Source organism: Streptomyces eurythermus (genome assembly GCF_014649115.1).
Classification (GTDB): Bacteria; Actinomycetota; Actinomycetes; order Streptomycetales; family Streptomycetaceae; genus Streptomyces; species Streptomyces eurythermus.
Map to the genome: position 1 here is coordinate 69829 of NZ_BMSK01000018.1, position 56066 is coordinate 125894.

Sequence of the window (56066 nt, forward strand, 5' to 3'; positions counted from 1 at the left end):
AGGAACAGGGCCACTCCCCGCTGCTGGTCGCCTGTGACCTCCAGCGCCCGAACGCCGTGAACCAGCTCAGCGTCGTCGCCGAGCGCGCCGGTGTCGCGGTGTACGCGCCGGAGCCGGGCAACGGCGTCGGCGACCCGGTGAAGGTCGCCAAGGACTCCATCGAGTTCGCGAAGTCCAAGGTCCACGACATCGTGATCGTGGACACCGCCGGCCGTCTCGGTATCGACGCCGAGATGATGCAGCAGGCCGCGGACATCCGGGACGCGGTCCGGCCCGACGAGATCCTGTTCGTCGTCGACGCGATGATCGGTCAGGACGCCGTCAACACCGCCGAGGCCTTCCGCGACGGCGTCGGCTTCGACGGCGTGGTGCTCTCCAAGCTCGACGGCGACGCCCGCGGCGGTGCCGCGCTGTCCATCCGGCAGATCACCGGCAAGCCGATCATGTTCGCGTCGAACGGCGAGAAGCTGGACGACTTCGACGCCTTCCACCCGGACCGGATGGCCTCCCGCATCCTCGACATGGGTGACCTGCTCACCCTGATCGAGCAGGCGGAGAAGACCTTCAGCCAGGAAGAGGCCGCCAAGATGGCCTCCAAGCTGGCGTCCAAGAAGGGCCAGGACTTCACCCTGGACGACTTCCTGTCCCAGATGGAGCAGGTCAGGAAGATGGGCAGCATCAGCAAGCTGCTCGGCATGCTCCCGGGCATGGGTCAGATCAAGGACCAGATCGCCAACCTGGACGAGCGGGACGTCGACCGCACCGCCGCGATCATCAAGTCCATGACCCCGGCCGAGCGCCAGGACCCGACGATCATCAACGGCTCCCGCCGCGCCCGTATCGCCAAGGGCTCCGGTGTCGAGGTCAGCGCGGTCAAGGGCCTCGTCGAGCGGTTCTTCGAGGCCCGCAAGATGATGTCCCGCATGGCCCAGGGCGGCGGCATGCCGGGCATGCCGGGGATCCCCGGCATGGGCGGCGGCCCGGGCCGGCAGAAGAAGCAGCAGAAGAAGGCCAAGGGCAAGCAGCGCTCCGGCAACCCGATGAAGCGCAAGCAGCAGGAGCTGGAGGAGGCCCAGCGCCGCGAGGCCGCCGCGCAGGCGGGCGGCGCGTTCGGCCTGCCGGGCCAGCAGGGCGGCCAGGACTTCGAGCTGCCGGACGAGTTCAAGAAGTTCATGGGCTGACCGGGCACCGGTCCCGGACCGGCCCGTACGCCGCGAGGGGCGTCCTTCCGCCGGAAGGACGCCCCTTGCGCATGCCGGTGCCCGGACGGTGTCGTACCGTCCCGGTATGAGCAACCCCGCTCCGTCGCGCAGGTCGCCGGACCAGCCCTGGCGCACCGAGGGCGCCCCGGAGGAGCCGCCGCGGCAGCCTCCCGGCGGGCGCGGGATGCGCGGCGGCTGGTGGCGGCTGATCCTCACCGCGCTGATCGTGTACCTGATCGCCAACCTGGTGCTGTCGTACGTCGACCAGGCGAACGAGCCGACGATCTCGTACACCGAGTTCAGCAGGCAGGTGGACGCGGGCAACGTCGACAAGATCTACGCCAAGGGCGACTCCATCCAGGGCCAGCTCAAGAAGGAGCGGAAGAACCCGGACGGCGGCGGCGGGTACACCAAGTTCAACACCGAGCGGCCGTCGTTCGCGGACGACGACCTGTGGACGAACCTGACCCGGCACAAGGTCACCGTCACGGCCGAGCCGGTCGTGCAGCACCGCAGTTTTCTCGCCAACCTGCTGATCTCGCTGGCGCCGATGCTGCTGCTGATCGCCGTGTGGGTGTTCATCGCGCGGCGGATGAGCGCGGGACTCGGCGGTGCGGGCGGGATGCTCGGCCGCAAGGCGCCGCCGAAGCCGGTGGAGCTGGTGCCGGGGGAGAAGCGGACCACGTTCGCCGACGTGGCCGGCATCGACGAGGTCGAGGCCGAGCTGAACGATGTGGTCGACTTCCTGAAGAACCCCGACGCCTACCGCCGGATGGGCGCCAAGATGCCCCGGGGCGTGCTGCTCGCGGGCCCGCCCGGCACCGGCAAGACGCTGCTGGCGCGGGCGGTGGCCGGCGAGGCGGGCGTGCCGTTCTTCTCCGCCTCGGCCTCGGAGTTCATCGAGATGATCGTGGGCGTGGGCGCCTCCCGGGTGCGGGAGCTGTTCGCGGAGGCCCGCAAGGTGGCGCCGTCGATCATCTTCATCGACGAGATCGACACCATCGGCCGGGCGCGCGGCGGAGGCGCGTCGATGGGCGGCCACGACGAGCGCGAGCAGACGCTGAACCAGATCCTCACCGAGATGGACGGCTTCTCCGGCTCGGAGGGCGTGATCGTGATCGCCGCCACCAACCGCGCCGACATCCTCGACCCGGCCCTGACCCGGCCGGGCCGCTTCGACCGGGTGGTGCAGGTCTCGCCGCCGGACCGGGGCGGACGCGAGGCCATCCTGAGCATCCACACCCGGGACATCCCGCTCGCCGAGGACGTCGACCTCGCCCAGGTGGCCCGTACGACACCGGGCATGACGGGCGCGGAGCTGGCGAACCTGGCCAACGAGGCCGCGCTGCTCGCGGTCAAGCGGGGGCAGCGGCAGGTGACCCGCTCCGATCTGTCGGAGGCGCTGGAGAAGGTGCAGCTGGGGGCGGAGCGTTCGCTGGTGATGCCGGAGGAGGAGCGCCGGCGCACCGCGTACCACGAGAGCGGGCACGCGCTGCTGGGGATGCTGCAACCGGGCGCCGACCCGGTCCGCAAGATCACGATCGTGCCGCGCGGCCGGGCGCTGGGCGTCACGCTGTCGACGCCGGATTCGGACAAGTACGCGTTCACCGAGGAGTACCTGCGCGGCCGGATCATCGGCGCGCTGGGCGGGATGGCGGCCGAGCAGGTGGTCTACGGCGTGATCACCACGGGCTCCGAGAGCGACCTGGAGCAGGTCACCGGCATCGCCCGGGGCATGGTGTCGCGCTGGGGCATGAGCGAGCGGGTGGGCAGGTGTCCGCGCTGCCGAACGACGCCCAGCAGGCCTACGGCCTCGCCGCCGCCCCGGGGACCCTCGATGTGATCGACGCGGAGATGCGGCGGATCGTGGACGAGTGCTACGAGGAGGCGCGCCGCAAGCTCCGCGACCACTGGGGGCAGCTGGACGCGCTCGCGCACGCCCTGCTGGAGAACGAGACGCTGGAGGAGGCGGACGCCTACCGCATCGCCGGGATCACCCGCCTGGTCAAGGACACCGACGACAGGATCTAGCTAGGGCACCCGGGCGACCAGGTAGCGGAAGACGTTCGGCATCCACACGGTGCCGTCCGGGCGGCGGTGCGGATGCAGGGCTTCCGTCAGCTCCTTGTCGACCTGCCGGGCGTCGGTGGCCGCGATCGCCGCGTCGAACAGGCCGGTCGACAGCAGTCCCCGTACGGCGCTGTCCAGGTCGGCGTAGCCGAACGGGCAGGCGACCCGGCCGGAGCCGTCGGGCCGCAGCCCGGCCCGGGCGGCGGCCTCCTCCAGATCGTCGCGGCGGGCGGGCCGCCAGCCGCGGGCGCCGGGCAGCGGGTCGGCGAGGCCGGCGGCCGTGCGCAGCACCGCGGAGGTGGCGCAGCGCTCGGGCGGCCCCCAGCCGGCCAGCACCACGGCGGCGCCGCGCGCGGCCAGCGGCAGGGCGGCGGCGAGCAGCTCGCCGAGCCCGTCCCCGTCGCCCGGGTCGAAGACGGTCACCAGGGTGTACGGTCTCCCGCCGGCCGGTTCGGCGGGTGGTTCGCCGAGGAGTCGCGGGGCCGTACGCGCGCCTGCGGCGCCGGGCGGGCCGTCCGGCAGCAGGCGTGCGCGCGCGAGGGCCAGCCGTTCCGGGAAGGCGGAGTCGACGCCGGTGACCGCGGCGCCCCGGGCGGCCGCCAGCAGCAGGGCGAGCCCGGCCCCGCAGCGCAGGCCCAGCAGCCGGCTTCCGGGGCCCACGTCGAGCCGGTCGTAGACGGCTTCGTAGAGCGGTACGAGCATCCGCTCCTGGATCTCGGACCAGTCACGCGCGCGTGCGCTCAAGTCCACGCGGGGTGCCGGGTCCGCGTGAGCCACGTGCTGCCGCACGAGCGTAGATGTCATAGAAGCGCCCCAATCCGCCGACGGTTCGTCGCCTGTATTCGGTCGCGTGGCCCCCGTGCCGTGCGCGCGCACTTCCCACGTATGCCAGGTAACTCCGGGCCCGCGATGTCGTCCAGGGGTTTCGGGGCCCGGCTTGGGCCCTGTACGCGGGTGTGGCGAGAATTCACATTCCGGCAACCTGGCGGGCCGTACGGTGGCCGCGGACGGGGGAGCGGCCGGTGCCGGCGGGGGCGGGCCGGTGGCGGGCGGTGCGGCGGTACGCGGTAACGTCGCGCGGGCGGGGCGCCGGCCGGGACGGCACGGCGGGCCGCGAACGGCCGGATGCGGCTCCCGTCGCCGACGGCCCGTGCCGCCTCCGGGCCCACCGGCGGTGCGTAGCGCGGACTACGCACCGGCTTGGGCGGAGCTGTGCCGCTTCTCCGCAGATCAGCGCACCCGCCCTCGTCAGGACGCATCAGCGGCAACTGACGGGTACGTGCAAATTATTTGGGATGCCCCGGAATAGGAACACAGAGGCACCCCCGCTCGTTGTCATTACGTGAGCACGACACAGACACAGACACCACCTGTTCTCGCCGCAGAGCTGGCGCAGGCGTGGGCCGACATTCAGCGGCACCACCCCGAGCTGCCGGACCTGGCCGCACCGGAGTCCCTGATCGGAGAGTCGTCGTCCGCGTGTGGTCACGAACTCTCCTTCGAACGACTCCTCCATGAGGCGGTGCACGGCATCGCCGCGGCCCGGGGCGTCCGGGACACCTCCCGGGCCGGCCGCTACCACAACCGTCGTTTCCTCGCGATCGCCGAGGAGCTGGGCCTGGACCACCCCGAGGAGCCGCACCCGAGCAGCGGTTTCTCCCTGGTCACGCTCAACGCCGAGGCGAAGCGGCGCTACCGCCCGACCATCGAGCGGCTGCAGCGCGCGCTGAAGGCCCACCTGGCCGCCACCTCCGCCGACACCTCCCGCACCTTCCGCGGTCCGGCCGCCCGGCACGGCTCCTCCGGCGGCGGCGTCCGGGTCAAGGCGGTGTGCGACTGCGGGCGCAACGTCCGGGTCGTCCCGTCGGTCCTCGCCCAGGCGCCCATCGTCTGCGGCGGCTGCGGCAAGCCGTTCAGAATCCCGGAGGTCATGGGGGCGGCGTAGGCGCGGCGCGCGGATACCGGCATCTCGTGGCTGCCGGGCCGCGGGCGGCGACCTCACAGCACCGGGCAGCGCACCCGACGTGCCCTCACCTCCACGCCGGGTGCCGCTGTGCCCTGCCCCGCACCCGGCCCACCCACCCTCGGCCGGAAGCGGTCCGCGGGGTATGGCAGAATGGCTAGCTGTACTCGACAGCCGCACAGGACCCCTCTCTCCTCCGGCTGACGCGTCCATCGGGCACTCGGGTACCGCAACCCCACGCGGCGTCTCGCCGTGCCCAACCACGTCAATTCCAGGAGAACCCACTCCCGTGGCAGTCAAGATCAAGCTGAAGCGTCTGGGCAAGATCCGTTCGCCTCACTACCGCATCGTCGTCGCCGACTCCCGTACCCGCCGTGACGGCCGGGCCATCGAGGAGATCGGCAAGTACCACCCGACCTACAACCCGTCGGTCATCGAGGTGGACGCCGAGCGTGTGGCGTACTGGCTGGGTGTCGGCGCGCAGCCGACCGAGCCCGTGCTCGCCATCCTGAAGAAGACCGGCGACTGGCAGAAGTTCAAGGGCGAGCCGGCTCCCGCGCCGCTGCTCGTCGCCGAGCCCAAGCCGGCCCGTCCGTCGTTCGAGGCTCTCGGCGGTGACGACGAGGGCAAGGGTGAGGCGATCACCCAGAAGAAGAAGGCTGAGAAGAAGGACGAGGCCGCGGCTGAGTCCGAGTCGACCGAGGCCTGAGCAGCATGCTCGAAGAGGCGCTTGAGCACCTCGTGAAGGGCATCGTCGACAACCCTGACGATGTGCAGGTCGCCTCGCGCAACCTGCGCCGCGGACGCGTGCTGGAGGTCCGGGTCCACCCGGACGACCTCGGCAAGGTGATCGGTCGCAACGGCCGCACCGCGCGCGCCCTGCGTACCGTCGTGGGCGCCATCGGCGGCCGCGGTGTCCGCGTCGACCTGGTCGACGTGGACGACGTCCGCTGACGCTTCATCGCAACCGGCTCGGGCCGGGGAGGGCCACTGGGCCGTCCCCGGCCCGCAGTCGTATGACAGGAGATTTGGACAGGTGCAGCTGGTAGTCGCACGGATCGGCCGTGCCCATGGCATCAAGGGCGAGGTCACCGTCGAGGTACGTACCGACGAGCCGGAACTGAGGCTCGGCCCCGGCGCCGTACTCGCCACGGATCCCCCTTCGGCGGGACCGCTGACCATCGCCACGGGGCGGGTGCACAGCGGCCGCCTCCTGCTGCGCTTCGAGGGCGTCACCGACCGCACCGCGGCCGAGGCCCTGCGCAACACCCTGCTGATCGCCGAGGTGGACCCGGAGGAACTGCCCGAAGGCGAGGACGAGTACTACGACCATCAGCTGATCGACCTGGACGTGGTCACCGAGGACGGCACGGAGGTCGGCCGGATCACCGAGATCTCCCACCTGCCCTCGCAGGACCTGTTCATCGTGGAGCGCCCGGACGGCAGCGAGGTGCTGATCCCGTTCGTGGAGGAGATCGTCACCGAGATCGACCTGGCCGAGCAGCGCGCGGTCATCACGCCGCCGCCGGGCCTGATCGACGACCGCGCCGAGATCGCCTCCGCCAGGGACGAGGACGCATGAGGCTCGACGTCGTCACGATCTTCCCCGAGTACCTCGAACCGCTGAACGTCTCCCTCGTCGGCAAGGCACGCGCGCGCGGGCAGCTGAACGTCCACGTGCACGACCTGCGCGGCTGGACGTACGACCGGCACAACACGGTGGACGACACCCCCTACGGCGGCGGCCCCGGCATGGTCATGAAGACCGACCCCTGGGGCGAGGCCCTCGACACCGTCCTCGCCGACGGCTACGAGTCCGGCGCCCACGCCCCCGCGCTGATCGTGCCCACGCCCAGCGGCCGTCCCTTCACCCAGGAACTGGCCGTCGAACTGTCCGCACGCCCCTGGCTGATCTTCACACCGGCCCGCTATGAGGGCATCGACCGGCGCGTCATGGACGAGTACGCCACCCGCCTGCCGGTCTACGAGGTCTCCATCGGCGACTACGTCCTGGCCGGCGGCGAGGCGGCCGTCCTGGTCGTCACGGAGGCCGTCGCCCGGCTGCTGCCCGGCGTCCTCGGCAACGCCGAGTCCCACCGCGACGACTCCTTCGCCCCCGGCGCGATGGCGAACCTCCTCGAAGGCCCCGTCTACACCAAGCCGCCCGTCTGGCGCGGCCGGGACATCCCCGAGGTGCTGCTCAGCGGCCACCACGGGAAGATCGCCCGCTGGCGCCGCGACGAGGCGCTGAAGCGTACGACCGCCAACCGGCCCGACCTGATCGAGCGCTGCGACCCCAAGGCCTTCGACAAGAAGGACCGCGAGATGCTCTCCATCCTGGGCTGGGAACCGGACCGGGACGGGGAGCCGTACGGCCGATTTTGGCGCCGCGCCGAGGGCGTGGAAGAATAGGCCGCTGTTGTGCGTCCGTCCGGCGAGCGCCCCTGCCACAGGGGGACACGACGCCCGCCCCGACCCGCACGGCAGTCCTCCTGAAACCCCTAGTTTCCGTTGATGACCTGTGGCATCAGCGAGGAAAGCAGACGAAATGTCTCACCTGCTCGACTCCGTCGACTCCGCGTCGCTGCGCAGCGACATCCCGGCCTTCCGCCCGGGTGACACCGTCAACGTCCACGTCCGCGTCATCGAGGGCAACCGCTCCCGTGTGCAGCAGTTCAAGGGCGTTGTGATCCGCCGCCAGGGCTCCGGTGTCCGCGAGACCTTCACGGTCCGCAAGGTCTCGTTCTCCGTCGGCGTCGAGCGCACCTTCCCGGTGCACACCCCGATCGTCGAGAAGATCGAGCTGGTCACCCGTGGTGACGTGCGCCGCGCCAAGCTGTACTACCTCCGTGAGCTGCGCGGCAAGGCCGCGAAGATCAAGGAGAAGCGCGAGAACTGAGCGCTCTGACGGTTCACAGCGGGGCCGGATAGCATCTGGCCCCGATGGACACCGAAGCACAGCCGACGCAACGCGACCGCTCCTCCCACCCCGGTTCCCCGGGGGCGGAGGGCCGGTCGCGTTTCGCGTGGGCGGCCCGGCTCGCCGACTGGCTCCCGGGCGGCCGGATCACCCTCACCCTCCTCGCCGGCCTGGCGTTCCTGCTGGTCCTCAACGCCTTCGTGGTGCAGCCGTTCCAGATCCCGAGCGGATCCATGGAGCAGGGGCTGCGGATCGGGGACCGTGTCCTCGTGAACAAGGTCGCGTACCGTTTCGGAGCCCAGCCGCGCCGCGGTGACGTGATCGTGTTCGACGGCACCGGGTATTTCGGGGACGCCGACTACGTCAAGCGGGTCGTCGGGGTAGGGGGAGACCATGTGGTCTGCTGCGACAAGCGGGGGAGGCTCGAGGTGAACGGCCGGCCGGTCGACGAGACCGCGTTCCTCTATCCGGGGGACAGCGCCTCCAGCGTGCCCTTCGACGTCGTCGTCCCCCCGGGCCGGCTGTTCGTCCTCGGTGACCACCGCAGCGACTCCAGCGACTCCCGCGACCACCTCGGCTCGCCCGGCGGCGGCATGATCCCCGTCGGGGACGTCATCGGCCGGGCCGACTGGATCCTGTGGCCGTACCGCCACTGGACACACCTGACCCGGCCGTCCGCCTACGCGCGCGTGCCCGACGCCCCGGCGGAGGGCGGCCATGGGTAACCGCGGCAAGCCCCGCCGCGGGGTGCCCGCCGGCCCCGCCGGTGATCTGCTGCCCACCGGGGCCCGCCGCACCTCCGCGCCCGGCGGTGGCCGCACCCGCGCGGAGCGCCGCAGACTCCAGCGCAAGGTCAAGCGCAAGCGCAGGCGCTCGGCCGTCCGGGAGATCCCCCTCCTGGTGGGCGTCGCCGTCCTCATCGCGCTCGTCCTGAAGACCTTCCTCGTCCAGGCGTTCGTGATCCCGTCCGGGTCCATGGAGGAGACGATCCGGATCGGCGACCGGGTACTGGTCGACAAACTCACCCCCTGGTTCGGCGCCGAACCGGAGCGCGGGGACGTCGTCGTCTTCCACGACCCGGGCGGCTGGCTCCAGGACGAGCAGACCGCCAAGAAGAGCGACCCGGTCGTCCTCAAACAGCTCAAGGAAGGGCTCGGCTTCATCGGCCTGCTGCCGTCCGACAACGAGAAGGACCTGATCAAACGGGTCATCGGGGTCGGCGGCGACCATGTGAGGTGCTGTGACGCACAGGGGCGGGTCACCGTCAACGGCGTGCCGCTCACCGAGGGCGACTACCTCTATCCGGGGGACCAGCCGTCCGCCACGCCCTTCGACATCACCGTCCCCGAGGGCCGGCTGTGGGTCATGGGCGACCACCGCGGCAACTCCGCGGACTCCCGCTCCCACCAGGACACTCCCTACGGCGGCACGGTCTCCGTGGACTCGGTCGTCGGCCGGGCCATGGTCATCGGCTGGCCGGTCGGTCACTGGACGCGCCTGACGGAACCTAAAACCTTCGCAAGCGTCACCGACTCGGCGTCGGGGTCGGCCGCCGCTCCCCAGGTGTCGCATAGGGTTGCCCCGGAGAATCGGAATGGAATGACACGGCTTGCGACCCCTGCGGAACTCCCGCTCGTTATGGGAGTGGTGGGCCTGCGCAGTGTGTGGGGCAGGCAGCGGCACAGAGTGAGGAGTTGGCGTGGGGGATGTGGCGGTTGGCGCACGGTCGGGGCACGACGGCGAGGAGCACCGCGGGCACCCCGGGGGACAGGACGTTCCCGTACCGGACGGCGCCATGAACTCCGGTGAGGGCCGGGCGGACGGCGACGAGGGCACGCCGGAGGGCGAGCCGCGCGCCGGGACCGCGGCACCGGTCACGGGGGAGCGGCGGCCCAGGCAGTCGCGCTCCTTCTGGAAGGAACTGCCGATCCTGGTCGGCATCGCGCTGGTCCTGGCGCTGCTGATCAAGACGTTCCTGGTGCAGGCGTTCTCGATCCCGTCCGACTCGATGCAGAACACCCTCCAGCAGGGTGACCGCGTCCTGGTCGACAAGCTCACCCCGTGGTTCGGCTCCGAGCCCGAGCGCGGCGAGGTCGTCGTCTTCCACGACCCGGACAACTGGCTGGCGGGCGAGCCGACGCCGACCCCGAACCCGGTGCAGAAGGTCCTCAGCTGGATCGGCCTGATGCCCTCGGCGGAGGAGAAGGACCTCATCAAGCGGGTGATCGGAGTCGGCGGCGACACGGTCGAGTGCAAGAACAGCGGCCCGCTGAAGGTCAACGGCAAGCCGCTGGACGAGCCGTACGTCTACCCGGGCAACACACCGTGCAGCGTGGACGACCAGGGCGGCCAGTTCACGGTGAAGGTCCCCAAGGGCTACATCTGGGTGATGGGCGACCACCGCCAGAACTCCCGTGACTCGCGCTACAACCAGTCCGACAAGAACCACGGCATGGTTCCCGTGGACAAGGTCGTCGGCCGCGCGATCGTCAAGGCCTGGCCCATCAACCGCTGGGGCACCCTGCCCGTCCCCGACACCTTCGACCAGCCCGGCCTCGACCGGCAGTCCTCCGCCGCCGCGTCCCTGACGGCGGCCCCGCAGGGCCTGGCCACCGCGGCGGTGCTGCCGGTGGCGCTGTGGCGCCGTCGCCGGCGGAACGAGCGCGAGACGGCGGCGACCGGGGGGACGTCTACCGGCGAGCTGTGACACTCGGCGGGGCCGGCCGGCTCGGTCGGCTCCGGCTGTGCTGGTCCCCGGTCGTGGCGGAGGGGCTGCCTCCGCTCGGTACCGCCGGGTAGGGTGCGGGTCCATGGGTGGCGAGAGCATGACGCGTACGGCCCCGTCGGGCGGCACCGGCACGGCACGGGCCGGCGGCGGCCGGCTCGGGCAGCGGCTGTCCGGACTGGCGGTGGCGCTGGGGCTGGTGATGTTCCTCGGCGGCTTCGCGTGGGCGGCGCTGGTCTACCGGCCCTACACCGTCCCGACCGGCTCCATGTCGCCCACCATCGCCATCGGCGACCGGGTGCTGGCCCAGCGGGTCGACGGTGACGAGGTGCGACGCGGTGACGTGGTCGTCTTCGAGGACAAGAACTGGGTCGCCGACTCCAAGGTGGTCAAGCGCGTGGTCGCCGTGGGCGGGGACACCGTCTCCTGCTGCACCGACGGCAAGCTGACCGTCGACGGCAAGCCGATCGAGGAGCCCTATCTGCCCAAGGGCAGCCTGGCCGAGCTCCAGGGCTTCGGCACGGTGACCGTCCCCGAGGGCCGGCTCTTCCTCCTCGGCGACGAACGCCAGGGCTCCCTGGACTCCACCGCCCACCTCACCGAGGCGGCGCGGGGCACCGTCTCCCGCGACGCGGTCTCGGCCCGTGTGGACGCCATCGTCTGGCCCTGGAAGGGCATGCTCAAGCGCCCCACCGGTTTCGAGACGCTGGGCGCCCTCTCCGAGCCGGGCCCGCTGCGCACCATCGAGGTGCTGATCGTGGCCGGCGCGGTCCTGGTCCTCGGCGGCGGCGCCTACGGCCCGGTCGCGGCCCGCCTCGGCCGCTCCCGCACCGCCACGACCCGTACGGAGACGGCCGGTGCCCGCTGAGACGACGCGGCCTGCGGGGGAGCCGCACGGTGACGAACGCCCGTACGGTGACGACGGCCCGTACGACGACGACCGGACGCACGAGGACGACCGGACGTACGAGGGTGCGGGCGGCCCCCGCAAGGTGGCCCGGGTGGTGCTGCTCGACCCCCGGGACCGCATCCTCCTCCTGCACGGACACGAGCCGGACGACCCGGCCGACGACTGGTGGTTCACGCCCGGCGGGGGACTGGAGGGCACCGAGACGCGCGAGGAGGCCGCGCTGCGGGAACTCGCGGAGGAGACTGGCATCACCGAGGTCGAACTGGGCCCCGTGCTGTGGCGGCGGCGCTGCTCGTTCCCGTTCGCGGGCCGCCGCTGGGACCAGGACGAGTGGTACTACCTGGCCCGCACCAGCCAGACGGCCACCGCGGCGACGGGACTGACGGAGCTGGAGCGGCGCAGCGTCGCCGGAGCGCGCTGGTGGACGTGTGGGGAACTGGCCCGGGCGCATGAGACGGTGTATCCGACCAGACTCGCCGAGCTGCTGCGCACGCTGCTCGTCGAAGGTCCCCCCGCCAGGCCCGTGACCCTCGACACGGAAATCGTCTGAGGGATCGTCGGACTGGCGCACAATGGTGGGACGCACGGCTGAAGGGGAACATGCCATGAGCGCCGAGGACCTCGAAAAGTACGAGACCGAGATGGAGCTGAAGCTCTACCGGGAGTACCGAGATGTCGTCGGTCTGTTCAAATACGTGATCGAGACCGAGCGGCGTTTCTATCTCACCAACGACTACGAGATGCAGGTGCACTCGGTTCAGGGCGAGGTGTTCTTCGAGGTCACCATGGCCGACGCCTGGGTCTGGGACATGTACCGGCCGGCTCGCTTCGTCAAGCAGGTGCGCGTCCTGACGTTCAAGGACGTGAACATCGAGGAGCTGAACAAGAGCGATCTGGAGCTGCCGGGCGGCTGATGACCTGCGGCTTCATGGAACGCCACCCGTTCGGGTGACGGAGTTTTCCACAACCGCCGAGTAGTCCCCCAAGATCAACATCGGGGCTCGGAACGCGCGACGGTTGGCGCCGGAGGAGGTGCCGACATGAACGCACGTGAGGCAATCGGCAAATACGGCGAGGACCTGGCCGCCCGGCGGCTCGCCGAGGCCGGCATGACCATCCTGGAGCGCAACTGGCGCAGTGGACGGTCCGGCGAGATCGACATCGTGGCGCGGGACGGGGACGCGCTCGTCATCTGCGAGGTGAAGACCCGCAGGGGCGGTGCGTACGAGCATCCGATGGCCGCGGTGACCCCCGAGAAGGCGGCCAGGCTGCGGGCCCTCGCCGAACACTGGGTCCAGGCCCACGGAGGGGCTCCGCCGGGCGGCGTCCGCATCGACCTGGTCGGCGTCGTCCTGCCCCGCCGGGGCGCGCCCTCCGTCGAGCACGCGCGGGGGGTGGCCTGAATGGCGTTCGCCCGCACCTGCTCCGTCGCCCTGGTGGGCGTCGAGGGCGTGGTCGTCGAGGTCCAGGCCGACCTGGAACCCGGAGTGGCGGCCTTCGCCCTGGTCGGCCTCCCGGACAAAAGCCTGACGGAAAGCCGCGACCGGGTACGAGCGGCGGTGGTGAACTCGGGCGCGACCTGGCCGTCCAAGAAACTCACCGTGGGCCTCAGCCCGGCGTCGGTGCCCAAGGCCGGCTCGGGCTTCGACCTGGCCGTCGCCTGCGCGGTGCTCGGCGCCGCCGAACGGATCGATCCCCGTGTCCTCGCCGACATCGTCATGATCGGAGAGCTGGGACTGGACGGCCGGGTGCGGCCGGTCCGGGGCATCCTGCCGGCCGTCCTCGCGGCGGCCGACGCGGGATACGAGCAGGTGGTCGTCCCCGAGTGCGCCGCCGCCGAGGCCTCACTCGTCCCCGGTGTGTCCGTGCTCGGGGTCCGCAGCCTGCGCCAGCTCATCGCGGTCCTCGCCGAGGAACCCGTACCCGAGGAGGAACCGGACGGGCCGGGCCGGCCCGACCCCCTGCTGGCCGGGCTGCGCGTGCCGGGCACCGGCGCGGCCACCGGCATACACAGCGTGGGCGCCGCACAGCACGACCACGATCACGACCTGGCCGACGTCGTGGGGCAGACCGCCGCCCGCACGGCCGTGGAGGTGGCCGCGGCGGGCGGACACCACCTGTTCCTGGAGGGCCCGCCAGGCGCGGGCAAGACCATGCTCGCCGAACGCCTGCCCGCGGTCCTTCCACGGCTCACCCGGGAGGACTCACTGGAGGTCACGGCGGTGCACTCGGTCGCCGGCCTGCTGCCACCGGGCAAGCCGCTCATCGACGTCGCTCCCTACTGCGCGCCCCACCACTCGGCCACGATGCAGTCGCTCGTCGGCGGCGGCCCCGGCATCGCCCGGCCCGGGGCGGTGTCCCTGGCCCACCGGGGCGTGCTCTTCCTGGACGAGGCCCCCGAGTTCCACAGCCAGACCCTGGACGCCTTGCGACAGCCGCTGGAGTCGGGGCACGTCGTGATCGCGCGCAGCGCCGGCGTGGTCCGGTTCCCGGCGAGGTTCCTGATGGTCCTGGCGGCCAACCCCTGCCCCTGTGGCCGCTTCTCGCTCCGCGACTCGCTGTGCGAGTGCCCGCCGTCGGCGATCCGCCGCTATCAGTCCCGGCTGTCCGGACCGCTGCTGGACCGGGTGGACCTCCGGGTGGAGGTCGACCCGGTCACCCGGGCCCAGCTCACCGAGCCCGGCGCCCGGGGGGAGTCCACGGCGACCGTGGCCGACCGGGTACGGCAGGCCCGGGAGCGGGCGGCGGCCCGCCTCGCAGGCACGCCGTGGCGCACCAACAGCGAAGTGCCCGGCCGTGAACTGCGCAGCCGGTACCACGCCGCCGCCGGGGCGATGGACGAGGCCGAACGCAGCCTGGAGCGCGGCGTGCTCACCGCCCGCGGCATCGACCGGGTGCTGCGCGTCGCCTGGACGATCGCCGACCTCGTCGGGCACGACCGCCCGGACGCGACCGATGTCGCCCTGGCCCTGCACCTGCGCACCGGCGTCCCGCGAGGGGTGCCGATGGCCATCGGGGCGTTCACATGACCGGCGCGCGGGACCCCGGAGACGAACTGCTCGGCCGTGTCCTTCTCGCGCGGGTCGTCGAGCCGGGGGACGAGGCCGCGGGGCGGTGGGTGCGGGAGTTCGGGGTGGGGGAGGTGGTGCGGCGGCTGCGCCGTGGGGGTGAGGCCCTGCCGGGGGTCACCGCCACCCGGTGGGCGGGGCTGCTCGCGCGGGCCGGGCGGGCCGAGCCGGAGCGGGATCTCGCGCTCGCCCGGGCCGCCGGGGCGCGGTTCGTGTGCCCGGGGGACGGCGAGTGGCCCCGCCAGCTCGACGACCTCGGTGACGGCCGGCCCCTCGGACTGTGGGTGCGCGGCCGGCCCAGCCTGCGGATGTGGGCGCTGCGCTCCGTCGCCGTGGTCGGCGCCCGCGCCTGCACCGAGTACGGCACCCACACCGCGGCCACCCTCGCCGCCGGCCTCGCCGAGCACGGCTGGGTGGTGGTGTCGGGCGGTGCCTACGGCATCGACGGCGCCGCCCACCGGGGCGCCCTCGCCGCCCGCGGCGCCACCGTCGCTGTCCTGGCCTGCGGTGTCGACCAGCCCTACCCCCGCGGCCACGCCGCGCTGATCGGCCGGATCGCCCACCAGGGACTGGTGGTCGGCGAGCTGCCACCCGGCGATCACCCGACCCCCAGCCGGTTCATCCTCCGCAACCGCGTCATCGCCGCGCTGACCCGGGGCACCGTCGTCGTGGAGGCCGCCCGCCGCAGCGGCTCGCTGGCCACCGCGCGGGCCGCACAGCGCCTCGGCCGGTTCACCATGGGCGTGCCCGGACCGGTCACCAGCGCCCTCTCCGCGGGCGTGCACGACCTGCTGCGCGGCGAGGCCACCGTGGTCACCGACGCCGCCGAGATCATCGAACTCGTCGGCGCCATGGGCGATCTCGCACCCGTCCGGCGCGGCCCGGTGCTCCCGCGCGACCTGCTGGACCCGCACGCCCGCGGGGTGCTCGCCGCCCTGCCCGCGGGCCGCGCCGCACCCGTGGAGGAGATCGCGCTCGGCGCGCGCACCACCCGGGAGGACGCGATCGCGAGGCTGTACGAGCTCCGAGCGCTTGGCTATGTCGAACGACACGGCGATGGCTGGAAGTTGACACGCCAGGCGGTGATCTCGGTCCGCGATGGTCACCCGCCGTGCTGACCGACCGTGTTCGGCCGTCCGGGGGAACCCCCGACAGCCTTGGGGTTTCCCGGAGTTGACACATCCGGCCGGTCACGCAGAGCGAACCATGGCCCCCGGTCACCCGCCCGGCGTGAGCCCCCGCGCACGAGTGGAGCCGTCTTGTTCGCACACCGCGACTCCGCAGTCACGCTACGCTCACGAAGGTGCGACGCAGACCGCGTCAACCCGACATCAGACCGACACCTCACCCAGTCAGCCCCCTTCTCCGCACCGACCCCACTCCCTCCCACTTCACAGCACATCACGGCACTTCACGGCAGAACGGCACAAGGCGACGAATGCCCCAGCACACCTCCGGGTCCGACCGGGCGGCGATCCCCCCAGCCGCCCGCGACGGTGGCAGCGCCCGACCGCCCGCACCCTCGACGCTCGACGAGCTGTGGCGGTCGTACAAGGCGACGGGGGACGACCGGCTGCGGGAGCAACTGATCCTGCACTACTCGCCGCTGGTCAAGTACGTGGCGGGCCGGGTCAGCGTCGGGCTGCCGCCCAATGTGGAGCAGGCCGACTTCGTCTCCTCGGGGGTGTTCGGGCTGATCGACGCGATCGAGAAGTTCGACATCGACCGGGAGATCAAGTTCGAGACGTACGCGATCACCCGGATCCGCGGCGCCATGATCGACGAGCTGCGGGCGCTGGACTGGATCCCGCGCTCGGTGCGGCAGAAGGCGCGCAACGTCGAGCGTGCCTACGCCACCCTGGAGGCGCGGCTGCGGCGGACGCCGACGGAGAGCGAGGTCGCCGCCGAGCTGGGCATGGAGGTCGACGAACTGCACGCCGTGTTCAGCCAGCTGTCGCTGGCCAACGTGGTCGCCCTGGAGGAGCTGCTGCACGTCGGCGGCGAGGGCGGGGACCGGCTCAGCCTGATGGACACGCTGGAGGACACCGCCGCCGACAACCCGGTGGAGGTGGCCGAGGACCGGGAACTGCGGCGCTTCCTGGCCCGGGCGATCAACACCCTGCCCGAGCGGGAGAAGACCGTCGTCACCCTCTACTACTACGAGGGGCTCACCCTCGCCGAGATCGGCAATGTCCTCGGCGTCACCGAGAGCCGGGTCAGTCAGATCCACACCAAGTCCGTGCTCCAGCTGCGGGCCAAGCTGGCCGCCTTCGGCCGGTGAGTCCTCCCGTTCGCCGGGGCGGGTCCGTAAAGTGGTCGGCGTGCCAAGGATTCGAGCGGCCTCCGTGGCCGAACACCGGTCGATGCAGCGAGCCGCCCTGCTGGACGCGGCTCGGACCCTGCTGTCCGAGGGCGGGACGGAGGCGCTGACCTTTCCCGCGCTGGCCGAGCGGACGGGACTGGCGCGGTCGTCCGTGTACGAGTACTTCCGCTCCCGGGCCGCGGTGGTCGAGGAGCTGTGCGCGGTCGACTTCCCGGTGTGGGCGGCGGAGGTCGAGGCGGCGATGGAGCGGGCCGACTCGCCCGCGGGCAAGGTCGAGGCGTATGTGCGCCGGCAGCTCGCGCTGGTCGGCGACCGGCGGCACCGGGCCGTGGTGGCCATCTCCGCGAGCGAACTGGACGCCGGGGCGCGGGAGAAGATCCGGGCGGCCCACGGGGGCCTGATCGCGATGATCGTGGCGGCGCTCGGGGAACTGGGACACGAGCAGCCCCGGCTGGCGGCGATGCTGGTGCAGGGCGTGGTGGACGCGGCCGTGCGGCGCATCGAGCTGGGCGCCGCCGAGGATCCCGCGGTGGTGACGGAGGCCGCCGTGAACATGGCTCTGCGGGGCGTCAAGGGCTGACCCCGGCCGGGCCCGGCCGCACGCGCGGCAGCCGCGTCACCGACCTGCCCGCACCACCCGCTGCCCGCGCCCCACGGTCAGGCGGCCGGCGGGACGGGCAGCAGCCTCGACGGCCCCCCGTTCAGCAGCCACGGGGGCAGCAGCGACAGCGGGTCCAGATAGGTCCCGCCCCGCAGCAGGCCCCAGTGGACACAGGACGCAGGGCCGCAGTGGGCGCCCGCCTCCAGCGTCCCGACCACCTCGCCCGCGCCCACCTCGTCGCCCGCGCCCACCGAGGCCCGTACCGGCTCGTACGTCGTCCGCAGGTCCGTTCCCCGCACCTCCAGCGAGAGCACGCCCCGGCCCGCCACCCGGCCCGCGAACAGCACCCGGCCGGGGGCCACCGCGCGCACGGGCGAGCCCGGCGGGGCCGCCAGGTCCACTCCCCGGTGCCCGGGGCCGTAGACCGTCGGCGGCGGCTGCCAGCCGCGCAGCACCGGGGGACGGGTGCCGACCGGCCAGGCGCGGGCGAGGGCCGGCACCCGGGGCCCGGGGGCCGTCGGCGGGGCCGGGGGAGGGGCGTCGGCCCAGGCCAGAGGGGTGAGCAGGGCCGCCGCCAGCACCAGCGGCAGGGCCGTCCACAAGGTCACGTAGCGCATGCCGTACACCGTCCCGCACCGCGCCGACCGGGGCCGGAGCCTGTGGACTACTCGCCGGTTGTGGACAGTGCGGTCACCCGGTACTCCGTCGGTCCCGTACACTTCTTCTGGCGATCCGGGTCACCGGGTCGACTTCGCACGCCCCGGTACGGCGGCCGGCAACGGTTCCTACCAAGCGCCCCTCGGTCCTTCGCGGCACGGCGCGTCGCGGGCGTCAGGCGCGACCGCCGTCCGGCGGACGCGGCACAACCGAGAACACCAAGGAGAAACGGCCATGGCCGTCGTCACGATGCGGGAGCTGCTGGAGAGCGGCGTCCACTTCGGTCACCAGACCCGTCGCTGGAACCCGAAGATGAAGCGCTTCATCTTCACCGAGCGCAACGGCATCTACATCATCGACCTGCTCCAGTCGCTGTCGTACATCGACCGCGCCTACGAGTTCGTCAAGGAGACCGTCGCCCACGGCGGCACGGTCATGTTCGTCGGCACGAAGAAGCAGGCGCAGGAGGCCATCGCCGAGCAGGCCACCCGCGTCGGCATGCCCTACGTCAACCAGCGCTGGCTGGGCGGCATGCTCACCAACTTCTCGACCGTCTACAAGCGTCTGCAGCGCCTCAAGGAGCTGGAGCAGATCGACTTCGAGGACGTCGCGGCCTCCGGTCTGACCAAGAAGGAGCTGCTGGTCCTCTCCCGCGAGAAGGCCAAGCTGGAGAAGACCCTCGGCGGTATCCGCGAGATGCAGAAGGTGCCCAGCGCCGTCTGGATCGTGGACACCAAGAAGGAGCACATCGCCGTTGGTGAGGCCCGGAAGCTCAACATTCCGGTCGTCGCGATCCTCGACACCAACTGCGACCCCGACGAGGTCGACTACAAGATCCCGGGCAACGACGACGCGATCCGCTCCGTCACCCTGCTCACCCGTGTGATCGCCGACGCCGTCGCCGAGGGCCTCATCGCCCGTTCCGGCGTGGCCGCCGGTGACAAGGGTGAGAAGGCCGCGGGCGAGCCGCTCGCCGAGTGGGAGCGCGACCTGCTGGAGGGCGAGAAGAAGGCCGAGGAGGCTCCGGCCGCCGACGCCGCTGCCGAGGCTCCGGCCGCCGAGGCCCCCGCCGCGGAGGCCCCCGCCGCGGAGGCCCCCGCCGCCGAGGCGCCGGCCGCCGAGGGCGAGCAGGCCTGACCGTCAGAGTTGATGGCGGGGGCGGCGACATGAAGTCCGCCCCCGCTGTTCACCCGTAGGTCGAGGGCGCGTCGCGGACCCACAGCTACATGGGGAACGCAGATCACCCTGACCTTGGATCTCCCAGACTTCGAGAAAGACTCACAGACTCATGGCGAACTACACCGCCGCCGACGTCAAGAAGCTCCGTGAGCTCACCGGCGCCGGCATGATGGACTGCAAGAAGGCGCTGGACGAGGCCGAGGGCAACGTCGAGAAGGCCGTCGAGGCGCTGCGCATCAAGGGCCAGAAGGGCGTCGCCAAGCGCGAGGGCCGCTCCGCCGAGAACGGCGCCGTGGTCTCCATCATCGCCGACGACAACTCCTCCGGCGTCCTGGTCGAGCTGAAGTGCGAGACGGACTTCGTCGCCAAGGGCGAGAAGTTCCAGGCCGTGGCCAACGCCATCGCCGAGCACGTCGCCAAGACGAGCCCGGCCGACATCGAGGCGCTGCTGGCCTCCGAGATCGAGCCCGGCAAGACCGTCCAGGCGTTCGTGGACGAGGCCAACGCCAACCTCGGCGAGAAGATCGTCCTGGACCGCTTCGCGCAGTTCTCCGACGGCTACGTCACCGCCTACATGCACCGCACCATGCCCGACCTGCCCCCGCAGATCGGTGTCCTGGTCGAGCTCGACAAGCCGAACGCCGAGGTCGCCAAGGGCGTCGCGCAGCACATCGCCGCCTTCGCGCCGAAGTACCTGGCCAAGGAGGACGTGCCGGCGGACGTCGTCGAGTCCGAGCGCCGTATCGCCGAGGAGACCACCCGCGCCGAGGGCAAGCCCGAGGCCGCGATCGCCAAGATCGTCGAGGGTCGTCTGAACGGCTTCTTCAAGGACGCCACGCTGCTCGGCCAGCCGTACGCGCTGGACAACAAGAAGTCGGTCCAGAAGGTTCTGGACGAGGCCGGTGTCACCCTGAAGCGCTTCTCGCGCATCAAGGTCGGCATCTGAGTCCGTACCGCGATCGACGCGCGACCCCAAGGGAATTCCGCGAGGAATTCCCGATAGGGTCGACCGCAGTCGTCCGTCCCCATCGCCACACCCTGGCGTGCGGCGGACGGCAGCAGATCTGACGAGGAGGCCATTGCCGCGCATGGGAGCGAAAAGCGACCCCATCGGCAATGGCCTTCTTCGTATGTGCAACACGTGAAAGAGGCGGGATCCCCCATGACCACCAAGGCCCAGAAGAGCGACGACGGCAAAGTACCCGGCCGGTTTCTGCTGAAGCTGTCCGGAGAGGCCTTCTCCGGTGGCGGGGGCCTGGGCGTCGACCCGGACGTGGTGCACAAGATCGCCCGTGAGATCGCGGCCGTCGTGCGTGACGGCGCCCAGATCGCGGTCGTCATCGGCGGCGGCAACTTCTTCCGCGGCGCCGAACTCCAGCAGCGCGGCATGGACCGCGCCCGCTCCGACTACATGGGCATGCTCGGCACCGTGATGAACTGCCTCGCCCTCCAGGACTTCCTGGAGAAGGAGGGCATCCAGTCCCGCGTGCAGACCGCCATCACCATGGGCCAGGTCGCCGAGCCGTACATCCCGCTGCGCGCCGTGCGCCACCTGGAGAAGGGCCGCGTGGTCATCTTCGGCGCCGGTATGGGCATGCCCTACTTCTCCACCGACACCACCGCCGCCCAGCGCGCCCTGGAGATCGACGCCGAGGCGCTGCTCATGGGCAAGAACGGCGTGGACGGGGTCTACGACTCCGACCCCAAGACCAACCCCGACGCCGTCAAGTTCGACGCGCTCGGCTACGGCGAGGTCATCACCCGGGATCTCAAGGTCGCCGACGCCACCGCCATCACGCTGTGCCGGGACAACAGGCTCCCGATCCTCGTCTTCGAGCTTCTCGCGGAGGGCAATATCGCCCGCGCCGTCAAGGGTGAGAAGATCGGCACGCTGGTGGGTGACCAGGGCAGCCGGGACTGACCCGGGATCAACCCGGCCGGTGATGTGCGGCCCTGTGAGGGGGCCGGACCCCGGCCGGGGGATGGACAATGTCCTGCCGGTCGGGAACCGTGCAGGAAGAAGACGCGACGCAGCCGGCCGCCGACCGACCCAGGAACCGCAGCCGGGCCTTACTCAAGACACGCAGGAGCAAGTGGTGATCGAAGAGACCCTCCTCGAAGCCGAGGAGAAGATGGAGAAGGCCGTCGTGGTCGCCAAGGAGGACTTCGCCGCGATCCGCACCGGCCGTGCGCACCCGGCGATGTTCAACAAGATCGTGGCCGACTACTACGGTGCCCCGACGCCGATCAACCAGCTGGCCTCGTTCTCCGTGCCGGAGCCGCGCATGGCGGTCGTGACCCCGTTCGACAAGAGCGCGCTGCGCAACATCGAGCAGGCGATCCGCGACTCCGACCTGGGCGTCAACCCCAGCAACGACGGCAACATCATCCGGGTGGTGTTCCCCGAGCTGACCGAGGAGCGCCGCCGCGAGTACATCAAGGTCGCCAAGGGCAAGGGCGAGGACGCGAAGGTCTCCATCCGCTCCGTGCGCCGCAAGGCCAAGGACGCCATCGACAAGCTCGTCAAGGACGGCGAGATCGGTGAGGACGAGGGCCGCCGTGCGGAGAAGGACCTCGACGATCTGACGGCGAAGTACGTCGCTCAGGTGGACGAGCTCCTGAAGCACAAGGAAGCGGAGCTGCTCGAAGTCTGATGAGCGACTCTTCCTGGGGGGCGCCGCCACCGGCGGGGCAGGCCGGCTACTGGGGGTCCACCGTGGGCGGGCCCCTCCAGGGGGCTGCCCCGGCGGGTCCCGCGTACGATGCGCCTGAGGCGCAGCAGACTCGCCCCATGCCCATCGTGCCCGACGGCCCCGCGTACGGCGGAGACCAGGACGACGACCGGGGGGCCGCTCGGCTGAGCGGCCCCCCGTTCCGAGACGAGACGTTCCAGGCCCGGGAGCTCCCGGCCGAGACCCAGAACCCGGAGCCCATGTCCGACGTCCCGCAGCCGCCGCCGGCACCGGCACCGCAGAAGAAGAGCGCGGGCCGGGACCTGAGCGCGGCCATAGGGGTCGGCGTCGGGCTCGGTGTGGTGATCGTCGCGTCCCTGTTCATCGTCAAGGCCGTGTTCGTCGGCGTGATAGCGATCGCCGTCGTGGTCGGGCTGTGGGAGCTGACCAGCAGGCTCAAGGAGCGCAAGGAGATCAGGGCGCCGCTCGTGCCGCTCGCGGTGGGCGGCGCGGCCATGGTCGTCGCCGGCTATGTGCGCGGTGCCGAGGGCGCGTGGGTGGCCATGGCCCTCACCGCCCTGGCCACCCTGGTCTGGCGCATGACGGAACGGCCGGAGGGCTACCTCAAGGACGTCACGGCCGGTGTCTTCGCCGCGTTCTACGTGCCCTTCCTGGCCACGTTCGTCGCGCTGCTGCTCGCCGCCGACGACGGTCCCTGGCGGGTGCTGACCTTCCTGCTGCTGACGGTCGTCAGCGACACCGGCGCCTACGCGGTCGGCTGGCGCTTCGGCAAGCACAAGCTCGCCCCGCGCATCAGCCCCGGCAAGACCCGCGAGGGCCTGCTGGGCGCGGTGCTGTTCGCGATGGTGGCGGGCGCGCTGTGCATGCAGTTCCTGATCGACGGCGGAGCCTGGTGGCAGGGCCTGCTGCTGGGTCTCGCGGTCGCGGCCAGCGCCACGCTGGGCGACCTCGGCGAATCCATGATCAAGCGCGACCTGGGCATCAAGGACATGGGCACCTTGCTCCCCGGCCACGGCGGCATCATGGACCGTCTGGACTCGCTGCTGCCCACGGCTCCGGTGGTGTGGCTGCTGCTGGTGGTCTTCGTCGGCTCGGCGTGACTTCGCTCTCCGCCGGCTCCGTGTGAGCGGTACGGCTTCCCGGCCCCCGTCCTGTGTCGCAGCAGGGCGGGGGCCGTCGTCGTAGCGGCGCGTCGTGACCGCGGGGCGGTCCGTACCCGGATGCCGCAGCAGGAATCGGCGGCCCGGTGCCGCGCCCGGCAGACTCCTCACAGGACGGCGGCCGCTCCGCCGCCCGGCGCCGCAGCAGGGAGTGTGCCCGATGCCCCTCGACCCCGCCCCCGCCTCCGCGTCCGTGTGCCCGGCCTCCGTCTCCGTGTGTCCGGCGTCCGGCTCGGTGTCCCCCGCCCGCGTCTCCACCTGCCCAGCGTCCGGTTCGACGTCCCCCGCCGTCCCCAAGCCCCCAGAGCCCGCCGCACCCACGCCTCCGGCTCCCGCCCCCGCCCCCGCCACCGCCCCGCCCGTGCGGTTCTGGCCCGTGGACGATCTGCCCGGGCTCGACCCCGATCCGCTTCTGGACGAGCTGTTGCGTGCGGAGCCCGTCGCCCGGATCCGGCTGCCGTTCGGAGAGGGCTGGGCCTGGCTGGTCACCCGGTACGAGGACGTCCGGTTCGTCACCTCCGACCCGCGCTTCTCCCGGGAACGGGTCGGAGGCCGCGAGGTCACCACCATGCGCCCAGTGCCGGTCGCCTCGCAGACGGCCGGCCTGCAGTACGTCGACCCGCCCCGGCACACCCGGTTGCGCCGGGTCGTCGCCCGCGCGTTCACCGGGCGGAGCATGCGGCGGCTGCGTCCGCTCGCCGAGCGCAGGGCCGCCGAGCTGCTCGACGGGATGGCGAGCGCCGGCGCCCCGGCCGACCTCATGGAGCATCTGCACGGCCCGTTCCCGCTCGCCGTCCTCCGCGACTTCCTCGGCGTGGCCGAGGAGGACCGGCAGGACTGGGCCGCGACCGGCGAGGCCCTGCTGTCGGCGGGCGCGGACTCCGGGGAACGCGCCCGGCAGGCCGCGAGGGCGACCCGGGAGCGGATCGCCGGACTGCTCCGGCGCCGCCGCGAGGAACCCCGCGAGGACCTGGCCGGGGTGCTGGCGCGGGCCGCCGCCGAGGGCGAGATCACCGACGACGAGGCGGTCTCCCTCGCGATCGCCGTCCAGGTCAGCGGCGGCCACGCGGTCCGCAACAACAGCGCCTCTATGATGTACGCGCTGCTCACCCACCCCGCGCGCCTGGACCGGCTGCGCCGCGAGCCGGAGCTGCTGCCCCGGGCCGTGGAGGAGCTGTTCCGCTATGTCCCGCACCGCAACGGCGTCGGCATCCCCCGGATCGCCACCGAGGACGTCGAGGTCGGCGGCCGGCTGATCCGCGCCGGTGACGTGGTCTACAACGCCTATCTGGCCGCCAACCGCGATCCCCGCGCGTTCCCCGACCCCGACGCCCTGGACTTCGACCGGGACCACCTCGCCCACCTGGCCTTCGGCCACGGCCCGCACCACTGCCTGGCCGCCGTCATGGCCCGCATGGAGGCCGAGGTCGTGATCGGAGCCGTCCTCGCCCGCTTCCCCGCCCTCCGGCTGGCCGTGCCTCCCGAGGAGGTCGAGTTCCAGCGCCGGGGCCTGATCCGCGGCCCGAGGACCCTGCCGGTGACCTGGTGAGGACGGGCTTTCCGGGCCACTCCAATGGATCTGCGACACTGGATGCACCATGCCCAAGCCCGGAGAACTCACTTTCGTCGCGCCGCGCGGAGCCAAGAAGCCGCCGCGGCATCTCGCCGACCTCACGCCCGCCGAGCGCAAGGAAGCGGTGGCCGGGATCGGTGAGAAGCCGTTCCGTGCCAAGCAGCTCTCGCAGCACTACTTCGCGCGGTACACGCACGACCCGGAGCAGTGGACCGACATCCCCGCCGGTGCGCGCGCCAAGCTGCAGGAAGCGCTGTTCCCGGAGCTGATGACCGTCGTCCGCCATCTGTCCACCGACGAGGGCACCACCCGCAAGACGCTGTGGCGGCTGTTCGACGGCACGCTGGTGGAGTCGGTGCTGATGCGCTACCCGGACCGGGTGACCATGTGCATCAGCTCGCAGGCCGGCTGCGGCATGAACTGCCCGTTCTGCGCGACCGGGCAGGCGGGACTGGACCGGAACCTGTCCACCGCGGAGATCGTCCACCAGATCGTGGACGGCATGCGGGCGCTGCGCGACGGCGAGGTGCCCGGCGGGCCCGCGCGGCTGTCCAACATCGTCTTCATGGGGATGGGCGAGCCGCTCGCCAACTACAACCGGGTCGTCGGGGCCATCCGGGCGCTCACCGACCCCGCCCCGGACGGGCTCGGGCTCTCCCAGCGCGGGATCACCGTCTCCACCGTCGGCCTGGTCCCGGCCATCCACCGGTTCGCCGACGAGGGCTTCAAGTGCCGGCTGGCGATCTCCCTGCACGCCCCCGACGACGAGCTGCGCGACACCCTCGTCCCCGTGAACACGCGGTGGAAGGTGCGCGAGGTGCTGGACGCCGGTTTCGAGTACACCGAGAGGTCGGGCCGCCGGCTGTCCATCGAGTACGCGCTGATCCGGGACATCAACGACCAGGCGTGGCGCGGCGACCGGCTCGGCCGGCTGCTCAAGGGCAAGCCCGTGCACGTCAACCTCATCCCGCTCAACCCCACTCCGGGGTCGAAGTGGACGGCGTCCCGGCCGGAGGACGAGAAGGCGTTCGTGGAGGCCATCGCCGCCCATGGTGTGGCCGTCACCATCCGGGACACCCGTGGTCAGGAGATCGACGGAGCCTGTGGTCAGCTCGCGGCCACCGAGCGGTAATCTGACCAGGTCCACATATCTTCATATTCCGACAGGGGAGCGCCACAGCGCTGAGAGTGCGGCAACCGGGCCGCAGACCCTCTGAACCTCGCCCAGGTCATTCTGGGTAGGAAGTTCGGTCATCACTCAAGCTGTTGCGCCCTGCCCGGGCCGCCCGCGCGGCGGTCCGGGCAGGGCCGCGTCTCTTCCTGGCCAACCCCCAGGAGGACATCCAGTGCACAACAAGACCCTCGTGGCCGTGGCGGCGGGGCTCGGCCTGCTCGCGCTGTCCGCGTGCGGGGCGACGGACTCCGGGTCGTCCTCGGACCCCAAGACCGTCACCCTCGTCAGCCACGACTCGTGGAACGTCTCCAAGAGCGTCGTCAAGGACTTCGAGAAGCGGTCCGGGTACAAGCTCCGGGTGCTCAAGGACGGCGACGCCGGGCAGGCCGTCAACAAGGCGATCCTGACCAAGGACAACCCGCAGGGCGACGTCTTCTTCGGCGTCGACAACACCCTGCTCTCCCGCGCCCTGGACAACGGACTGTTCCAGCCCTACGAGCCGAAGGGCGCCGGCTCCGTCCGGCCGGAGAACCGCGTCGACCAGGACAAGCACCGGGTCACGCCCGTCGACACCGGCGACATCTGCGTCAACTACGACAAGGCATGGTTCAGCGCGCACAAGCTGACCCCGCCGCGGTCCTTCGCCGACCTCGCCGATCCCGCGTACAAGAACCTCCTCGTCACCGAGAACGCGGCCACCTCCTCGCCGGGCCTCGGCTTCCTGCTCGGCAGCGCCGCGAAGTTCGGCGACCGGGGCTGGCCGGAGTACTGGAAGAAGCTCAAGGCCAACGGCGTGAAGGTCGTCGACGGCTGGGAGCAGGCGTACTACCAGGAGTTCTCCGGCTCCTCCGAGGGCAGGAAGGCCGGCGGCGACCGGCCGCTGGTGGTGTCGTACGCCTCCTCCCCGCCCGCCGAGGTGATCTACGCCAAGAAGCGGCCCGCCACCGCCCCGACCGGGGTGGCCGACGGCACCTGCTTCCGGCAGACCGAGTACGCCGGGCTGCTGAGCAACGCGAAGAACCCCGAGGGCGGCAAGGCACTCCTCGACTTCCTGCTCACCCGGGAGTTCCAGCAGGACATGCCGCTGAACATGTTCGTCTACCCGGTCGTGGAGGGCGCCGCCGTGCCCGCCGACTTCACCGAGTACGGTCCGGCCGCCAAGGACCCCGAGACCCTGGCCCCCGACAAGATCGCCGCCAACCGCGACCAGTGGGTCTCCTCGTGGACGTCGCTCGTACTGAAGTGACCGCCAAGGCGCGGGGCCGGCGCGGGAGCGCGGCGCGGCTCGGGCTGATGGCCCTGCCCGTCGCGTTCTTCGCGCTGTTCTTCGCCTGGCCCGTCGCCGCGATCGTCACCCGCGGGCTGAGGACGGACGGCAGCTGGCAGCTCGGGCGGATCGCGGACGTCGTCACCCGCCCCGACATCCGGCACGTGCTGTGGTTCACCACCTGGCAGGCGCTCGCCTCCACCGCGCTCACCCTGCTGCTCGCCCTGCCCGCCGCCTATGTCTTCGCCCGGCTCGACTTCCCCGGCAGACACGTGCTGCGGGCCGTCGTCACGGTGCCGTTCGTGCTGCCGACCGTCGTCGCCGGCAGCGCCTTCCTCGCCCTGGTCGGGCGGGGCGGCCTGCTGGACGAGCTGTGGGGGGTACGGCTGGACACCACGGTGTGGGCGATCCTGCTCGCCCACGTCTTCTTCAACTACGCGGTCGTCGTCCGCACCGTCGGCGGGCTGTGGGCCCAGCTCGACCCCCGGCAGGAGGAGGCCGCCCGCATGCTGGGCGCCTCGCCGCTCACGGCCTGGCGCCGGGTCACCCTGCCGGCGCTCGGGCCCGCCGTGGCCGCCGCCGCCCTGATGGTGTTCCTGTTCACCTTCACCTCCTTCGGCGTCGTGCAGATCCTCGGCGGCCCCACCTTCTCCACCATCGAGGTGGAGATCTACCGGCAGACCTCCGAGACCTTCGACCTGGGCACGGCCGCCGTCCTCACCCTGGTCCAGTTCGCCGCCGTCGGCGCGATCCTCGCCGTGCACGCCTGGACGGTACGGCGGCGGGAGACCGCGCTGCGCCTGGTCGACGCCTCCGTCACCGCCCGCCGGCCGCGCGGGGCCGGGCAGTGGGCGCTGCTCGCCGCCGTCCTCGCCACCGTCGCCCTGCTGCTGGTGCTGCCGCTCGGTGTCCTCGTCCGCCGCTCCCTCGACGCACCCGGCCTCGGCTACTACCGGGCGCTGACCGACGCGGACGGCGGTACGTTCCTGGTGGCGCCCGTGCACGCGGTGTGGACCTCGCTCCAGTACGCCGTCGCCGCCACCGCCATCGCCGTCGTCATCGGCGGCCTCGCCGCCGCCGCGCTGGCCCGCCGGGACGCCGGACGGCTGGTACGGGGCTTCGACGCGCTGCTGATGCTGCCGCTCGGCGTGTCCGCCGTCACCGTCGGCTTCGGCTTCCTGATCGCCCTCGACGAACCGCCGCTGAACCTGCGCCAGTCCTGGTTCCTGGTGCCGCTCGCCCAGGCCCTCGTCGGCGCCCCCTTCGTCGTACGCACCATGCTGCCCGTGCTGCGCGCGGTGGACGTACGCCTCAGGGAGGCCGCGGCCGTGCTCGGGGCCTCGCCCTGGCGGGTGTGGCGGGAGGTGGACCTGCCACTGGTGCGGCGGGCGCTGCTGGTCGCGGCCGGCTTCGCGTTCGCCGTGTCGCTCGGCGAGTTCGGGGCGACCGTGTTCATCGCCCGGCCCGACAACCCCACGCTGCCGGTCGCCGTGGCCCGGCTGCTCAGCCGCCCCGGCGATCTCAACTACGGCCAGGCGATGGCCCTTTCGACCATTCTGATGGTGGTGTGCGCCGTCGCGCTGCTCGTCCTGGAGCGGCTGCGCACCGACCGGACGGGGGAGTTCTAGATGCTGCTGAGCCTGGATGCCGCGACCGTGCGTTTCGGCGGGCGGGCCGCCCTGGACCGGGTCGGCCTCGAGGTCGCCGAGCACGAGGTGGTGTGTGTGCTCGGGCCCAGCGGCAGCGGGAAGTCGACCCTGCTCCGGGTGGTCGCCGGGCTGCAACCCCTGGACTCCGGGCGGGTGCTGCTCGACGGCCGGGACCAGAACGGGGTGCCCGCGCACCGGCGCGACGTCGGCCTGATGTTCCAGGACCACCAGCTGTTCCCGCAGCGGGACGTCGGCGCCAACGTGGCCTTCGGGCTGCGCATGCACGGCGTCGCCCGGCGCGAACGGGACGCCGAGGTGGGCCGGTTGCTGGACCTGGTCGGTCTGCCGGGGGCCGCGCGGCGGGCCGTGGCCGCCCTGTCCGGCGGTGAGCAGCAGCGCGTGGCCCTCGCCCGGGCGCTCGCCCCCCGGCCCCGGCTGCTCATGCTGGACGAGCCGCTCGGCCAGCTCGACCGCTCGCTGCGCGAACGCCTCGTGGTGGAACTGCGGGAGCTGTTCGGCCGGCTGGGCACCACCGTGCTCGCCGTGACCCACGACCAGGGCGAGGCGTTCGCGCTGGCCGACCGGGTGGTGGTGATGCGCGACGGGCGGATCGCGCAGTCCGGGACGCCCGTCGAGGTGTGGCAGCGGCCCGCCGACGCGTTCGTGGCCCGCTTCCTCGGCTTCGAGAACGTGGTGCCGGCGACGGTCGCCGGCACGGCCGCCGACAGCCCCTGGGGCAAACTGCCGGTGCCCGACGGCTCGGCACAGGGCGGCCGTACGGTCCTGGTCCGCCCGGCCGGGGTCCGGCTGGTTCCCGCCGACCAGGGCCTGTCCTGCACGGTGACCGCCCGCACGTTCAAGGGCTCCCATGTGGCCGTCCACCTCCAGCCGGCGGACGGCCCGCGGCTGGAGGCGGCCTGCGCGCTGCGGGACGCGCCCGAGCCCGGCGCCTCGGTCGGCGTGGAGTTCGACGCGGCGGAAATCGCCGTACTGGACTGATCGTTCGCCCTAGGGTGAGGCCATGTCCGTACTCACCCATGACCGCTACTGCGACGAGATCACCCACCAGGTCGGCCGGTTGAGGGCCGTGGTGACCTCCGGCGCCGACCTGTCCGCGACCGTGCCGACCTGCCCCGACTGGTCGCTGGAGGACCTCGTACGGCACCTGGGCGGCGCCCTGCGCTGGGTGGACGCCCTGGTGCGCGGCCGGGCCCGGGAGAACATCCCGGACGAGCGGGTCCCGCTGTTCGGCGGGCCGGAGCGGCGCGGGGACGCGGCGGCGCTGGACGCCTGGCTCGCGGACGCCGGGGAGCGGGTCGTCGGCGCGCTGCGCGAGGCCGGCCCGGACGCCGGGGTGTGGAGCTGGGGCTGGGCGCCGACCGCCGGTTTCTGGGCCCGCCGGATGACGCACGAGATCACCGTGCACCGCGCCGACGCCACGCTCGCCGCCGGACTGCCCTACGAGGTCGCGCCGGACGTCGCGGCGGACGCGCTGGACGAGTGGTTCCAGGTCGTGGAGTGGGTGCAGCGCAACACGGCCGACGAGCGGGCGCGCGAGCTGCGCGGGCCCGGCCGCTCCCTCCACCTGCACGCCACCGACGCCGACCCGGCCCTGAACGCCGAATGGCTCGTCGAGCTGGGCCCGGACGGTGTGCGCTGGCGGCGCGGGCACGAGAAGGCCACGGTCGCCCTGCGCGGCCCGCTCACCTCCGTGCTGCTCGCCTTCTACCGCCGGCTGCCGCTGGACGGCCCGGGTCTGGAGGTGCTGGGCGACCGGGAGCTGCTGGAGTTCTGGCTGGAGCGGGCCACGTTCGGCTGAGACCGGCGCCGGGGCCCAGCCGCCGCATGCCGAACCGGACCGCGCCCCGCCCCGCCGCCCGGGCGGGCTCCGTGACGGAGTGCCGGGGGCAGCGGCCGCGGCTCAGCGGCTCAGGGGCAGGGCCGACAGCGCGGCGATCACCAGGACGAGCGGGCCGAACAGGGCCGGCAGGACGGCGGCGCGCAGCGCGGCGGCCCCGCGCAGCAGGGCGGGACGCGCGCCCAGGCGGAGCAGCGCCGCGGTGGTGCCCGCGCGGTACTGGCGGGCCTCCACGGCCGAGGTGAGCAGGGTGCCGAGGGTGGCGCCGCCGACGACGAGCGCGCCCAGGGCGGACAGCGGGCCGAAGGCCGGGGCCGGGCCGCCGGACAGCGCGGTCAGGGCGCACCCGGCCGACGCCACCGTGCAGACCACACCGAGGGGACGGCCGATCCGGGCGGCCTCCGCCATCAGGCCCCGGCCGGCCAGCAGCCGCAGCACACCCGGCCGCCCGGCCTGGAGGAGCCTGCCGCACAGGTGGGTGAGGCCGGGACCGGCCAGCACCAGGCCGACGCCGGTGAGGAGCCAGCCGAGGAGGACGGCGAGGTCGGGGGCGGACCGGCCGGCGTAGGCCTGCGCGGCCAGCCCGGCGGTGACGAGGGCGACACCCCAGGGCAGGCCGGCGGGGGACCCGGCCCGGATGTCCGGGACCGGCGGTTCGGGTGCGCTCTCCGGCGCCGGACGGTCGCCGTCCGTCTCCAGGAGAGCCGCCGCCGCGGCCGTCGCGGTACGCCCTTCCCCGGCCGCCGCGGTGCGGCCGTCGCCGGCCGCCACACCACGGCTGTTCCCGGCCGCCACGCCACGGCCGTCCCCGGGCGCCGAGGGGAGCCGGATCCCGAACCTGCCGTACGCCCCGAAGGTCTCCGGGCCGGCCGGGCCGCCCAAGGCGCCGAACCGGCCGAACCGCCGCACGGTCCGGGCCGGTGGGCGGGGATCGCGCGGCCGGAGCGCCACGGCCACCGCCGCCGTCGCCGTGACCGGGAGCACGGTCAGCAGGGTCACGGCCGCCGGGACCGGGAGGGGCAGGCCGGCGGCCAGGAGCCCGGCCGCCGCGCCGTCGAACGGCAGGCCGGTGAGGTCGCCGCGCAGATGCAGGAAGAACAGCAGGGCCAGCAGCGAGCCCAGGGAGCACGACAGGGCCGTGGTCAGCGCCGAGACGGCCATGAGCCGGGCCGGGCCGAGCCCTACGGCGGACAGGCCGGGACGCGGCCGGGTGCCGGGGTCGGTGCGGGCCACCGCGAGCGCCAGGTACACCGTGGCGGCGAGCGGCGCCGCACACCAGGCCAGGCGCAGCGCGGCGGCGTCGGCGGCCTCCGGGTGGGCCAGGGCGTGACCGAGGCTGGACAGCAGCAGTAGGCCGGTGCCCGCCGAGGCCGCGGCCACCAGCAGGCGGCGCAGCTGGACGGCGGGCCGGGCGGCGCGGGTCAGACGGAGAGCGAGCACGCGGCCCGGCCTTCCGCGTCGGGGACGTCCGGCAGGTGCACGGTGTGCACGCGCCGCCCGTCCAGCAGGGCCACCGTACGGTCGGCGAGGGCGGCGGTGTCGGGGTCGTGGGTGGCGAGGACGACCGTGATGCCGTGCGAGCGGGCGGCCGTGGCCAGGGTGCGCAGCACCTGGGTGCGGTCGGCGTGGTGCAGGGGCGCGGTCGGCTCGTCGGCGAACAGGACCTCGGGGCCGGGGGCGAGCGCGCGGGCGATGGCGACGCGCTGGCGCTCGGCGTGCCGCAGCGCGCGCGGCCGGCAGCGGGCCCGGTCGCCGACGTCCAGGCGCTTCAGCCACTCCAGCGCGGACACCTTGGCCCGGCGGCGGCCGGCGCCGCGCAGCATCATCGGGAGGGCGGCGTTCTCCCAGACGCTCAGCTCGGGGACGAGGACGGGCTCGGGGTCGATCCAGCCGAAGCGTTCCCGGCACAGCCGCTCGCGGGCGGCGGGGCCGAGGGTGTGCAGGGGGGAGCTGTTGAACCAGACCTCGCCGGAGCGTACCGGCAGCAGGCCGGACAGACAGCGCAGCAGGGTGGTCTTGCCGCTGCCGCGGGGTCCGTTGACGGCGAGGATCTCACCCTGGCGCACGCCGAGCGAGATCCCGGCCAGACCGGGGGAGCCGTCGCGGTGCGTGAAGTGCAGGGAGCGTGCCCAGAGCACGTCGTTGTCCGGTGGGGCCTCCATGGCGTACACCTCGGTTCTGATCCGTTTTCCCGTGCTTCGTTCCCCCGTCCGGGGGAACGAAGGCTGGGCCGATCGGTCACTGGCACGCTAGGCAGGTCCCGGACGGGAGCCCGGACAGCACGCGGCCCCGGGCCGCCGTTCTCACTCGAACGGACGGGCACCGGGGCCGGCTCGGTCATCCGGTCGGATGATCAGAGCTTGGTCCACGCCTCCGTGAGGGTGGCCCGCAGGATCTGCTCGATCTCGTCGAAGGTCTCCTGGGTGGAGATCAGCGGCGGGGCGAGCTGGATGACCGGGTCGCCACGGTCGTCGGCACGGCAGTACAGGCCGTTGTCGAACAGCGCCTTGGAGAGGAAGCCGTACAGGACGCGCTCGGTCTCCTCGTCGTTGAAGGACTCCTTGGTGTTCTTGTCCTTCACCAGCTCGATGCCGTAGAAGAAGCCGTTGCCGCGGACGTCGCCGACGATCGGCAGGTCGTGCAGCTTCTGCAGGGTCTGCAGGAAGGCGCCTTCGTTGTCCAGCACGTGCTGGTTGAGGTTCTCCCGCTCGAACAGGTCGAGGTTGGCCAGGCCCACCGCGGCGGAGACCGGGTGGCCGCCGAAGGTGTAGCCGTGCAGGAAGGTGTTGTCGCCCTTGTAGAACGGCTCGGCGAGGCGGTCGGAGATGATGCAGGCGCCGATCGGGGAGTAGCCCGAGGTCATGCCCTTGGCGCAGGTGATCATGTCCGGGACGTAGCCGAACTTGTCGCAGGCGAACGTCGTGCCGAGGCGGCCGAAGGCGCAGATGACCTCGTCCGACACCAGCAGGACGTCGTACTTGTCACAGATCTCGCGCACCCGCTGGAAGTAGCCGGGGGGCGGCGGGAAGCAGCCGCCGGCGTTCTGCACCGGCTCCAGGAAGACCGCGGCGACGGTGTCCGGGCCCTCGAAGAGGATCTGCTGCTCGATCTGGTCGGCGGCCCAGCGGCCGAAGGCGACCGGGTCGTCGCCGAAGAGCGGCGCGCGGTAGATGTTGGTGTTCGGCACCTTGTGCGCGCCCGGCACCAGCGGCTCGAAGGGGGCCTTCAGGGCCGGCAGGCCGGTGATGGACAGGGCGCCCTGCGGGGTGCCGTGGTAGGCGACCGCGCGGGAGATGACCTTGTGCTTGGTGGGCTTGCCGGTCAGCTTGAAGTACTGCTTGGCGAGCTTCCAGGCGGTCTCGACGGCCTCGCCGCCGCCGGTGGTGAAGAAGACCTTGTTCAGGTCACCGGGGGCCTCGTCGGCCAGGCGCTCGGCCAGCTCCACGGCCTTCGGGTGGGCGTAGGACCACACCGGGAAGAAGGCCAGTTCCTGGGCCTGCTTGGCGGCGGTCTCGGCGAGTTCCGTGCGGCCGTGACCGGCCTGGACCACGAACAGACCCGCGAGACCGTCGAGGTAGCGCTTGCCCTTGTCGTCGTAGATGTAGGTGCCCTCACCCCGGACGATGGTCGGGACGGGGGAGTTCTCGTACGAGGACATGCGGGTGAAGTGCATCCACAGGTGGTCGTACGCGGTGCGGCTGAGGTCCTTGGTGCTCACGGTTATCGGGTCCTCACGGTTATCGGGTTCCCCACATGTAGGTCTGCTTCTTGAGCTTCAGGTAGACGAAGCTCTCGGTGGAGCGCACCCCGGGCAGGGCCCGGATGCGTTTGTTGATGACGTCCAGCAGGTGGTCGTCGTCCTCGCAGACGATCTCGGCGAGGATGTCGAACGAGCCCGCGGTCATCACCACGTACTCGACTTCCGACATGTCAGTCAGCGCGTCCGCGATCGACTCGACATCGCCCTCGACATTGATCCCGACCATCGCCTGCCGGCGGAAGCCCACGGTCAGCGGGTCCGTGACGGCGACGATCTGCATCACGCCCTGGTCCAGCAGCTTCTGCACGCGCTGGCGCACGGCCGCCTCGGACAGGCCGACGGCCTTGCCGATCGCGGCGTACGGCCGGCGGCCGTCCTCCTGGAGCTGCTGGATGATGGCGAGGGAGACGGCGTCCAGCTGGGGACTGTTGCCGTTCCTGGACTCGCGGGACGAGTCCCTCTGGTCTGCGCTTCGACTGGCCACGACCTCACTGTGCACCAGGTCTCGACAGTTTTGCAAGGCCCGATCGATGAAATCCGTTGTTTGAGAGACGCGACCTTGCGGATTTCGCAGATCCGATGCCGGTGGGGGTGTTGAAAACGTGGGTACGGCGATTAGGGTGGGTGTCTCAGCGATTGGACAGCCAGAACCAGATCAGGAGGCCGGCAGTGAGCACCGAGCTGCGTCGTCTGCGCAACTACATCGACGGTGAGTTCCGGGACGCCGCCGACGGACGGACCACCGAGGTGGTCAACCCCGCGACGGGCGAGGCGTACGCGACCGCGCCGCTGTCCGGGCAGGCGGACGTCGACGCCGCCATGGAGGCCGCCGCCCGCGCCTTCCCGGCCTGGCGTGACACCACGCCCGCCGAGCGGCAGAAGGCCCTCCTGAAGATCGCCGACGCGTTCGAGGAGCGCGCCGAGGAACTGATCGCGGCCGAGGTGGAGAACACGGGCAAGCCCATCGGGCTGACCCGCTCCGAGGAGATCCCGCCGATGGTCGACCAGATCCGCTTCTTCGCGGGCGCGGCCCGGATGCTGGAGGGCCGCTCGGCCGGCGAGTACATGGAGGGGATGACCTCGATCATCCGCCGTGAGCCGGTCGGCGTCTGCGCGCAGGTCGCGCCGTGGAACTACCCGATGATGATGGCCGTGTGGAAGTTCGCCCCGGCCATCGCGGCGGGCAACACCGTCGTGCTGAAGCCCTCGGACACCACCCCCGCCTCCACGGTCCTGATGGCCGAGATCATCGGCTCGGTCCTGCCCAAGGGCGTCTTCAACGTCATCTGCGGCGACCGCGACACCGGCCGGATGATGGTCGAGCACGACACCCCCGCGATGGCCTCCATCACCGGCTCCGTGCGCGCCGGCATGTCCGTCGCCGAGTCCGCCTCCAAGGACCTCAAGCGGGTCCACCTGGAGCTGGGTGGCAAGGCCCCGGTCGTGGTCTTCGAGGACACCGACATCGCCAAGGCCGTCGAGGACATCTCCGTGGCGGGCTTCTTCAACGCCGGCCAGGACTGTACGGCCGCGACCCGCGTCCTCGTCCACGAGTCCATCCACGACGAGTTCGTGGCCGCGCTCGCCAAGGCCGCGGCCGAGACCAAGACCGGGCAGCCGGACGACGAGGACGTGCTGTACGGCCCGCTGAACAACCCCAACCAGCTCCAGCAGGTCTCCGGCTTCATCGACCGCCTCCCGGCCCACGCCAAGGTCGAGGCGGGCGGCCAGCGGGTCGGCGACAAGGGCTACTTCTACGCCCCGACCGTCGTCTCCGGCCTCAAGCAGGACGACGAGATCGTCCAGAACGAGGTCTTCGGCCCGGTCATCACCGTCCAGTCCTTCACCGACGAGGACCAGGCCGTCGAGTACGCCAACGGCGTCCAGTACGCCCTCGCGTCCTCGGTGTGGACCAAGGACCACGCCCGCGCGATGCGCATGTCCAAGCGGCTCGACTTCGGCTGCGTGTGGATCAACACCCACATCCCGCTGGTCGCCGAGATGCCCCACGGCGGCTTCAAGAAGTCCGGCTACGGCAAGGACCTGTCCGCGTACGGCTTCGAGGACTACACGCGCATCAAGCACGTGATGACGTCCCTGGACGCGTAAGCGGCGCACCCGGCGGCGCGGCCCCGGACGGATTCCCCTTCCCGTCCGGGGCCGCGCCGTCTTCTCATTCCCCGGCGACGAACTCCAGCTCGTCACCGGACAGTTCGAGGTGCGCGGCCCGCTCCCAGTCCGCCGTCTGGTCCGGCCTGCGGGCGCCCGCGATCGCGCCCGTCACGCCCCGGCGGGCCAGCACCCAGGCGATCGCGACCGCCCCCGCCGTCGTACCGTGCTCCCGCGCGACCGTGCGCAGCCGGTCCACCGTACGGAGGTTGGCGTCCAGGTCCGTGGTGAAGTCCGGGTGCGTGCGGCGCCAGTCGGACGGATCCAGGGTCTCCAGCCGCTGCCGGGTGAAGGCCCCGGTGAGCAGGCCCGAGTGGAGCGGCTGGTAGGCGATCACACCGGTGCCGTGGCCGGCGGCCCAGTCGATCTCCGGCTCGGCCGAGCGGTTCAGGAGGGACAGCGGCGGCTGGATCGCGTCGACCGGGGCGATCCGCCGCGCCCGCTCCAGCAGCTCGGGGCCGTGGTTGGACAGTCCGATCGCGCGCACCTTGCCCTCGGCCTTCAGATCGGCCATCACCTGCCAGTACTCCTCCAGTGCGGTGGCCCGCGCGTCCCCGGGCGGCTCGGTGCCGTCCCAGTTCAGGGCCGCGCCGGTGTCCGGCCAGTGCACCTGGTACAGGTCGATCACCTCCACGCCGAGCCGGCGCAACGAGTCCTCGACCTCACGCCGTACGCTGTCCGGCCGCATGATCCGCCGGGGCGCCGCCGACGGGTTCGCCGGGTCCCACACCAGGCCCGCCTTGGTGAACACATACGGCCGGTCGGCCTCCGGCAGGGCGGCCAGCGCCTTGCCGACCACCTCCTCCGAGTGCCCGAGCCCGTACACGGCGGCCGTGTCGATCCAGTTGACACCCAGCTCGACCGCCCTGTGCACGGTCGCGACGGAGTGCGCGTCATCCTGCGTGCCCCACGAGAACCGCCAGCCGTCGCCGCCGAACGACCAGGCGCCGAGCCCGATCACGGAGATGTCGAGACCGGAGGAGCCGAGGGGGCGGAGGGGGAGAGTCATCGTCGTACGTCCTTGCTCGCGTTGGCTGTTCGCTGACGTCCACCACCCTGCGCGCCCCGCCGGCGGCCCGGCAGGCACGGCTTTGAGGGGGGAAAGAGTTGACCACCCTCGCGCGCCCCGGACCCGGGATACTCGGGGACATGACGGCAATCGGCGAACGACGCACCGAACTGAGCCAGTTCCTCAGGTCCCGGCGGGCCCGGCTCACCCCGGCCGACGTCGGCCTGACCGCGTACGGGCCGCGGCGCGTGCCCGGACTGCGGCGCGAGGAGCTGGCTCAGCTCGCGGGAGTGAGCGTCGAGTACTACGTACGGCTGGAGCAGGGCCGCAACCCGCATGTGTCGGACGGCGTCCTGGACGCCGTCGGCCGCGCCCTGCGGCTGGACGCGGACGAGCGGGCCTACCTGCGCGGCCTGGCTCGCCCCGACCGGGCCCGCCCGGACGCGGCCCCGGCCGCCGAGGCGGTACGGCCCGCCCTGCGCCGGCTGGTCGACGCCCAGCCCGGCCCCGCCTACGTCTGCGGCCACCTCACCCAGGTGCTCGCCTGGAACCCGCTCGCCGCCGCCGTCTTCGGCGACTTCGGCGAGCTGCCGCCCGAGCGGCGGACCTTCGCCCACCTGGTCTTCCTCGACGAGCGCTACCGGGCCCTGCTCGGCGACAGCCTGCCGGCGAAGGCGGAGGCGACCGTGGCCTTCCTGCGGATGGGCGTCGGCCGCTACCCCGACGACCCCGCCCTCGCCTCCCTCATCGGGACGCTCGCCATGAAGAGCGAGGAGTTCGCCACGCTGTGGGCCCGGCAGGACGTTCGGGACAAGGGCCCCGGCCGGCACACCCTGCGCCATCCCCTGGTCGGCGCCCTCGCCCTGGACTTCGAGGTGCTGCACACCCCGGAACCCGGCCAGGTGCTGGTCAGCTATCTGCCGGCGCCGGGGACCGGGGCCGAGGAGGCACTGGGGCTGGTGGGAAGCTGGGGAGCGGACGGTGCCCGGAGCGGGCCGGCCGGGTGGGGAGCGGACGGCGCCTGAACCGGGGCGGCCGGGCGGGTGACCGGCTGAACGGGCCCGGCGGGTGGGGGAGCCGGCGGGCCCCGGCGCGGTGATCGACAACGTGTCGGACCGGCGCCGGACGGCTCGACGCAGCGTCGATTGTGGCTCCGGGCGACGAAACGGCATGCTTCCGGGGTGCCCCAGACTTCCTCTCGCGCCTTCGCGCCGTCCCGCCGTTCCCTGCTCGCCGCCCTCGGTGCCACCGCCGCGCTCGGTGCGCTGTCCGGGTGCGGGGTGCCCGCCGCGTACGTCAAGCCCGCGGACCGCTCCGCGCCCGACGAGTCCGCGGCCGACAAGAGGCTGACCTGGGCCAACTGGCCGCTGTACATCGACACCGACGACGCCGACCCGAACCGGCGGCCCACCCTGGAGGGGTTCGGGAAGCGCACCGGGATCTCCGTCGACTATGTGGAGGAGATCAACGACAACGACGAGTTCTTCGGCAAGATCAGCCCCTCGCTGATGAACCACCGGTCCACCGGCCGGGACCTGATCGTCATCAGCGACTGGATGTGCGCCCGGTACGTCCGGCTGGGCTGGGTCCAGGAGATGGACCGCGCCCGCCAGCCCAATGTGGCACGCAACCTGGACCCGATGCTGCGCTCGCCCGCCTTCGACAAGGGCCGCCGGTTCACCGTGCCGTGGCAGTCCGGGATCACCGGCATCGCCTACAACCGCCGCAAGCTCGGCCGGGACATCCGGCACGTGAAGGACCTCTGGGCGCCGGACCTCAAGGGCCGGGTGACCCTGCTGTCCGGCCTGGACGAGGCGTTCGCGCTGCTCATGCAGGGCGACGGCGTGGACATCACCCGCTGGACCACGGACGACTTCCACCGGATGTGCGACCGGATCGAGCGCGAGGTGCACCGGGGACAGATCCGCCGCTTCACCGGCAACGACTACACCAAGGACCTGGTCAGCGGGGACGTACTGGCCTGCCAGGCGTACTCCGGCGATGTCATCCAGCTCCAGGCGGACAACCCCGACATCCGCTTCGTCGTGCCCGAGGAGGGCGCCGAGCTGTGGTCGGACTCCCTGATGATCCCCGACCGGGCCCGGCACAAGGCCAACGCCGAGCGGCTGATCGACTACTACTACCAGCCCGAGGTCGCCGCGAAGCTCGCCACCTGGGTCAACTACGTCTGCCCGGTCCCGGCCGCCCGGGAGGTGCTGGCCGCCGACCCGGACAAGGACACCGCGGCCCTCGCCGCCAACCCCCTGATATTCCCGGACCCCGTGATGCGCGAACGCCTGGCCGTCGCCCGCGACATCACCTCCACGGAACGCCCGGAGTTCACCCGCCGCTGGAACGGCATCGTGGGCCTGTGAGCCGCCGGCCCGCGCACGTGGGGCGGGACGGAGCCATGGCAGTGCAGGATGAAGCCATGGCCAAGGATTTCCCGCTGCCGCGCGGAGCGACAGGTTTCCTCAGTCCCGACGACGCCGGCCCGCTGCCCGAGACCGATCTGCGGACGTTCCGCACCGCCCTGTACACGGCCGCCCGGATCGCCGGGGGCACGGTGGGCGAGGTGGAGGAACAGTCCCGTCCCCGCTCCTTCCACCTCGGCTCGGTCCTCGACCGCGCGGGCGAGACCGTCGTCCTGTGCCACGCCCACCACCCGTGGATCGCGTTCGCCCCGGAGCGCCGGAACTGGTACGACGAGGAGTTCCTGATCCCGCCCCCGTGGGCCCACGCCTTCACCGACGCGGGACTCACGGTGCTCGACCGCGAGCGGCTCACCACACCGCTGTCCGCCGTGGACACCTCGGCACTGACCCGGGACGAGTGGCGCCGGATCCGCCTCTACCACCTCACCACGCTGGGCGGAGTGCTCTTCAACGCCTTCGACTGACCCACCGCGACCGCCCCGGTCACCCCCGCCCGTCCAGCGCGCGGCTCACCGTCGCCGCCGTCCGGCACACGGCCGGGGCGAGGCGCGGGGAGCGGGCGGTCGTCGGGGCGGTCAGGGAGACGGCCGCCACGGGGGTGCCCGACCGGAACACCGGGGCCGCGAGGGACAGTTCGCCCAGGCGGTGCTCCTCGTGGGCCTCGGCCAGGCCGGTCGCGCGGACCCGGGCCAGGTGGGCGGCGAGCCGGCCCGGGGCGGTGAGGGTACGGGGGGTGTGCCGCTCGGCGGCGGCCGGGGCCGTGAGCAGGCCGTGGGCCAGCAGGACCTTGCCCGCGGCCGTGGCGTGCGGGGGCAGCCGTGCGCCGGTGACCAGACACAGGGCCGTACCGTCGGCCGGGATCACCACGTCCGCGTGCCCGCCGGTGTGCGCGGTGAGGGCGCGCAGCGCGGGCAGGGCCGTGTCCAGCAGGCCGCGCGGGCAGGGGGCGGCGGCGCCGAGGGCACGGATGCGGGTGCCGAGGCGGTAGGAGCCGTCCGAGGCCCGTTCCAGCCCGCCCCAGGCCACCAGTTCCCGCACCATGCGCAGCGCGGTCGGCACGGGCAGCCCCGTGCGGCGGGCGATCTCCGTCAGGCGCAGCGTGACCGGCGCGTCCACGAACGCGTCCAGCACCGAGAAGACCCGCCCCGCGACGCTCTCCGCCATCCGCCCCTCCGTCCGCCCCGCCGGCGTTTTCGCCCAGTGAAAGCCGGGCGTTGCCGCCGGCCGGGCCCGCCCGCGAGGGTCAACGCATGACTCTCGCTCTCTCTTCCGACCAGCTGCTGTCCACCACCCGCGCCGTCCGCCACCGCCTCGATCTCACCCGCCCGGTGCCGCGCCGGCTGCTGGAGGAGTGCGTGGACCTGGCCGTCCAGGCGCCGAGCGGACGCAACCGGCAGCGCTGGCACTTCGTCATCGTCACCGACCCGGAGCGCCGGGCCGCCCTGGCCGACGTGTGGCGGGCCGGGGTGACCGCGCCCGGCGCCAGTGAGCCGCTCCCGGAGCGGGACGTGCGGCGGGCGTCCGTGGCCCGGATGGACCGGGTGTACTCCGGCACCGCGCACCTGTACGCGCATCTGCACGAGGTCCCGGCGCTCGTCGTGCCGTGCGTGGAAGGCCGTACCGACCACGCCCCGGTGCTGCGCCAGGCCGGCACCTGGGGCTCCATCCTGCCGGCCGTGTGGAGCTTCATGCTCGCCGCCCGCGCCCGGGGTCTGGGCACCTGCTGGACCACCGGGAACCTGGTGGACGAGCGGGAGTCGGCCCGGGTGCTCGGCATCCCGTACGACGACGTGATGCAGGCGGCGCTGATCCCCGTCGCCTACACCCTCGGCACCGACTTCCGGCCGGCTCCCCGCATCGCCCGGGACCGGGTGCTGCACTGGGACCAGTTTTGAACACGTTCAATTCCAGGCGTACGCTCCTGCCATGAGCGACAGAGCCGCCCTGCTCAAGGGCATCCGCGCCTGGTTGGTCCTCTTCGTCGTGTGCCTCGTCCTCAGCGGGGCCACCGCCTTCCCGCTGGTGCACGAACTGCGCTGGACCGAGAGCGCGTTGCGCGCGCTGTCCGTGCCGGAACACCTGCCCGGCCTGATGGCGTGGATCGTCCGGGTGCGCGAGGACCTGGACACCGTCGACGCCGAGTACCCCTTCGTCCTGTACGGCACCGACTGGCTGGCCTTCGCCCACCTCGTCATCGCGGTCGCGTTCTACGGCCCGTACCGCGACCCCGTCCGCAACATCTGGGTGGTCGAGTTCGGGATGATCGCCTGTGCCGGGATCATCCCGCTCGCCCTCGCCTGCGGACCCGTCCGCGGCATCCCCTTCTGGTGGAGCCTGATCGACATGTCCTTCGGGGTGCTCGGCGTCGTCCCGCTTCACATCGTCCGGAAGAAGATCAAGCGACTGGAGACGCTCGGCACCCCGCCCGCGCCCCCGGCCGCCGCGCCCGTCAGCGGTTGAACGCCGGGAACGCGAGGCGCTGGGCGGCGGCCTGCTGGCCGTCGCCCTTGGCGTCCGTGGAGTTCGCCGAGTAGACGAGGGTTCGGGAGAGGTCCTTCGTCGCGGCGATCGCCGCGGTGTAACCCGGGCGTGAGCCGCCCTTGCCCCAGACCTCCCTACCGTTCACCTCGAGGCGCTCCAGCGCCGCGCCGTAGTGCGCGTCGGGCACGTCGGGCAGGGTGAACATCTCGCGCAGCTGCGGCTCGGGCACCACCCGGCCGCGGAACAGCCCGACCAGGAACCGCTCCAGGTCGGCGGTGGTCGAGATGAGGTCACCGGCGGCGAAACGGTCGGTCATGTTCCACTCGGTCACATCGACCAGCTTGCCGTCGATCCAGTCGTAGCCCCGGTTGTACGGCCCGTGGATCCCGGTGTCCCCGGCGGCGGGGAAGGAGCTGTGCCGCATGCCGAGCGGCCGGAAGATCCGCACCTGCGCCTGGTGGGCGTACGAGTCCCCGGTCACCTTTTCGATGAGCATGCCGAGCACGGTGTAGTGGATGTTGCCGTAGGTCTGCCGCGTGCCCGGGCTGTACGCCGGCCCCTGGGCGACGGACGCCGCGACGACCTGCCGGGGCGTCAGCGTCTCGAAGCGGTGCGCGTAGCCCGCCTCGACGGTGTCACCGAGGGAAGCCCCCGGCTTCAGGCCGCTGGTGTAGTTCAGCAACTGCCGTACGGTGATGGGCTCGAAGTCCTCGGTGAGCAGGCCCGGCAGATACCGCTGCACGGTGCCGTCGAGGTCGATCCGGCCCTCCGCGGCCAGTTGCAGCACGATGGCGGCGGTGACCACCTTCGTCACCGAACCGGCCCGGAACCGCGCGTTCTCCAGGGCGGGCGCCCCCGTGCGGAGGTCCCGCACGCCCGCCGTGCCCCGCCAGCTGCCGTGGCCGCCGACCCGGACCAGCGCGGCCGTGATGTCGTGGTCGGGCAGCCCGGCGAGCGCGGCGGCCAGGGCCTCGGCGTCCGGGCCGTACGTGTCCTTGGCGGACGCGGACGCGGACGCGGACACGGACGCGTGGGGCGCGGACGCCGGTGCGGCGAACGCCGGCGCGGCGGCCGAACCGGCGGCCAGCGCGGCGACGAGTCCGGCGGCCACGAGGGCGGTACGGCGGCGGGTACGGCTGGACGTGCTGGTACCGCGGGTGCGGCGCATGACGGGCTCCTCGAGGGGATCGGGTGCGGCTTCCTGATCATCCTCGGACGGCGGCCCGCCGCCCGGATCCTCTCCGAGGAGGGGGCGCGACCCTTGCGCGACCCCGAACAACCACCGGGGCGCGTACGGAAGTTGTCAGGGATGGCCCCTACGGGAGCCGCTCCCGGCCGTCACCGGCGTAACGCTCCTGAGCCGCCATGACCTCGTCGCCGTGCTCGAGGGCCCACGCCCCGAACGCGTCGATCGGCCCGAGCAACGTCCGTCCCAGGGAGGTGAGTTCATACTCCACGCGGACAGGCGACGGGAGGCAGTCGTGCGGATCGGAATGCTCGGTACCGGAGCCATGGCACGGGCGTTGGGGGAACAGTGGGAGCGCGCCGGGCACGACGTGGTCGCGGCCGAGCGGATCGCCGTCGCCGCGCCCGCCGCCCGGGTGGTCAAGGCGTTCGACCTGTGCCACGAGAGCGTCTGGCGGCTGACCCCGCCGGTCTTCGCCGGCCGCCCGCTCGCCGTCCCCCTGTGCGGGGACGGCGAGGACGCGCTCGCCGTCGTCCGGCGGCTCGTCCGCCTGTGGGTGGGCGAGGGCGCGGACGCGCAGGCGATCGCGCCGCCGCCGGAGTTCGCCGGGGTCAGCGGGAGCGCAGCGCGTGCAGGACGTCGATCCGGTTCGTCGTGATCGAGTCCACGCCCAGTTCCAGCAGCCTGCTCATGGAGCGGCGGGTGTCCGGGGTCCACACCGACAGCAGACAGCCGTCGCGGTGCACCCGGGCGGCCAGCTCCCGGCCGACCAGGGAGAAACGGTAGTTGAGCCAGCGCGGGCGCACGGCGGCGAGCAGCGCCGGGCGGGGCGGGGCCAGGGTCGTCCAGGTCAGGGCGATCTCGGCGGCCGGGTCGGCGGCCCGGACGGCGAGCATCGCCTCGGCGCCCGCGCTGTAGTAGACGCGGTCCCGCGCGCCGCTTTGCCGGATCACGTCCAGTGTCCGCTCGACGGTACGGCGGCCGACCGGACCGCACAGGTCCACCATCACCCGGCTGTCACCGGTCGCGGCCAGCGCCTCGGCCAGCGTCGGCACCCCGCCCCCCGTCAGCCCGCGCAGCTCCTCGGCGGACAGCGCGGCCAGCGGCCGGTCCACCTCCCACAGCCGGCGCAGCGTCTCGTCGTGCAGCAGCACGGGCACGCCGTCCCGGGTGAGCCGTACGTCGATCTCGACGGCGTCCGCGCCCTGCCCGAGCGCGGAACGCAGCGAGGCGAGGGTGTTCTCACGGAAACGGTAGGGGTCGCCGCGGTGGGCCACGGCGGTCACGGTCTGCATGCGCCCCATTGTGGCCGTGCGGTGCCCGGGATCCGGGGGCGGGGGTGGTGGCCCGAGCCCCCCGCGCTCGGTGGGGTGTGCGCGGGGGACGGAGGGACGCGGGCGCTCAGCCGGCGAGCCAGGCGCTGGTGTAGTCGTCGATCTCCCGGGCGATCCGGGCCTTGCCCGCCGCGTCCAGGAAGGAGACCTCGACGGCGTCCTTCGCGAGCGCGGCGAGGCCCCGCTCGTCCAGTTCCAGGAGCCGGGCGGCCACCGCGTACTCGTTGTTCAGGTCGGTGCCGAACATCGGCGGGTCGTCGGAGTTGATCGTCACCAGCACCCCGGCCCGCGTGAACTCCTTGATCGGGTGCTCCTCCAGGGAGCGGACCGCGCGGGTGGCGATGTTGGAGGTCGGGCAGACCTCCAGCGGGATCCGGTGCTCCGCGAGGTACGCCAGCAGCTCCGGGTCCCGCGCGGAACTCGTGCCGTGCCCGATGCGCTCGGCGCGCAGGTCGCGCAGCGCGTCCCACACCGTCTCCGGGCCGGTCGTCTCCCCGGCGTGCGGAACGGAGCGCAGACCGGCGGCGATGGCCCGGTCGAAGTACGGCTTGAACTGCGGCCGGGGCACGCCGATCTCCGGCCCGCCGAGCCCGAACGACACCAGGCCCTCCGGGCGGATCCGGTCCTCGGTGGCCAGCCGCGTCGTCACCTCGGCCGCTTCCAGACCGGCCTCGCCGGGAATGTCGAAGCACCAGCGCAGCACGGTCCCGAACTCCGCCTCGGCCGCCTTGCGGGCGTCCTCGATCGCGTCCATGAAGGCCCGCTCGTCGATGCCCCGCCGGGTGGAGGAGAAGGGGGTGATGGTCAGCTCCGCGTACCGCACCTGCTGCCGGGCCAGGTCGCGGGCCACCTCGTAGGTGAGCAGCCGGACGTCCTCCGGGGTGCGGATGAGGTCCACGACCGACAGATAGACCTCGATGAAGTGCGCGAAGTCCGTGAAGGTGAAGTACTCGGCGAGGGCCTCGGGGTCGGCGGGGACCTTGGAACCGGGGTGGCGGGCGGCCAGCTCCGAGACGATGCGGGGGGAGGCGGAGCCGACGTGGTGGACGTGCAGTTCGGCCTTGGGCAGCCCCGCGATGAAGGAGCGCAGATCGCGGTCGGCGGTGCCGGTGGCGGGTACGGCGGTGTCGGTCAAGGGGTCCTCCCCGGGAACGGCGCCCGTGGGCCGCGGCGGGCGGCCCGGGCGCGGTGATCGGCTGATCGGTGGCGCGGGTTCATCGTAGGCCCCGGGACGGCGGTGTCCCGTGCGGCCCGTAGCATGACGGGACCGTCCAGGAGAGGGGTCCCTTCACCATGTCCGACGAGGCGCCGCAGTCCACGCCGGGGGAGCGCACCGCGCCCGACCGCGGGCCGGCGGAACCGGCTCCGGCTTCCGGGCAGGGGGCCTCGACAGCCCGGGCTCCCCAGGACGACGCCAAACCCTCCGTCTCCCTCGACAAGGAGCCGGCACCGGCACCGACGGCATCCCCTGCGGACCGGATACCGGGGGCGGTGGGGCCCGGGGCGGACCGGATACCGGGCGCGATGGAACCCCGGGCGGACCAGGCATCGGCGTCTGCGGCGTCCGAGGCGGACTGGGCACTTGCGCCTGCGGAGTCGGGAGCGGACCAGGTAGCGGCGTCCCAGACCTTCGGAGCTGAGGCGGCATCGGCGGCTGGGACACCCGGAGCTGGGGCGGCGTCGGCGGCTGCGGCACCCATAGCCGACGCGACGCCGGCATCCGAGGCACCCGGAGCCGACCCGACCCCCGTCCAGGACGCGCCCCCGGCCCCCGCCCCGGTCCACGGCCAGCAGACCCTGACCTCGCTGCCCACGGCACCGGAGCCGACCGCCTCCGCCGACAGGACGCTCGCCGACGCCCCGCCCGCGCCCTGGGCCAGTCCAGCCGGCGGAACCGGGGCCCCGGCCCCCGCGTCACCCCTGCCCGCGGCCCCGGCCCCGGCCCCCGCCCCGCAGCCCAACCCGTTCGCGCCACCCGCGCCCACCCCTCAGCCGGAGTCCTTCGCCCCGCCCGCCCCGGCCCCGAACCCCTTCGCGCCGCCCGCCGCCGAACCGGCGGACCAGGCCGGCTACCCCTTCCCCCACTCCGGTCCCGCCCCGGCCCCGAACCCCTTCGCGCCGCCCGCCGCCGAACCGGCGGACCAGGCCGCTTACCCCTTCCCCCACTCCGGTCCCGCCCCGGCCCCGAACCCCTACGCGCCTCCCACCTCCGGCCCGGCGGCCCAGGCCCACCCCTTCGCCCCGCCCGCGGGACCGGAACCCGTGCCCCCGCCGCCCATCGCCCCCGACGGTCCCGGGCAGGTGCCGTACGGCTACCCGGGCACCCTGCCGGCCTACGGCTACCCGGGCCCGGCGCACGCCTCGTACGGCGCCGCCCCCTATCCCGGCGGCAACGGCTACGGCTGGCCCGGTATGCAGGCGGCCCCGAGCAACGGCATGGGTACGGCCTCCCTCGTGCTCGGCATCCTCTCGGACATCGGCTTCCTGGCCTGGCCCCTCGCCCTGGTGCTGGGCGTCCTGGCGATCATCTTCGGCGCGCTGGGCCGGGGGAAGGCGAAGCGGGGCGAGGCCACGAACCCCGGGGTGGCCCTGGCCGGCCTCATCTGCGGCGCGACGGGCGTCGTCCTCGTACTGATCGTGTTCGCCGTCATCATCGCGGCGTTCGGCTGACCCCACGCGCCGCCACCCGTGGGCGCCGCCCCCCGCCGGCGCCCGCCCCCTCAGGCCCCCGCCCCCGCCAACCGCTCCCTCGCCTCCATCAGGGCGAAGCCCAGCAGGTTCGGTCCCCGCCACCGCCGCGGGTCCGACGCCGCCTCGTCGTCGGCCGCGAGGCCTATGCCCCAGACGCGGTCCACGGGGCTCGCCTCCACCAGCACCCGGTCCCCGGTGTTCAGCAGGAACCGCCGGAGGCCGTCGTCGGCGGCGAACTTGTGCACGCTGCCCTCGGTCACGATCCGGAACCGCTCGCGCTGCCAGGTCTCCTCGTCGAAGCCCCGGACCAGCCGCCCGGCCTTCTTCGCGGCGGCGGGGTGCGCCGCGGCCAGCACCCGGCGCTCCGCCTCCGCGTCCCCGAACAGCCGGGCCTTGCCGGCCATCATCCAGTGCTCCGCCGTCGCGTACTCCACCCCGTCCACCACGAACGGTGACGGCCACCACTGGCTCAGACAGCTCGCGCCGATCCGCCCGTCCGGCCGCGGCCGGTGACCCCAGAAGTGCAGGTATTCCACCCGGGTCCCCGCCCGGACCTCCCTGATCAGGGATTCCACCCCGTCGATCTTTCCCATGCACGCGAGTCTGGCAGGCACCACTGACAATGCGTCCGCCCTTTTGCCCGCCGACTCGACAACTGGTCGACAGATTCCGTCGCGTAACCAAAAGGCAACAACGGAATCACTTGTTGGTGCCCTATGGCTCTGTCAGGATCGGCACTCAATTCGAGCTGGAGCTACGCCACCCACCCCCGGGACGGGGCGTACGGCGGAGGAGAGCGACATGCACAACCCGGGCACCGCCACCCCGGAACGATTCCCCGCCCAGGACCGGTTCGCGGACGGCGCGCAGTTCATCGCCGGCCGGCCGGCCAAGGGCACCTCGGGCCGCCACCACGCCGTGGTCGACCCCGCCACCGGCCGGGAGGTGTACCGCTACGAACTGGCCGGCCCCGACGACGTGGACGCGGCCGTCGCCGCCGCGCGCGAGGCGTTCCCGGGCTGGGCCGCCGCCACCCCGGGCGAACGCGCGGAGGCCCTGCACCGGTTCGCCGGTGTGCTCGCCGAGCGCGCCGAGGACCTCGCCCGCGCCGAGTCCCTCCAGTGCGGCAAGCCGCTCAAGCTCACCCGCGAGTTCGACGTGCCGGGCACCGTCGACAACACCGCCTTCTTCGCGGGCGCCGCCCGGCACCTCCAGGGTCAGTCCGCCGGCGAGTACTCCGGGGACCACACGTCGTACGTCCGGCGCGAGCCCATCGGGGTGGTCGGGTCCATCGCGCCCTGGAACTACCCGCTCCAGATGGCCGCCTGGAAGATCCTCCCGGCGATCGCCGCGGGCAACACCATCGTGCTGAAGCCCGCCGAGATCACCCCGCTGACCTCGCTGATGTTCGCGCGGGCGGCCACGGACGCGGGCATCCCGGCCGGGGTCGTCAACATCGTCACCGGGACCGGGAAGGAGGCCGGCGAGCACCTGGTCGGACACCCGGACGTGGCCATGACCTCCTTCACCGGGTCCACCGCCGTCGGCCGGCGCGTCGCCGAGATCGCCACCGCCACCGTCAAGCGGCTGCACCTGGAGCTGGGCGGCAAGGCGCCGTTCGTCGTGTTCGACGACGCCGACCTGGAGGCCGCCGCGCACGGCGCGGTCGCGGGCGCGCTCATCAACAGCGGCCAGGACTGCACGGCCGCCACGCGCGCGTACGTGCAGCGTCCGCTGTACGAGGCGTTCGTGGAGCGGACGGCGGCGCTGATGGAGACCGTCCGGCTCGGCGACCCGTTCGCGCCCGGCACCGACCTCGGGCCGCTGATCTCGCACGCCCAGCGCGACCGGGTGGCCGCCTTCGTGGACCGGGCGCGCGGCTACGCGCGCGTGGTCACCGGCGGCGAGGCGCCCCAGGGCGAGCTGAAGGACGGCGCCTACTACCGGCCCACCCTGATCACCGGCGCCGCCCAGGACAGCGAGATCGTCCAGTCGGAGATCTTCGGCCCCGTCCTCGTCGTGCTGCCCTTCGACAGCGACGACGAGGGCCTGCGGCTGGCCAACGACACGCCGTACGGCCTGGCCGCCTCCGCGTGGACGGGCGGCGTCTACCGTGCGAACCGGGCCACCCGGGAGATCAAGGCGGGCTGCGTCTGGGTCAACGACCACATTCCGATCATCAGCGAGATGCCGCACGGCGGCTACAAGGCATCGGGCTTCGGCAAGGACATGTCGGCGTACTCCTTCGAGGAGTACACGCAGATCAAGCACGTCATGTTCGACAACACCGCGGTGGCAGCCAAGGACTGGCACCGCACCGTCTTCGGGGACCGCTGACCGACCAGGCCACTGACCAGGCCGATCCCTCCCGAAAGGGCACCACGCGCATGGAGCAGTACGAGCCCGAACGCCTGACCCCGCCCCAGGCGGCCGCCCTGCGGCGCGGCCTCCGCGGCGGCAGGGCCGCCCTGACCCGCCGGTCGCTGCTGCGGGCCGCGACCGGCGGCGCGCTCGCGGCCGGCGGCCTCGGGACGCTCGCCGCCTGCGGGATCCCCGCGGCGGGCAAGAACCAGGGCGGCACCTCCGCCCAGGACCACTCGGCCACGGAGAAGGTGGTCAACTTCTCCAACTGGACCGAGTACCTCGACGTCGACGACAGCGGCAAGCACCACCCCACCCTGGAGACCTTCCGCGGGCGGACCGGGATCACGGTCGACTACACCGAGGACATCAACGACAACAACGAGTTCTTCGGCAAGATCAAGCCCCAGCTCGCCGCGGGCCAGGACACCGGCCGGGACCTCATCGTCCTCACCGACTGGCTGGCCGCCCGCATGATCCGCCTCGGCTGGGTGCAGAAGCTGGACCCGTCCCACCTGCCGCACGCCTACACCAACCTCTCGGCCCAGTTCCGCGACCCGGACTGGGACCCCGGGCGGGCGTACTCGTACCCCTGGCAGGGCATCTCCACCGTCATCGCCTTCAACAAGAAGGCACTGGACGGCATCGAGGTGCGCTCGGTCTCCGACCTGCTGGACAACCCGAGGCTCAAGGGGCGCGTCGGCTTCCTGTCCGAGATGCGCGACAGCGTGGGCATGACCCTGCTCGACATGGGCAAGGACCCGGCGAGGTTCACCGACGACGACTACGACGCGGCGATCGCCCGCCTCCAGAAGGCCGTCGACAAGGGCCAGATCCGCCGCTTCACCGGCAACGACTACACCTCCGACCTGTCCAAGGGCGACTTCGCCGCCTGCATCGCCTGGGCGGGCGACGTCGTCCAGCTCACATCGGACAACCCGCACATCGACTTCGTCATCCCCGACAGCGGCTATGTGACGTCGACCGACAACCTGTGCGTCCCCAACAAGGCCCGCCACAAGACGAACGCCGAACGGCTCATCGACTTCTACTACGAGCCCGCGCAGGCCGCCGCGCTCGCCGCGTACATCAACTACGTGACACCGGTCGACGGGGTGAAGCCCTACCTTGCGAAGATCGACCGGGACGCGGCGGACAATCCGCTGATCGTCCCCGACAAGGCCATGCAGGCGAAGTCCCATGCCTTCCGCTCCCTGAGCCAGAAGGAAGAGACGGCCTACGAAGGAAAGTTCGCGAAGCTCACAGGGGCGTGACGATGAAGACGACACCAGACAACAGCGGCGACGTCCGCCTCTCCGGAATCTCCAAGACCTACGGCTCCTTCACCGCCGTACACCCGCTGGACCTGACCGTGCCCGAGGGCTCCTTCTTCGCCCTGCTCGGCGCCTCCGGCTGCGGCAAGACCACCACCCTGCGCATGATCGCCGGCCTGGAGGAGCCCACCACGGGCACGGTCCGGCTCGGCGACCAGGACGTCACCCACCTGCCGCCGTACAAGCGGCCGGTCAACACGGTCTTCCAGTCCTACGCCCTCTTCCCGCACCTCGACATCTTCGAGAACGTCGCCTTCGGCCTGCGCCGGCGGGGCATCAAGAGCGTGAAGAAGCAGGTCGAGGAGATGCTGGAGCTGGTCCAGCTAGGCGAGCAGGCGCGCAAGAAGCCGCACCAGCTCTCCGGCGGCCAGCAGCAGCGGGTCGCCGTGGCCCGCGCCCTGATCAACCACCCCAGGGTGCTGCTGCTGGACGAGCCGCTCGGCGCCCTCGACCTGAAGCTGCGCCGCCAGATGCAGCTGGAGCTCAAGCGCATCCAGACCGAGGTCGGCATCACCTTCGTCCATGTCACGCACGACCAGGAGGAGGCCATGACCATGGCCGACACGGTCGCCGTGATGAACGGCGGCCGGGTCGAGCAGCTCGGCGCGCCGGCCGACCTGTACGAGAACCCGCGGACCACGTTCGTCGCGAACTTCCTCGGCACCTCCAACCTGATCGAGGCCGAGGTCGGCACCCGCAGCGGCGACGACATCGTGCTGAAGGCGGGCGACGGCAAGCTGGTGCTGCCCGGCGCCCGGTGTACCGCCCCGACGACGGCCGGCGGCAAGGTGCTGGTCGGCATCCGCCCGGAGAAGATCTCGCTCACGCACGCCGACGACGCGGGGGAGATCCCGGCCGGCCGCAACCGCCTCACCGGGAAGATCGCCGACGCCAGCTTCATCGGCGTCTCCACGCAGTACGTCATCGACAGCCCGGTCTGCGCCGGCCTGTCGGTGTACGTGCAGAACGTCGAGCGCGACGGCCGGCTGGTGCCCGGCGCCGACGTGGTCCTGCACTGGAGCCCGGCCCACACCTTCGCCCTGGACGCGGCCCAGGCCATCGACGCGGGCACCGAGGAAGAGGTCGCCGCCTGATGTCCACGCTCACCGAGGCGCCCCCGCCGCTCGGCCCCGCCGCACCCGAGGAGAAGCCCCCGCGCCGGCGCGGCCGGTTCACCCCCTACTGGCTGCTGCTGCCCGGCATGCTGTGGCTGATCGTCTTCTTCGCGCTGCCGATGGTCTACCAGGCCTCCACCTCCGTGCAGCAGGGCTCCCTGGAGCAGGGCTACAAGGTCACCTGGCACTTCGCGACCTACTGGGACGCGCTGAACGCGTACTGGCCGCAGTTCCTGCGCTCCGTGTGCTACGCCGCCGCCGCGACCGTGCTGTGCCTGCTGCTCGGCTACCCGCTGGCGTACCTCATCGCCTTCCGCGCCGGCCGCTGGCGCAACCTGATCATGATCCTGGTGATCGCGCCGTTCTTCACCAGCTTCCTGATCCGCACCCTGGCCTGGAAGACGATCCTCGCCGACAACGGCCCGGTCGTGCACGCCCTGAACACCCTGCACGTCCTGGACCTGACCGGCTGGCTCGGCTGGACGGCCGGCGACCGGGTGCTGGCCACCCCGCTGGCCGTGGTGTGCGGGCTGACGTACAACTTCCTGCCGTTCATGATCCTGCCGCTGTACACCTCGCTGGAGCGGATCGACGGGCGGCTGCACGAGGCGGCCGGCGACCTGTACGCCCGGCCCTGGACCACCTTCCGCAAGGTCACCTTCCCGCTGTCCATGCCCGGTGTGGTCTCCGGGACGCTGCTGACCTTCATCCCGGCCGCCGGCGACTACGTCAACGCCGAACTCCTCGGCTCCACCGACACCCGCATGATCGGCAATGTCATCCAGACGCAGTTCCTGCGCGTCCTGGACTATCCGACGGCCGCCGCGCTCTCCTTCATCCTCATGGCCGCCATCCTGGCCATGGTCACCCTCTACATCCGCCGGTCGGGGACGGAGGACCTGGTCTAAATGCCCTTCCTGAACTGGCTCAAGCGCCGTCTCGTCGTCATCGCCGGTCTGCTGACGCTCGCCTATCTGCTGCTGCCGAACATCATCGTCACGGTGTTCTCCTTCAACAAACCGAAGGGGCGCTTCAACTACGAATGGCAGCGGTTCTCCGCGGACGCGTGGAAGGACCCGTGCGGGGTCGCCGACATGTGCGGCTCGCTCTCCCTCAGCCTGCAGATCGCCGTCTGGGCGACGGTCGGCGCCACCGTCCTCGGCACGATGATCTCCTTCGCGCTGGTCCGCTACCGCTTCCGCGCGCGCGGCGCCGTCAACTCGCTGATCTTCCTGCCGATGGCCATGCCCGAGGTGGTCATGGCCGCCTCGCTGCTCACCCTGTTCCTCAACATGGGCGCCCAGCTGGGCTTCTGGACGATCCTGATCGCCCACATCATGTTCTGCCTGAGTTTCGTCGTCACCGCCGTCAAGGCGCGCGTGATGTCGATGGACCCGCGTCTGGAGGAGGCCGCCCGGGACCTGTACGCCGGTCCCGTGCAGACCTTTCTGCGGGTCACCCTGCCCATCGCGGCACCCGGAATCGCCGCGGGCGCGCTGCTGTCGTTCGCGCTCTCCTTCGACGATTTCATCATCACCAATTTCAACGCCGGCTCGACGGTCACCTTCCCGATGTTCGTATGGGGCTCGGCGCAGCGCGGAACGCCCGTGCAGATCAATGTGATCGGCACCGCCATGTTCCTCCTCGCCGTCCTGTTCGTCCTCTTCGCGATGGTCCTCGGAAACCGCCGGAACAAGCAGAAGGCATAGGCCCTTTCACCGGCCTCGCCGGAAATCCTCTGTAGGGAGTTGAAATCATGGCCCCAAGCGCCATGAGCCGTGGGAAAGACAACTGGATCGCCTCTCTCTCCGAAGCCCAGCCGGTCCCGTACTGGCTGGAAGACCCCGGCAAGCCGGCCGCCGAGCCCGCCCTCACCACCGCCGAGACCTGCGACCTGCTGGTGGTCGGCGGCGGCTACAGCGGGCTGTGGACCGCGCTGAACGCCAAGGAGCGCGACCCCGGGCGCGATGTAGTCCTGCTGGAAGGCCGCGAGGTGGGCTGGGCCGCCTCCGGCCGCAACGGCGGCTTCTGCGCCGCCTCCCTCACACACGGCCTGCCCAACGGCCTCGCCCGCTGGCCCGGCGAGATCCACAGACTGGAGGAGCTGGGCCGGCGCAACCTCGACGGGATCGAGGCCGCGATCACCCGGCACGGCATCGACTGCGACTTCGAACGCACCGGCGAGATCGACGTGGCCACCGAGACCTACCAGGCCTGGGAGCTGAAGGACTGGCACCGGGAACTCGAGGAGCAGGGCCTCGCCGACGGCATCGAGTACCTGGACGCCGACGCCGTGCGCGCCGAGGTGAACTCGCCCACCTTCCAGGCGGGCCTGTGGGACCGCCGGGGCGTGGCCATGCTGCACCCGGCCAAGCTCGCCTGGGGCCTGAAGCGGGCCTGCCTCCGGCTCGGGGTGCGGGTGTACGAGCACACACCCGCCCTCACCCTGAGGGCCTACGGCGCCGGGATGGCCGTACGCACCCCCTACGGCGCCGTCCGCGCCCGCAAGGTCGCGCTCGGCACCAACATCTTCCCCAGCCTCGTCAGGCGCGTGCGGTCGTACACCGTCCCGGTCTACGACTACGCCCTGATGACCGAGCCGCTGACCGACGGGCAGCTCGCGTCCATCGGCTGGAAGAACAGACAGGGGCTGGGGGATTCGGCGAACCAGTTCCACTACTTCCGGCTCTCCGCCGACAACCGCGTGCTGTGGGGCGGCTACGACGCGATCTACCCCTACGGCGGCCGGGTGCGCGCCGAGTACGACGACCGGCCCGAGACGTACGCCAAGCTCGCCGGCCACTTCTTCACCTGCTTCCCGCAGCTGGAGGGCGTCCGCTTCACCCACGCCTGGGGCGGCGCGATCGACACCTGCTCCCGGTTCTCCGCGTTCTTCGGCACCGCCCACCAGGGCCGGGTGGCCTACGCGGCCGGCTACACGGGCCTCGGGGTCGGCGCCACCCGGTTCGGCGCGGACGTGATGCTGGACCTGCTGGACGGGGAGCGCACCGAGCGGACCGAGCTGGAGATGGTTCGCAAGAAGCCGCTGCCGTTCCCGCCGGAGCCGTTCGCCTGGACCGGCATCGCCCTCACCAAGTGGTCCCTGGCCCGCGCCGACGCGCACGGCGGCCGGCGGAACCTGTGGCTGCGGACGATGGACCGGCTGGGGCTGGGCTTCGACAGCTGAGGTGACCCACCT

At 72.3% G+C, this 56066-nt stretch carries 54 protein-coding genes and 3 pseudogenes (1 of these 57 running past the window's edge); 44 read left to right on the forward strand and 13 right to left on the reverse strand.

The annotated features are described in order from the left end of the window. Positions 1-1181: the 3' portion of a signal recognition particle protein gene (ffh, locus tag IE251_RS30345; protein ID WP_189756181.1), read on the forward strand. 373 nt of this gene lie to the left of the window's left edge; only the last 1181 of its 1554 coding nucleotides appear in the window; its start codon lies beyond the left edge, outside the window; its stop codon occupies positions 1179-1181. Between the two features lie 106 nt (positions 1182-1287). Then, positions 1288-3233: pseudogene (ftsH, locus tag IE251_RS30350) on the forward strand (ATP-dependent zinc metalloprotease FtsH). Here the strand turns inward: ftsH and IE251_RS30355 are convergent. Further along, on the reverse strand, positions 3234-4076 hold the full coding sequence (locus IE251_RS30355; protein ID WP_189756182.1) for an SAM-dependent methyltransferase: 843 nt from the start codon (positions 4074-4076) through the stop codon (positions 3234-3236). It abuts the pseudogene before it with no gap. Positions 4077-4614: 538 nt separating this feature from the next. Between IE251_RS30355 and IE251_RS30360 the strand changes: the two genes are divergently transcribed. The 17 genes from IE251_RS30360 (at position 4615) to IE251_RS30440 (ending at position 17761) form a co-directional block, all read left to right on the forward strand. Next, positions 4615-5217, forward strand: coding sequence for a hypothetical protein (locus IE251_RS30360; protein ID WP_189756183.1), 603 nt, complete (start codon positions 4615-4617; stop codon positions 5215-5217). 307 nt (positions 5218-5524) lie between these two features. Further along, complete coding sequence (gene rpsP, locus IE251_RS30365) at positions 5525-5944, forward strand: 30S ribosomal protein S16 (protein ID WP_030785131.1); 420 nt, start codon at positions 5525-5527, stop codon at positions 5942-5944. A 5-nt stretch (positions 5945-5949) separates the two neighbouring features. After that, positions 5950-6189, forward strand: coding sequence for an RNA-binding protein (locus IE251_RS30370; RefSeq protein ID WP_030612780.1), 240 nt, complete (start codon positions 5950-5952; stop codon positions 6187-6189). An 82-nt stretch (positions 6190-6271) separates the two neighbouring features. Continuing rightward, positions 6272-6817, forward strand: coding sequence for a ribosome maturation factor RimM (gene rimM / locus IE251_RS30375; protein ID WP_030785129.1), 546 nt, complete (start codon positions 6272-6274; stop codon positions 6815-6817). After that, positions 6814-7647, forward strand: a complete 834-nt coding sequence (gene trmD, locus IE251_RS30380) for a tRNA (guanosine(37)-N1)-methyltransferase TrmD (RefSeq protein ID WP_189756184.1) — start codon at positions 6814-6816, stop codon at positions 7645-7647. Before rimM ends, trmD begins: the two co-directional genes overlap by 4 nt. Positions 7648-7783: 136 nt before the next feature. Further along, positions 7784-8134 (forward strand): 50S ribosomal protein L19, encoded by a 351-nt coding sequence (gene rplS, locus IE251_RS30385; RefSeq protein ID WP_043504413.1) that lies wholly within the window; start codon positions 7784-7786, stop codon positions 8132-8134. A 44-nt stretch (positions 8135-8178) separates the two neighbouring features. Next, a complete protein-coding gene (lepB, locus tag IE251_RS30390; RefSeq protein WP_189756185.1) occupies positions 8179-8880 on the forward strand; it encodes a signal peptidase I in 702 nt (233 codons plus the stop codon). Continuing rightward, the gene (lepB, locus tag IE251_RS30395) at positions 8873-9964 is read left to right on the forward strand and encodes a signal peptidase I (RefSeq protein WP_189756186.1); all 1092 of its coding nucleotides are present in this window, start codon (positions 8873-8875) and stop codon (positions 9962-9964) included. The genes lepB (IE251_RS30390) and lepB (IE251_RS30395) overlap by 8 nt, the downstream gene beginning before the upstream one ends. After that, positions 9855-10862 carry a signal peptidase I gene (gene lepB / locus IE251_RS30400; protein ID WP_189756187.1) on the forward strand — a complete coding sequence of 336 codons (1008 nt, stop codon included), beginning with the start codon at positions 9855-9857 and terminating at the stop codon, positions 10860-10862. Before lepB (IE251_RS30395) ends, lepB (IE251_RS30400) begins: the two co-directional genes overlap by 110 nt. A 103-nt stretch (positions 10863-10965) precedes the next feature. Then, the gene (gene lepB / locus IE251_RS30405; protein WP_189756188.1) at positions 10966-11748 is read left to right on the forward strand and encodes a signal peptidase I; all 783 of its coding nucleotides are present in this window, start codon (positions 10966-10968) and stop codon (positions 11746-11748) included. Positions 11749-11872: 124 nt separating this feature from the next. Next, a complete protein-coding gene (locus tag IE251_RS30410; RefSeq protein ID WP_189756277.1) occupies positions 11873-12340 on the forward strand; it encodes an NUDIX hydrolase in 468 nt (155 codons plus the stop codon). A gap of 55 nt (positions 12341-12395) precedes the next feature. Then, a complete protein-coding gene (locus tag IE251_RS30415; protein ID WP_014675276.1) occupies positions 12396-12704 on the forward strand; it encodes a DUF2469 domain-containing protein in 309 nt (102 codons plus the stop codon). A 126-nt stretch (positions 12705-12830) separates the two neighbouring features. Then, positions 12831-13193 (forward strand): YraN family protein, encoded by a 363-nt coding sequence (locus IE251_RS30420; RefSeq protein WP_189756189.1) that lies wholly within the window; start codon positions 12831-12833, stop codon positions 13191-13193. After that, positions 13194-14819 carry a YifB family Mg chelatase-like AAA ATPase gene (locus tag IE251_RS30425; protein ID WP_189756190.1) on the forward strand — a complete coding sequence of 542 codons (1626 nt, stop codon included), beginning with the start codon at positions 13194-13196 and terminating at the stop codon, positions 14817-14819. Continuing rightward, entirely contained in the window at positions 14816-15976 is a 1161-nt protein-coding gene (gene dprA / locus IE251_RS30430) for a DNA-processing protein DprA (protein WP_189756191.1), read from the forward strand. The genes IE251_RS30425 and dprA overlap by 4 nt, the downstream gene beginning before the upstream one ends. 320 nt (positions 15977-16296) lie before the next feature. Continuing rightward, positions 16297-17139, forward strand: a complete 843-nt coding sequence (whiG, locus tag IE251_RS30435) for an RNA polymerase sigma factor WhiG (RefSeq protein ID WP_189756192.1) — start codon at positions 16297-16299, stop codon at positions 17137-17139. Between the two features lie 64 nt (positions 17140-17203). Continuing rightward, the gene (locus IE251_RS30440) at positions 17204-17761 is read left to right on the forward strand and encodes a TetR/AcrR family transcriptional regulator (protein ID WP_189756278.1); all 558 of its coding nucleotides are present in this window, start codon (positions 17204-17206) and stop codon (positions 17759-17761) included. Positions 17762-17838: 77 nt separating this feature from the next. Here IE251_RS30440 and IE251_RS30445 read toward each other — a convergent pair whose 3' ends face one another. Beyond that, positions 17839-18399, reverse strand: coding sequence for a M23 family metallopeptidase (locus IE251_RS30445; protein ID WP_189756193.1), 561 nt, complete (start codon positions 18397-18399; stop codon positions 17839-17841). A gap of 274 nt (positions 18400-18673) precedes the next feature. Here IE251_RS30445 and rpsB point away from each other — a divergent pair, with 274 nt between their 5' ends. The 11 genes from rpsB to IE251_RS30500 all read left to right on the forward strand — a co-directional run bounded on the left by rpsB (position 18674) and on the right by IE251_RS30500 (position 30953). Next, positions 18674-19576 (forward strand): 30S ribosomal protein S2, encoded by a 903-nt coding sequence (gene rpsB / locus IE251_RS30450; protein WP_189756194.1) that lies wholly within the window; start codon positions 18674-18676, stop codon positions 19574-19576. Between the two features lie 151 nt (positions 19577-19727). Beyond that, the gene (gene tsf, locus IE251_RS30455) at positions 19728-20564 is read left to right on the forward strand and encodes a translation elongation factor Ts (protein ID WP_189756195.1); all 837 of its coding nucleotides are present in this window, start codon (positions 19728-19730) and stop codon (positions 20562-20564) included. Positions 20565-20780: 216 nt separating this feature from the next. Further along, positions 20781-21539, forward strand: a complete 759-nt coding sequence (gene pyrH / locus IE251_RS30460) for a UMP kinase (protein WP_189756196.1) — start codon at positions 20781-20783, stop codon at positions 21537-21539. A 175-nt stretch (positions 21540-21714) separates the two neighbouring features. Continuing rightward, entirely contained in the window at positions 21715-22272 is a 558-nt protein-coding gene (gene frr, locus IE251_RS30465; protein ID WP_030785071.1) for a ribosome recycling factor, read from the forward strand. After that, on the forward strand, positions 22272-23411 hold the full coding sequence (locus IE251_RS30470; protein ID WP_189756197.1) for a phosphatidate cytidylyltransferase: 1140 nt from the start codon (positions 22272-22274) through the stop codon (positions 23409-23411). The genes frr and IE251_RS30470 overlap by 1 nt, the downstream gene beginning before the upstream one ends. Before the next feature lie 436 nt (positions 23412-23847). After that, positions 23848-25020, forward strand: a complete 1173-nt coding sequence (locus IE251_RS30475) for a cytochrome P450 (protein WP_189756279.1) — start codon at positions 23848-23850, stop codon at positions 25018-25020. A gap of 49 nt (positions 25021-25069) precedes the next feature. Further along, positions 25070-26176 (forward strand): dual-specificity RNA methyltransferase RlmN, encoded by a 1107-nt coding sequence (rlmN, locus tag IE251_RS30480; protein WP_189756198.1) that lies wholly within the window; start codon positions 25070-25072, stop codon positions 26174-26176. Positions 26177-26390: 214 nt separating this feature from the next. Then, positions 26391-27464 carry a thiamine ABC transporter substrate-binding protein gene (locus tag IE251_RS30485; RefSeq protein ID WP_189756199.1) on the forward strand — a complete coding sequence of 358 codons (1074 nt, stop codon included), beginning with the start codon at positions 26391-26393 and terminating at the stop codon, positions 27462-27464. Between the two features lie 47 nt (positions 27465-27511). Next, positions 27512-29113, forward strand: coding sequence for an ABC transporter permease (locus tag IE251_RS30490; protein ID WP_189756280.1), 1602 nt, complete (start codon positions 27512-27514; stop codon positions 29111-29113). Then, positions 29114-30133 (forward strand): ABC transporter ATP-binding protein, encoded by a 1020-nt coding sequence (locus IE251_RS30495; RefSeq protein ID WP_189756200.1) that lies wholly within the window; start codon positions 29114-29116, stop codon positions 30131-30133. Between the two features lie 22 nt (positions 30134-30155). Then, positions 30156-30953 carry a maleylpyruvate isomerase family mycothiol-dependent enzyme gene (locus tag IE251_RS30500; protein ID WP_189756201.1) on the forward strand — a complete coding sequence of 266 codons (798 nt, stop codon included), beginning with the start codon at positions 30156-30158 and terminating at the stop codon, positions 30951-30953. Positions 30954-31055: 102 nt separating this feature from the next. Here IE251_RS30500 and IE251_RS30505 read toward each other — a convergent pair whose 3' ends face one another. The 4 genes from IE251_RS30505 to IE251_RS30520 form a co-directional block, all read right to left on the reverse strand. Beyond that, positions 31056-32432, reverse strand: coding sequence for a hypothetical protein (locus IE251_RS30505; RefSeq protein ID WP_189756202.1), 1377 nt, complete (start codon positions 32430-32432; stop codon positions 31056-31058). Continuing rightward, positions 32414-33154 carry an ABC transporter ATP-binding protein gene (locus IE251_RS30510; protein WP_189756203.1) on the reverse strand — a complete coding sequence of 247 codons (741 nt, stop codon included), beginning with the start codon at positions 33152-33154 and terminating at the stop codon, positions 32414-32416. Before IE251_RS30510 ends, IE251_RS30505 begins: the two co-directional genes overlap by 19 nt. Positions 33155-33345: 191 nt before the next feature. Next, a complete protein-coding gene (locus IE251_RS30515; RefSeq protein ID WP_189756204.1) occupies positions 33346-34710 on the reverse strand; it encodes an aspartate aminotransferase family protein in 1365 nt (454 codons plus the stop codon). 19 nt (positions 34711-34729) lie between these two features. Further along, a complete protein-coding gene (locus tag IE251_RS30520) occupies positions 34730-35251 on the reverse strand; it encodes an Lrp/AsnC family transcriptional regulator (protein WP_030785039.1) in 522 nt (173 codons plus the stop codon). Between the two features lie 170 nt (positions 35252-35421). On the opposite strand from IE251_RS30520, the gene IE251_RS30525 reads away from it, so the two are divergent. Continuing rightward, a complete protein-coding gene (locus tag IE251_RS30525) occupies positions 35422-36861 on the forward strand; it encodes a gamma-aminobutyraldehyde dehydrogenase (RefSeq protein ID WP_189756205.1) in 1440 nt (479 codons plus the stop codon). A 64-nt stretch (positions 36862-36925) separates the two neighbouring features. Here the strand turns inward: IE251_RS30525 and IE251_RS30530 are convergent, their stop codons facing one another. Next, the gene (locus IE251_RS30530) at positions 36926-37930 is read right to left on the reverse strand and encodes an aldo/keto reductase (protein WP_189756206.1); all 1005 of its coding nucleotides are present in this window, start codon (positions 37928-37930) and stop codon (positions 36926-36928) included. 140 nt (positions 37931-38070) lie between these two features. Between IE251_RS30530 and IE251_RS30535 the strand changes: the two genes are divergently transcribed. The 3 genes from IE251_RS30535 to IE251_RS30545 all read left to right on the forward strand — a co-directional run bounded on the left by IE251_RS30535 (position 38071) and on the right by IE251_RS30545 (position 40829). Beyond that, the gene (locus tag IE251_RS30535) at positions 38071-38955 is read left to right on the forward strand and encodes a helix-turn-helix transcriptional regulator (RefSeq protein ID WP_189756207.1); all 885 of its coding nucleotides are present in this window, start codon (positions 38071-38073) and stop codon (positions 38953-38955) included. 156 nt (positions 38956-39111) lie between these two features. After that, the gene (locus IE251_RS30540; RefSeq protein WP_189756208.1) at positions 39112-40305 is read left to right on the forward strand and encodes a polyamine ABC transporter substrate-binding protein; all 1194 of its coding nucleotides are present in this window, start codon (positions 39112-39114) and stop codon (positions 40303-40305) included. Positions 40306-40340: 35 nt separating this feature from the next. Then, positions 40341-40829: a hypothetical protein gene (locus tag IE251_RS30545; protein WP_189756209.1), complete on the forward strand. Its 489-nt coding sequence runs from the start codon at positions 40341-40343 to the stop codon at positions 40827-40829. 19 nt (positions 40830-40848) lie between these two features. Here IE251_RS30545 and IE251_RS30550 read toward each other — a convergent pair whose 3' ends face one another. After that, positions 40849-41529: an IclR family transcriptional regulator gene (locus IE251_RS30550; RefSeq protein ID WP_189756210.1), complete on the reverse strand. Its 681-nt coding sequence runs from the start codon at positions 41527-41529 to the stop codon at positions 40849-40851. An 86-nt stretch (positions 41530-41615) separates the two neighbouring features. Here IE251_RS30550 and IE251_RS30555 point away from each other — a divergent pair, with 86 nt between their 5' ends. Then, positions 41616-42260 carry a nitroreductase family protein gene (locus IE251_RS30555; RefSeq protein WP_189756211.1) on the forward strand — a complete coding sequence of 215 codons (645 nt, stop codon included), beginning with the start codon at positions 41616-41618 and terminating at the stop codon, positions 42258-42260. A gap of 31 nt (positions 42261-42291) precedes the next feature. After that, positions 42292-42825 carry a hypothetical protein gene (locus tag IE251_RS30560; protein ID WP_189756212.1) on the forward strand — a complete coding sequence of 178 codons (534 nt, stop codon included), beginning with the start codon at positions 42292-42294 and terminating at the stop codon, positions 42823-42825. Here IE251_RS30560 and IE251_RS30565 read toward each other — a convergent pair. Both IE251_RS30565 and IE251_RS30570 read right to left on the reverse strand, forming a co-directional pair. After that, on the reverse strand, positions 42815-44014 hold the full coding sequence (locus IE251_RS30565) for a serine hydrolase domain-containing protein (RefSeq protein WP_189756213.1): 1200 nt from the start codon (positions 44012-44014) through the stop codon (positions 42815-42817). The two genes, IE251_RS30560 and IE251_RS30565, sit on opposite strands and share 11 nt — an antisense overlap. A gap of 148 nt (positions 44015-44162) precedes the next feature. After that, positions 44163-44315 (reverse strand): annotated as a pseudogene (locus IE251_RS30570) (winged helix-turn-helix transcriptional regulator); the annotation flags it as partial. Positions 44316-44408: 93 nt separating this feature from the next. Here IE251_RS30570 and IE251_RS30575 point away from each other — a divergent pair. Next, positions 44409-44690 (forward strand): annotated as a pseudogene (locus IE251_RS30575) (NADP oxidoreductase); the annotation flags it as partial. Here IE251_RS30575 and IE251_RS30580 read toward each other — a convergent pair. Both IE251_RS30580 and IE251_RS30585 read right to left on the reverse strand, forming a co-directional pair. Next, positions 44644-45327 carry a glycerophosphodiester phosphodiesterase gene (locus tag IE251_RS30580; RefSeq protein WP_189756215.1) on the reverse strand — a complete coding sequence of 228 codons (684 nt, stop codon included), beginning with the start codon at positions 45325-45327 and terminating at the stop codon, positions 44644-44646. The pseudogene IE251_RS30575 and the gene IE251_RS30580 sit on opposite strands and share 47 nt — an antisense overlap. Positions 45328-45433: 106 nt before the next feature. Further along, on the reverse strand, positions 45434-46501 hold the full coding sequence (locus IE251_RS30585; RefSeq protein ID WP_234470912.1) for an adenosine deaminase: 1068 nt from the start codon (positions 46499-46501) through the stop codon (positions 45434-45436). Between the two features lie 1127 nt (positions 46502-47628). Between IE251_RS30585 and IE251_RS30590 the strand changes: the two genes are divergently transcribed. Continuing rightward, complete coding sequence (locus tag IE251_RS30590) at positions 47629-48036, forward strand: DUF4190 domain-containing protein (protein WP_189756216.1); 408 nt, start codon at positions 47629-47631, stop codon at positions 48034-48036. Between the two features lie 50 nt (positions 48037-48086). Here the strand turns inward: IE251_RS30590 and ybiA are convergent, their stop codons facing one another. After that, entirely contained in the window at positions 48087-48650 is a 564-nt protein-coding gene (gene ybiA / locus IE251_RS30595) for a riboflavin biosynthesis intermediates N-glycosidase (protein WP_189756217.1), read from the reverse strand. A 208-nt stretch (positions 48651-48858) separates the two neighbouring features. Between ybiA and IE251_RS30600 the strand changes: the two genes are divergently transcribed. The 6 genes from IE251_RS30600 to IE251_RS30625 are packed head-to-tail and all read left to right on the forward strand — an operon-like array spanning position 48859 to position 56054. Next, positions 48859-50394 (forward strand): gamma-aminobutyraldehyde dehydrogenase, encoded by a 1536-nt coding sequence (locus IE251_RS30600; RefSeq protein ID WP_189756218.1) that lies wholly within the window; start codon positions 48859-48861, stop codon positions 50392-50394. 50 nt (positions 50395-50444) lie between these two features. After that, positions 50445-51692 carry a polyamine ABC transporter substrate-binding protein gene (locus IE251_RS30605; RefSeq protein ID WP_189756219.1) on the forward strand — a complete coding sequence of 416 codons (1248 nt, stop codon included), beginning with the start codon at positions 50445-50447 and terminating at the stop codon, positions 51690-51692. Between the two features lie 2 nt (positions 51693-51694). After that, complete coding sequence (locus IE251_RS30610) at positions 51695-52846, forward strand: ABC transporter ATP-binding protein (RefSeq protein WP_189756220.1); 1152 nt, start codon at positions 51695-51697, stop codon at positions 52844-52846. After that, positions 52846-53775, forward strand: a complete 930-nt coding sequence (locus tag IE251_RS30615) for an ABC transporter permease (protein WP_189756221.1) — start codon at positions 52846-52848, stop codon at positions 53773-53775. The genes IE251_RS30610 and IE251_RS30615 overlap by 1 nt, the downstream gene beginning before the upstream one ends. After that, the gene (locus IE251_RS30620) at positions 53776-54576 is read left to right on the forward strand and encodes an ABC transporter permease (RefSeq protein WP_189756222.1); all 801 of its coding nucleotides are present in this window, start codon (positions 53776-53778) and stop codon (positions 54574-54576) included. Positions 54577-54623: 47 nt separating this feature from the next. Next, a complete protein-coding gene (locus tag IE251_RS30625) occupies positions 54624-56054 on the forward strand; it encodes an NAD(P)/FAD-dependent oxidoreductase (protein ID WP_189756223.1) in 1431 nt (476 codons plus the stop codon). Positions 56055-56066 lie beyond the last annotated feature (12 nt).

Bases quoted from the DNA above. Each gene is read 5' to 3' on its own strand.
- IE251_RS30355 (WP_189756182.1), bottom strand. From the start codon at position 4,076: ATGACATCTACGCTCGTGCGGCAGCACGTGGCTCACGCGGACCCGGCA.
- IE251_RS30370 (WP_030612780.1), top strand. From the start codon at position 5,950: ATGCTCGAAGAGGCGCTTGAGCACCTCGTGAAGGGCATCGTCGACAAC.
- trmD (WP_189756184.1), top strand. From the start codon at position 6,814: ATGAGGCTCGACGTCGTCACGATCTTCCCCGAGTACCTCGAACCGCTG.
- rplS (WP_043504413.1), top strand. From the start codon at position 7,784: ATGTCTCACCTGCTCGACTCCGTCGACTCCGCGTCGCTGCGCAGCGAC.
- lepB (WP_189756185.1), top strand. From the start codon at position 8,179: ATGGACACCGAAGCACAGCCGACGCAACGCGACCGCTCCTCCCACCCC.
- lepB (WP_189756186.1), top strand. From the start codon at position 8,873: ATGGGTAACCGCGGCAAGCCCCGCCGCGGGGTGCCCGCCGGCCCCGCC.
- lepB (WP_189756188.1), top strand. From the start codon at position 10,966: ATGGGTGGCGAGAGCATGACGCGTACGGCCCCGTCGGGCGGCACCGGC.
- IE251_RS30415 (WP_014675276.1), top strand. From the start codon at position 12,396: ATGAGCGCCGAGGACCTCGAAAAGTACGAGACCGAGATGGAGCTGAAG.
- IE251_RS30420 (WP_189756189.1), top strand. From the start codon at position 12,831: ATGAACGCACGTGAGGCAATCGGCAAATACGGCGAGGACCTGGCCGCC.
- IE251_RS30425 (WP_189756190.1), top strand. From the start codon at position 13,194: ATGGCGTTCGCCCGCACCTGCTCCGTCGCCCTGGTGGGCGTCGAGGGC.
- dprA (WP_189756191.1), top strand. From the start codon at position 14,816: ATGACCGGCGCGCGGGACCCCGGAGACGAACTGCTCGGCCGTGTCCTT.
- whiG (WP_189756192.1), top strand. From the start codon at position 16,297: ATGCCCCAGCACACCTCCGGGTCCGACCGGGCGGCGATCCCCCCAGCC.
- IE251_RS30445 (WP_189756193.1), bottom strand. From the start codon at position 18,399: ATGCGCTACGTGACCTTGTGGACGGCCCTGCCGCTGGTGCTGGCGGCG.
- rpsB (WP_189756194.1), top strand. From the start codon at position 18,674: ATGGCCGTCGTCACGATGCGGGAGCTGCTGGAGAGCGGCGTCCACTTC.
- tsf (WP_189756195.1), top strand. From the start codon at position 19,728: ATGGCGAACTACACCGCCGCCGACGTCAAGAAGCTCCGTGAGCTCACC.
- pyrH (WP_189756196.1), top strand. From the start codon at position 20,781: ATGACCACCAAGGCCCAGAAGAGCGACGACGGCAAAGTACCCGGCCGG.
- IE251_RS30470 (WP_189756197.1), top strand. From the start codon at position 22,272: ATGAGCGACTCTTCCTGGGGGGCGCCGCCACCGGCGGGGCAGGCCGGC.
- rlmN (WP_189756198.1), top strand. From the start codon at position 25,070: ATGCCCAAGCCCGGAGAACTCACTTTCGTCGCGCCGCGCGGAGCCAAG.
- IE251_RS30490 (WP_189756280.1), top strand. From the start codon at position 27,512: ATGGCCCTGCCCGTCGCGTTCTTCGCGCTGTTCTTCGCCTGGCCCGTC.
- IE251_RS30495 (WP_189756200.1), top strand. From the start codon at position 29,114: ATGCTGCTGAGCCTGGATGCCGCGACCGTGCGTTTCGGCGGGCGGGCC.
- IE251_RS30500 (WP_189756201.1), top strand. From the start codon at position 30,156: ATGTCCGTACTCACCCATGACCGCTACTGCGACGAGATCACCCACCAG.
- IE251_RS30510 (WP_189756203.1), bottom strand. From the start codon at position 33,154: ATGGAGGCCCCACCGGACAACGACGTGCTCTGGGCACGCTCCCTGCAC.
- IE251_RS30530 (WP_189756206.1), bottom strand. From the start codon at position 37,930: ATGACTCTCCCCCTCCGCCCCCTCGGCTCCTCCGGTCTCGACATCTCC.
- IE251_RS30535 (WP_189756207.1), top strand. From the start codon at position 38,071: ATGACGGCAATCGGCGAACGACGCACCGAACTGAGCCAGTTCCTCAGG.
- IE251_RS30545 (WP_189756209.1), top strand. From the start codon at position 40,341: ATGGCAGTGCAGGATGAAGCCATGGCCAAGGATTTCCCGCTGCCGCGC.
- IE251_RS30550 (WP_189756210.1), bottom strand. From the start codon at position 41,529: ATGGCGGAGAGCGTCGCGGGGCGGGTCTTCTCGGTGCTGGACGCGTTC.
- IE251_RS30555 (WP_189756211.1), top strand. From the start codon at position 41,616: ATGACTCTCGCTCTCTCTTCCGACCAGCTGCTGTCCACCACCCGCGCC.
- IE251_RS30560 (WP_189756212.1), top strand. From the start codon at position 42,292: ATGAGCGACAGAGCCGCCCTGCTCAAGGGCATCCGCGCCTGGTTGGTC.
- IE251_RS30565 (WP_189756213.1), bottom strand. From the start codon at position 44,014: ATGCGCCGCACCCGCGGTACCAGCACGTCCAGCCGTACCCGCCGCCGT.
- IE251_RS30580 (WP_189756215.1), bottom strand. From the start codon at position 45,327: ATGCAGACCGTGACCGCCGTGGCCCACCGCGGCGACCCCTACCGTTTC.
- ybiA (WP_189756217.1), bottom strand. From the start codon at position 48,650: ATGGGAAAGATCGACGGGGTGGAATCCCTGATCAGGGAGGTCCGGGCG.
- IE251_RS30600 (WP_189756218.1), top strand. From the start codon at position 48,859: ATGCACAACCCGGGCACCGCCACCCCGGAACGATTCCCCGCCCAGGAC.
- IE251_RS30605 (WP_189756219.1), top strand. From the start codon at position 50,445: ATGGAGCAGTACGAGCCCGAACGCCTGACCCCGCCCCAGGCGGCCGCC.
- IE251_RS30610 (WP_189756220.1), top strand. From the start codon at position 51,695: ATGAAGACGACACCAGACAACAGCGGCGACGTCCGCCTCTCCGGAATC.
- IE251_RS30615 (WP_189756221.1), top strand. From the start codon at position 52,846: ATGTCCACGCTCACCGAGGCGCCCCCGCCGCTCGGCCCCGCCGCACCC.
- IE251_RS30620 (WP_189756222.1), top strand. From the start codon at position 53,776: ATGCCCTTCCTGAACTGGCTCAAGCGCCGTCTCGTCGTCATCGCCGGT.
- IE251_RS30625 (WP_189756223.1), top strand. From the start codon at position 54,624: ATGGCCCCAAGCGCCATGAGCCGTGGGAAAGACAACTGGATCGCCTCT.